Source organism: Mesorhizobium sp. M0633 (genome assembly GCF_040320645.1).
In the GTDB taxonomy this organism is placed as follows: domain Bacteria; phylum Pseudomonadota; class Alphaproteobacteria; order Rhizobiales; family Rhizobiaceae; genus Mesorhizobium.
The window spans coordinates 56,070-112,982 of record NZ_JAMYQC010000019.1 but is presented as its reverse complement, the minus strand read 5'-3'; the positions used below and the strand labels follow the sequence as shown (position 1 = coordinate 112,982).

Genomic DNA, 56,913 nt, shown 5'->3' with positions numbered 1-56,913 from the left:
CTCGAACGACGCGTCGTCGACGCCCTGCCCGGAATTACCGAACTCGAAGCAGACATTCTCGAAACGCACATGACCCGTGACGTTGACGAGGTCGCGCAGCCCGTCGGGCTCGGCGGCATCGGAAGCGGAGTCTTCGAGATGATAGAATTCCTCGAGCTTGGCACGTGCTTCGGAAATCTGGTTGGCAAAAGCCGACATCTGGTCGAGCCGGGCAATCAGCAGCGTGGCAAAGCCGGTAAAGGCTATGACGTCGCCGATGCGCAACTGGCCGTGCGTCACCAGGTAGGCGCCAATCAGAAGCACCACCATCATCGAAATCGTCGAGGACAGGCGATGCAGCGCGTTGGCCATTGCCCACCAGTCGAGCACGGGGTTCTGCACATCGAGCAGATTCTTGACGTAGCGCTTCAGCGCCTCGGTCTCGTGGCCGATGCGGTTGTAGCTCTGGAGGACGGCGACGTTGCTGACCGAGTCGGTCACATGCGCAAACACCTTGTGGTAGTGACGCTCCACGGCCGCCTGGCCTTCCTTGGTGCGCCGCATCACCAGCCGTCCGATGCCGACATAGAGCGCGCCAAGCGCCAGCAGCACCATCGACATGCGGATATCCATGCTGAGCGCCGTGGGCACCAGCAGAACCAACGCGACCGCTGTCGACAGGTGCTGCCGCATGAACTCGAGCCAGAGGCTGAACAGGGTCTCGACCGCCCGCAGAAGCGTGTGCAGGGAATTGGAGGTGCCGCGCTGATGATGCCAGGCAAGCGGCATGGTGATGACGCGCTCGAACGACTGGCAAAGAACCTCGCTGCGCCGCTGGTGGGCAAAGCGATCAGCGCCGCGCGCCACCAGAACGAAGGCGACGATATTGAAAGCGCCGATGCCGGCCCACATTGCGAGCGTCGAGAACACCGAGCCGCGGTCCGAAATGGCATCGATCACCCGGCCGAACATGATCGGCTCGAGAATGGCGATAATGGCAAGCGCGACATTCGCCCCGCAGATAAACGCAACGCGTTTCCTGTCGGCAGCGAGATAACCAAGGGCTCGCCAGTAGATTTGCAGAAGTGACACTTCAGCTACTCCGCCAATTATTTATGGTGCAGTGCGTCATTTTTTGACTCGTATCGGTTGACGCGTCGCAAAACAATGCTCGTCTAGCTCTTCCGTTCCCATTCCGCGAACAAAAGATGACGACGCTTCGAAATTTGCCGTGATCGTCTAACAGTTTGAGATAAAAGGTGAAATGTCAGCGTTGCGGCAAAATCATGGCAGCTGGAAAGCACTGCCACAATTTTAATCAGCAAGACCCTGGGCACGACGTCTAAAGTCGTGTGCAGGCATTCAGCAAGGTCAACCGCAAATATAACCGGTAGAGGCACTTGGAGCGCCCGTGCGTGCCCTGGGAACGCTAAGCGACGCTCCAAGCCCTTGAATCTAGGCCGGTATTCTGACGACCACCTCGGCACTATCTCCGGCTTTTGGCTCGAAGGACGAAGATTTGGTCTTCGTGCCATTCACTTCAAGTGAGATGGCCCGGGCCTTTTTGTCGCGGACGACGCGGACCTTGATCTCGGCGCCCAGCATCTTCAGAGTTGCCGAATAGCCGTCCCAATGGCTAGGAAGTCTCGGCGTGAACTGGAGGCGCTGTCCGCGGCGCTCTATGCCGAGAATGCTCTCGACCGCGGCGCGATAAAGCCAGCCCGCCGACCCGGTATACCAGGTCCAGCCGCCGCGGCCGCCCTTGTCTTGCCCGGAATAAACGTCGGCCGCGACGACATAAGGTTCCACCCGGTAGCGCTCTGCCGCGGCTTCGTCGAGCGCATGGTTGACCGGATTGAGCATTGAAAGGCAACGGTAGGCATCGTCGGTGCGACCCATCTCGGCTAGCGCAATGACGAACCATGTTGCCGCGTGCGTGTATTGGCCGCCGTTTTCACGGACCCCCGGCGGATAGCTCTTGATGTAGCCCGGGTCCTTTTCCGTCTTCGAGAAGGGCGGAGTGAACAGTTTGGCGATCTTGAGGTCGTCGTCGACGAGCGCTTTCATCGCCTGCGCCATTGCCGTGGTCGACCGCGCCGGGTCGCCCTCGCCCGAAAGCACGCTCCAGGACTGGGCGATCGAGTCGATCTTGCACTCGTCCGACTTGCGCGAGCCGAGCGGCGTGCCGTCGTCGAAGCTGCCGCGCCGATACCACTCGCCATCCCAGGCGGTGCTTTCCAGCGCCCGTTTCAGCACCTCGGCGTGCTTCGTCCAGGCCTGCACGCGCTTGGCATCGCGCTCCGCCTTGGCGACGGCGGCAAAGTCACCCAGCGTCTTCAGCAGGAACCAGCCCAGCCACACGCTCTCGCCCTTGCCGTGCTCGCCGACGCGGTTCATGCCGTCATTCCAGTCGCCGCCGAGGATCAGCGGCAGCCCGGCCGGGCTGCTGCGCTTGACGGCAAGATCGAGCGCCCGCGCGCAATGGTCATAGAGCGAGGCTGTCTTCTTCGAGATTTCCGGGATGAAGAAAGCATCGTGCTCGCCTTCGCCCAGCGCCTGCCCTTCGATGAAGGGCAGTTGCTCCTTCAGGATCGCGGTGTCGCCTGTCACCAGCAGGTAACGGGCCGTGGCGTGGGCCAGCCAGACCACGTCGTCCGAGATCATGGTGCGGACGCCGGCCTCGGTGCGCGGCAGCCACCAATGCTGCACGTCGCCTTCGGGGAATTGCCGCCGCGCCGCATTGAGGATCTGATCACGCGCCAGCTTGGGGTCATGCGCCAGCAAAGCCAAGGTATCCTGCAACTGATCGCGGAAGCCGAAGGCACCGCTCGCCTGATAGAACGCAGAGCGGGCACGGATGCGGCAGGCCAGGCTCTGATAGGGCAGCCAGTGATTGACCATAGCGTCGAGTGCCTTGTCCGGCGTCTCGACCTGGATTGTGTCGAGAAAGCCGCGCCATGTGCGCTCGTTGTCGGCCAGCCGCTGATCGAAATCCCTTGAGCGATGGGTCTGCACCAGCGCGCTGGCCGCCTCGGGCGAGGCCGCGTCGCCGAGCAGCCAGAGCAGCGTGACGTCGCCGCCGGCAGCGATGTCGATGTCGCGTGCGATGGCCGCGCAGGGATCGTCGCCGGCCTCGACACGGCCGGACAGGCCGGCGCCGCTCAGCACGGCATGCGGAAACTCGCTCGTGCCTTGCCTGCCGATGAACTCGCCGCGATCGGCGGTGACCGAATGCACAGCACCGTCGGCGGCCAGAAAGGCGATCCGCTCGCCGAAATCGAGCCCATAGGGATTTTGCGCCAGCAATGCGCCGGTTGCGGCATCCCTCGACGGAACGATGCTTGCAGCGGTGCGCGAGCGATGGCCGCCAAGAACCCATTCCGCATAGGCGTAGACGCGCAGCCGCATCGGCACCGAACCCGAATTCTGGATGTGCAGCCGCGATATCTTCACCGGATCGACGGGATCGACAACATGGGTCAGGTCCATCGACAGCGGCCCGCGTTTTGAGCGGAACGTCGAAAAACCCTGCCCGTGCCAGGTTTCGTAGGTCATTGTCGGGTCACGCACCACGGCAGCCATTGGCGAGAACGCCCTGCCACTGGCCTGATCGTAGATATAGATGCCCTCGCCCGGCCGGTTGGTGACCGGATCGTTCGACCATGGCGTCAACTGATAGTCGCGGCTGTTGCGGCTCCAGGTGAAGGCAGCGCCTTCAGCCGACATGTGGAACCCGAACGATGGGTTGGAGATGACGTTGATCCACGGCTGCGGCGTCGTGCGCCGGCCGGTAAGACGCACGACGTAGTGGCGTCCGTCGCCGTCGAAGCCGCCGAAACCGTTCCATTGGTCGAGCCCGCTGCCGTCGACGCGGCCCTCGATCAGTGCCTGGGCGGCAGATGCTTGCGACGTCGGCACCGGCAAGGACGGCTCGCGAAGCGCTGCAAGGTCTGCCGGCTGGAGGGCGGCGTCCCGCGCCTGCAATGCCGCGGCCTCGGCGCGCTCGATCTGGTCGAAGATGGTGCCGTTGCGCGTATGCAGCACCACCCGAGCGACGGCGAGCAAGGTCCTGTAGGTCGTTTCCTCCATCAGATCGCGGCGCACCGCGAAGATGTGCTGGCGGGGTCCGAGCTCCTTGCCGCGCAATCGGCTGTTTTCGCACAGCGTCTCCACCGCGCGCTGCAGGTCCTGCACGTAGGATGACGCCTGCTCGTTGACGACGACAAAATCGATCATCATGCCGCGAGCGCGCATGTATTCCTGGAAGCGAAGCGCCTGGGCGACGATCTCCAGATCGGCGACATCGGCGATCCTGACCAGGAAAATCGGAAAATCGCCGGATATGCTGGTCGGCCACAGGCTGGACTGCCTGCCGAGCCCGGAGACGATGGATTCGCCCGGAAGGCGCAGGAACGGATCGGGATAGATCAGATAGCGCGCCAGCTTCTGCACATTGGCGGCGTCGGACAGGCTGAGGCCAAGGTGCCGGGTCTGCACCTGCGAGCGCGTCCAGGCGAGCATCGCCTGACGGGCGAAGCTTTCGGGATGGTCGAGCCGTGCGATGGCGGCATCCAATTCGGCGCGATGGGTACCGACGACGGTCCAGAACGTCAGCGAAATCTTCTTGTTGGCCGGCACGCGCACCTGCCGGCGAAGCGATGCGATCGGATCCAGGGTGAAGCCGGAATGGCCGCCAAGCTTGGCGCCGGGATCAAAGGCAGCCGCTTCGGTGATGGTGCGGCCGCGGCCGATGAAGGCGCGCCTGTCGGTTTCCGCCTCGGCGTCTCGCGCCGATCCAGACGGGTCGGTGACGAAATGCACCATGGTGACGTCGGGTTCGTCCTTTTCGCGCTTGCCCCTGGTGGCGAAGATCGCGCCGTTGTTCGGCGCGATCTCGGTTTCCACGAACATCTTCGAAAAAGCCGGATGGGCATTATCCGAGGGCTCGGAGCCCAGCACCAGTTCGGCAAACGAGGTTACTTCGATATGCCGGTCGGCGGGGCCATCATTGTGGAGCGTCACCCGTCGGCCCTCACCATTGCCTTCCGAGATGACGATGCACTCGACTTCCGAACGCAGCGATCCAATCGATTTGACGAAGCTCGCCTTGTCGTCGGAGAACAGCGTTTGCGCACGCTCGCCGGCGGCGCGCTTCGGCTCGGCGGTGGTCGACCACCAGTCTCCGTTGCTGGCGTCGCGCAGGAAAATATAGGAACCAAGGCGGTCCTCGGTCGGATCCGGCTGCCAGCGCGTGACGGCAAGTTCGCCCCAGCGGCTGTACCCGGAGCCGGTGGCGGTCACCATGACCGAATAGCGGCCATTGGACATGACACTGGTCGAGCGGAGCGCCCTGAGCGGATCGAGCACGATGCGGGTATCCGGGCTTTCCAGCTCGGTCTCGTCCTTCGAGCGCTCGTCGGCCTCGGTCCTGACGGTCGCAGTCGGGATGTCGCGCGGCGCCCTTTCCTGCAGCAGCAATTCGGCCGACTCGATCACCGGATCGCTGTGGAAGCGGTCGCGCAGGCGCCCTTCGAAGATCGCATCGGCAACCGCGGCAATCGACATGCCGGAGTGGTGGGCCATGTAGTTGAGCACGACGGCGTGGTCGGTGCCCTCGGGAACGCGTTGCGGCGTGAAATCCACCGCGTCGTAAAAACCGTGCCGGCCCAGTGCGCCCAGCCGCCTGAGCGTGGCCAGGTTCTGGACGGATTCATGCGGCGTGAACTGCGCTGCCAGCACGGTCGCGTAAGGCGCGATCACCGTGTTTTGGCCAAGGCCGCGCTTCAGGCCGAGCCCGGGCACGCCGAAATTGGTGTACTGATAGGTCAGCTCGCGGTCGCGGGCGTTGTAGGCCGCTTCCGAAATCCCCCAGGGAACGTTCTTCGAACGGCCATACTGGATCTGGCGCTTGATGATGAGCTTGCTGGTCTGGTTGAGAATGCTGCCTTGCGGCTCCTTCATCACCAGTGGCGGCATCAGATATTCGAACATCGAGCCGGACCAGGACATCAGTGCGCCCTGGAAGCCGATCTCGACGATCGGCCGGCCGAGCCGGAACCAGTGCTCGGTCGGCAAATCGCCCTTGGCGATGGCGAACAGGCTGGTCAGCCGCGCCTCGGAGGCCAAAAGATCGTAGCAGCTTTCGTCGAGCTGATGCTCCTCGACCCGGTAACCGATCGACAAGAGCTTGCGTTCGGGCCGCATCAGGAACGAGAAATCCATCTCGAAGGCGAAACGGCGCGTGCGCTCGCGCAACGTCAGAAGCTTGGCCCGCAATGCCGCGACGGCGTTTTCGTCGCTGTGCGCGTCGTGCACATGCGCCTCGCAGGTGGCTTCGAGCCTGGCCGCCCAATCGGCGATGGTGTCGCTCTGGGTCGACGCGGCCTCGGTGTGGATGGCTGTCGCGAGCTTGCGTATCTCGCCGGCCAGGACGGCCAGGTTGATGGTACGGATCGACGCCATCTCCGGCTGCGCCTTGATCAATTCGACCGCCCGCCGCATGCCGTCGAGACGGTCGGCGAGCCGCTGGCGCAAGGGCCGCAATTGACGCCGGTCGTCGGGCAGTTCCTCAAGGCTTTCGTCGAGGATGGTGACGGTGTCGAGGATGCCTTCGAAGTCGCCCTGCACATGCACCGACGGCGCTTCGGCCCATTCGGCGCAGGCAGCGGCCACGGCCACCAGATGGCCGGCGAGATTGCCGCTGTCGACCGCCGAAATGTACAGCGGGTAGAGCGGCTTCAGGGTCGTCGTGTCATACCAGTTGAAGAGATGGCCGCGGTCGCGCGGCATGCTCTCGATGGTCGACATCGTCGCGTCGATGCGGTTGACGGCGTCGGAGAGGCTGATCCAGCCGAAATCGCGTGCCGAAATCACCGACAGCAGGTAGACGCCGATATTGGTCGGCGAGGTGCGGGGCGCCACCACGGGGGCCGGGCTTTCCTGGAAATTATCCGGCGGCAGATGGTGATGCTCGGCCGTCACGAAGGTCTCGAAATAGTGCCATGTACGCCGCGCCACGGTGCGCAGCGCGTGGATGTCGGCGGCCGATATGCGCAGGCGGTCCTCGGTTTCGGCCGAACGGCTGATCCAGCAGGCGATGGCGGGCGAGCCGATCCAGAACAAGGCAAAGAAGAAGGCGACGAAGGCGCCGGTGGAATCGGCCAGCACCGGGACGGCGAGGCCGACGACGCCTATGATCACCGCGCCGTACATGATGCTGTAGTAGGAGCCGAGATCGTTGTCGCCGCCCTTGTGTGCCTGCGAGGCGGTGCGCCATTCGAGCAGGTTCTGGCGGCTGACGAACAGGCGGTAGAGCGTGCGGATGATCGCGTCGCCCATCATCCAGGCAAGGTGCGCCATCAGCACGATCTTCAGCGCCACCAGGGCGGTGCCGAAGGCAACGTCGCGCGCCAGTGCCGAGAAATGGCCGCGCGGCGTCTGGTCGCCGCTCTTCGGCAGGATGGCGTCGACGATGTCGAACGTGGGCGCCATGAACAGCGTAAGGATCAGCAGCGCCTGCCATTGCGCGGCCTGCGTGAAGGGCAGCAGCGTCCAGCCGGCGATCGCGGCCATCACCCAGAAGATCGGCGTCACCGAGCGGCGCAGATTGTCCACCATCTTCCAGCGCGACAGCGCCGGCACGTTTGAGCGCGGGCCAAGAATGAAGCCCAGAAGCTGCCAGTCGCCGCGTGCCCAGCGATGGTGGCGCGACGCGTCGACCGAATAGCGGGTCGGATAGTCCTCGACCAGTTCGACGTCGGTGACCAAGGCCGAGCGCGCCAGGGCGCCTTCGAGCAGATCATGGCTGAGGATGGTGTTTTCCTCGATGCGGCCTTTCAGCGCCGCCTCGAAGGCGTCGACATGGTAAAGACCCTTGCCGGTGAAGGAACCGTCGCCGAAGATGTCCTGGTAGAGGTCCGACACGGCAAAGACGTACGGATCGAGCCCGCGATTGGCGGAAAAGACACGCTGAAAGAACGATGCCTCGTCGCCACTGGTCAGCGACGCGGTGATACGCGGCTGCAGGATGGAATAACCTGCCGTAACCTCGTGCCGTGCGACATCGAAATGCGGACGGTTGAGCGGGTGGCAAAGCTTGCCGGCCAGCGCAGCGACGGCGTCGCGGGTGGTGCGGGTGTCGGCGTCCAGCGTCATCACGTGGACGACGCTCTCCGGCAATGGCACTTCCAACGGCAGGAAGGTGGTGTCGCTGTCCCCGCGCAGCAGAAGGTTCAATTCGTGCAGCTTGCCGCGCTTGCGCTCCCAGCCCATCCAGACGCCTTGCGATGCGTTGTAGAGCCGGCGCCGATGCAGCAGATAAAAGCGCGGCGCCCCTTCCGAGGGATAGCGGGCGTTCAGCCTGGCGATTTCGGCGCGGGCGAATTCGAGGATTTCGACATCCGCCGTATCGATCTCGGTCTTCGAGTCCGGCCAGTCGGAAAGCAGCGCGAAATAGACTTCGCCCGCCGTGTTGGCGAGGTGATGCACCTCGATGTTGCGGATGTTCTCCTCGACATCGTCGCGCGAGCCGATCAGCGACGGCACCACCACCAGCGTGCGCGCCTCGGGCGGCACACCGTGCCTGAAATCATAGCCGATGAGACGCGTCGGCTTCAAAAACAGCGAGACGACGGTGTTGAAGAATGCGAGCGCGCCTTCGCTGGCCGGCACCGCGAACAGGGCCAGCATCAGGACGATCGGCGGCACCGACAGGCCGAGATTGGCAAGCGCATTGCCGGAAACGACCAGAAGCAGGACCGTCAGCGCAAACACCGGCACGACGATGCCCAGCCATCCGGTCTTGCGGAAGGTCCGGTTGAGCGTCTTGCCGATGGTCGGCCGGTAGCCGATCGACCGCTCGAGCTCCTGCCGGCGCGGGCCGACCAGAAAGAAGCCGACGTCGGTGTGAGCGATCGGACCGCTTTCGGAGCCCGGTGCATCGGCAGCATGGCCGGCGAGCTCGATCGCCCTTTCGGCAACGCGAAATTCGGAGAGATCGGAACGGCGCGCCAGCTCCTCGATCGCAGTCCGGTATTGGTCGCGCGAAAAGAAATCGAGCGCGGCGAAATCGGTGCGTTCGCGCAGCAAGGTGTCGATGCGGCTGACGCCCTCGAACCACACCGTCCAGTCGATGTCGTTGATCAGGCGCAGGCCGCGGATGATGTTGCCGGTGGTCACGTTGCCGCTGGACAGCGTGTGGTGCTCGCTGAGGATGATCTCCTCGGCGTCGGAGCCGGTCCTTTCCAGCTCGCCCTCCAGCCATTCCAGCGCCCTGCCGGCATTTTGCGAGCCGTCACGCAGCCGGTAGAGCAACTGGGTGGCGAAGGTGGTGTCCTGCGCATGGGCGCTGTAGTGGGAAAGTATCGCCTGCCGGTCGGCGCTGTCGTCCGTCGCCAGCACACGGTCGGCGACCTCGTTGGCGATCTGGCGCAGTTCCCGCGTGCGATTGACGCGGACCGCGATCCGGCGAAGGTTCTCGATCAGGACGAAGCGCAGCAGCGACGGCAGCGCCCATAATTCGCCAATCTTCAGCGGCTCGACGGACTGGAAGCCTTCGACAATCGCCTTGAACATGGCCGACGAGACGGAACTGTCGGAATGCGCGACATAGGTCCACGCGACCGCCAGTGCGCGCGGCACGCTGGATCCATCCGACAGTTTCAGCGTCGGCAACTGGCGGTAGAAGCGGCGCGGCAGGTCGCGCTTGACCTGAAAAATGGTCTCCTCGACCAGGTAGTTGTTGTCGAGCAGCCACTGCGCCGCGGGCGTGATCGTTTCGCCCCTCGCCTGGGCAGCGTTGGTGGAACGGTAGACATCGAGAATTTTCCTGGCGCTGTCGCGGATGCGCGCCTGAAAATCGAAAGGCGTCAGACCGAACAAGTCCTTGGCGTCGCCATTGGCAAGGGCTGCGCCCAAAGCGCGCAGCCGATCTTCCGGCAGGAAATTGGAGCGTATCGGCACGTCGGTGACAGCCGGGAAGCTGGCGCTCGTCTTTTCGATCTGTGCGAGATTGGTCTGGATATTCATCTAAGGTTCCGTGTTGGGGACGCAGTGCGGCGTCACCGCCACGGCAATGTCCCTAAAACCGGTCCAAATGCAATTGGTTGCATCGCAACACTTGGCCGAAAGTTTTGTTTCCGCACCACGACAAGATGCCGTCTTTCGACAACTTCCAGGCGGGCACTATGAGCATCGTTTCGGCTTCTGATCGGCGGAAGATTCAGGCTTTTTCGTGATGCAGCGACCAGCTTACGCGATATTTGGCCGGCGTCACGATCATGTTTGGCAACAGACGTTAATCGTTGCCGGCAATGCGGTCGATGCGGATCACGAACAGCATGGCCGGCCGGACCGGATCCAGGCGCAGTTCCGGCGCTTGCGCCCCGAGCAACAGCGCGTCGAGCGGCCCAAGTTGCATGGGCGCCGCGCCGGCCACGCTGAGTTCGCCGTCGACGCACAGGATGAGTGTTTCATCGGCTTCGGCCTGGATCTCCGTCGGAGCCGAAATCAGCAGGCGCTCGACCGTGTGGATCGCCCGGGCGCGGCGGGTCATGACGTTGAGGTCGGTGATCGGACCGGCGATCAGCGTGGCTTGCGTCGGCACGTCGGCCGGAAAGGCAAGCGGTGCGGAAGCCTTGGTGATTTCGACCGGTAGCCGGCCGGCGATGTCGAGGATCATGCCCTCGCCTTCCAGCAACGCCAAGGTCCGGTCGACGCCGGCAAATCCGGAAAATGGGCCGCCGCCCTCGACCAGCGCCATCGAGACGCGCCAGTCGAAATCGTCGAGCCCGGCACCTGGCGGCGAGACGGCAATCTCCGTCGTCACCCCGCCGCCGTTCTTCCACGGCATCGGCCGGTATTCGGCTGCCCGAAGGATGCGCAAGGCGCGGCTCAGCCCAAAATGCCGGGCAGGTTGAGCTGGTTCTCCCGGGCGCACTCGATCGCGATGTCATAGCCGGCATCGGCGTGGCGCATGACGCCGGTCGCCGGATCGTTCCACAGAACCCTTTCCAGGCGCTTGGCCGCCTCGGGCGTGCCGTCGGCGACGATGACCATGCCGGCATGCTGCGAAAAGCCCATGCCGACGCCGCCGCCATGGTGCAGCGACACCCAGGTGGCGCCGGACGCCGTGTTGAGCAAGGCATTGAGCAACGGCCAGTCGGAGACGGCATCGGAGCCGTCCTTCATCGCCTCCGTCTCGCGGTTCGGCGAGGCGACCGAGCCGGAATCGAGGTGATCGCGGCCGATGACCACCGGCGCCTTCAGTTCGCCCCTGGCGACCATCTCGTTGAAGGCGAGGCCGAGCCGGTGGCGATCGCCAAGCCCAACCCAGCAGATGCGCGCCGGCAGTCCCTGGAAGGCGATGCGCTCACGCGCCATGTCGAGCCAGTTGTGCAGATGGGTGTTGCCGGGGGTCAGCTCGCGCACCTTGGCGTCGGTCTTGTAGATATCCTCGGGATCGCCGGAAAGCGCTGCCCAGCGGAACGGGCCGATGCCGCGGCAAAACAGCGGACGGATATAAGCCGGCACGAAACCCGGGAAGGCAAAAGCATTCTCGAACCCCTCCTCCTTCGCCACCTGGCGGATGTTGTTGCCGTAGTCGAGCGTCGGCACGCCGGCATTCCAGAACGCCACCATCGCCTCGACATGCTCGCGCATCGACGCGCGGGCAGCTCTTTCAACGGCCTTCGGGTCGCTGGTGCGTTTCTCGCGCCACTCGGCCAGCGACCAGCCCTTGGGCAGATAGCCGTTGAGCGGGTCATGCGCCGAGGTCTGGTCGGTGACGATGTCGGGGCGCACGCCGCGCCGCACCAGTTCCGGCAGGATGTCGGCGGCGTTGCCGACCAGGCCAACCGATTTCGCCTCACCGGCTTTGGTCCAGCGCTCGATCTTTTCCAAGGCCTCGTCGAGCGTGTCGGCGCGCTCATCGACATAGCGGGTGCGCAGCCGGAAATCGATGCGGTCGGGATCGCATTCGACGGCCAGGCAGCAGGCGCCGGCCATGACCGCGGCGAGCGGCTGGGCACCGCCCATGCCGCCGAGACCGCCGGTCAGGATCCACTTGCCCCTGAGATTGCCGCCATAATGCTGGCGGCCGGCCTCGACGAAGGTCTCGTAGGTGCCCTGCACGATGCCTTGCGTGCCGATGTAGATCCACGAGCCGGCCGTCATCTGGCCGTACATCATCAGGCCCTTTTTATCGAGCTCGTTGAATTTCTCCCATGTCGCCCAGTGCGGCACCAGGTTGGAATTGGCGATCAGCACGCGCGGGGCGTCAGGATGAGTGCGGAACACGCCGACCGGCTTGCCCGATTGCACCAACAACGTCTCGTCGTCGCCAAGCGTCTTCAGCGAGGCAACGATGCGGTCGAAATCGTTCCAGGTGCGCGCCGCCCGGCCGATGCCGCCATAGACGACCAACTCGTTGGGGTTTTCGGCGACGTCTGGGTCGAGATTGTTCATCAGCATGCGCAACGGCGCTTCCGTCAGCCAGGTGCGGGCGTTGAGCTCGCTGCCGCGCGGGCTGCGCACTTCACGGATGTTGTGGCGAGGATCGGTCATGATTGTCCCTTTCGAGTGAGGTGCACCGCGCGTCAGCGTTCGGCCCAGGCGATCGCGGTTTCCAGGATCTTCTTCAGCGTGACGCGGATCGGCGCCGCGAATTCGGCCTCGTAAGGCACCGGCCAGTTAGCCGGTTCGCCCTTGCCTTCGGGCTCGCGCATATAGCCGCGGTTGGAGAGTTCCATCTGCAGCGCGTGGACGCCGGCTAGCGGCTGGCCGAAATGGCGCGTGATCCAGCCGCCCTTGAAGCGGCCGTTGACGACGTAGCTCTCGCCGGTTTCGGCGAGGATCCGGCCAACCGTCGCTTGCAGCGTCGGATCGGCGCTCTTGCCGTCATTGGTGCCGAGATTGAAGACCGGCAATTTGCCTTCGAAAAGGCGCGGCAGCACCGAGCGGATCGAATGGCAGTCATAGACGACGACCTTCCCATGCAAAGCGCGCAGCCTGTCGATCTCGGCCTGCAGAGCGGCATGATAGGGTACGAAGAACTTCTCGCGGCGTTCGTCGATCTCCGACGGTCCCGGCTCTTCACCCTTGCGGTAGAGCTGATCGCCGTCAAAGGTCTCTGTCGGGCAGAGCCCAGTCGTCGTCTGGCCGGGATAGAGCGAAACGCCGGACGGATCGCGGTTGACGTCGATAACGGTGCGCGAAATCGCCGTATGCACGACCGTCGCGCCGAGGCTCTCGGCGAAGTCATAAAGCTTGTCGATCCACCAGTCGGCGTCACGGCGGCCGAGCCAGGGCGAGACCAGCCGGCTGTCGAGGCCGGCGAGATCGATGCCGGTATGCGGGATCGAAACCAGCAGGGGTGCTGTGCCTTGGGTGACGGTGAGCCAGGAGGGTGAGGTCATAGAAGATTTTCCCGCGTTGGAGCTCTACGGCGCCCCCCTCTGTCCTGCCGGACATCTCCCCCTCTAGTGGGGAGATTGGCCGTCACACTGGCTTCCGCCAGTCTCCAACGTTGCAGGATTGAGCGAGGCGCCGCAGCTGCCAATCTCCCCACTAGAGGGGGAGATGCCCGGCAGGGCAGAGGGGGGCGCGAAGGAACTCGACCTAGCGTACCGACGTCGGGTTTGCCGATAAGGCGCGGCAGCGCAGGGAATTCGCATTTTTCTTCCCGCTGCGACGCATTTTGTTCTTGCTTTGTGCCGGCAGCTATGCTACTAATTTCGGTATGGTGCTGATTCGGCCCGACGACCCGCCTTTGAGGCGGGTTTTTTGTTTCTGGCTGGACGTCGGCAGGACAGAGGGGGGCGCGACAGAACGCGACCTGTCACGGCACACCGCCTCATGACGCAACGCCCGGCAGTTTCACCGCACCCGCGGTCTTCACCGCCGCGCCGCTGCGTATCATGGCGATGGCCTTCTCCATGTCGGGGTGGAAGTGCCGGTCGTTGTCGAGATGCGGCACCTCTGCCCTGACCAGCCGGCGCACCGCCTCCAGGGCCGCGCTCGAGGCCAGCGGTGCGTGGAAATCGCAGCCTTGCGCGGCGGCCAGCAATTCGATGCCGATGACGGCCGTCGCATTCTCGACCATGCCGATGAGGCGGCGCGCGCCATGCGCCGCCATCGAGACGTGGTCTTCCTGGTTGGCCGAGGTCGGGATCGAATCGACGCTGGCCGGATAGGCCTTTTGCTTGTTTTCAGAAACCAGTGCTGCCGCCGTGACCTGAGGGATCATGAAACCGGAATTCAGACCCGGCTTGGGCGTGAGAAAGGCCGGCATGCCCGACAGCGCCGGATCGACCAGCATGGCGATGCGCCGCTCCGACAGCGAGCCGATCTCGCAGACGGCGAGTGCGATCATGTCGGCGGCGAAGGCGACCGGCTCGGCATGGAAATTGCCGCCCGAAAGTGCGGAGTCGTCCTCGGCAAAGATCAGCGGATTGTCGGTGACGCCGTTGGCCTCGGTGCCGAGCGTCTCGGCGGCCTTGCGGAGCACGTCGAGTGCTGCGCCCATCACCTGCGGCTGGCAGCGCAGGCAATACGGATCCTGCACGCGCTCGTCGCCGACGCGGTGCGATTCACGGATGGCGCTGCCGGCCATCAAATTGCGCAACGCCTCGGCCGTCTCGATCTGGCCGCGATGTTTCCTGAGCAGATGGATGCGTGGATCGAACGGAGCGTCGGAGCCCTTGGCGGCATCGGTCGACAGCGCGCCGGCGACCAGTGCCGACTGGTAGAGCACTTCCGCCTCGAACAAAGCGGCAAGCGCATAGGCGGTCGAAAACTGGGTACCGTTGAGCAGCGCCAGGCCTTCCTTGGCGCCCAGTGTCACCGGCTCCAACCCATGCGAAACGAAGGCGACCTTGGCGGGAAAGCGGCCATGCGGGGTAAAGCACTCGCCGACGCCGATCATCACGGCGGTCATGTGCGACAGCGGCGCAAGGTCGCCGGAAGCGCCGACCGAGCCTTGCGCCGGCACCACGGGGATAACGTCGTTGGCCAGCATCGCCTCGATCAGTTCGATCGTCCGCGGCCGCACGCCGGAGGCGCCCTGTGCCAGGCTGGCCAGCTTCAGCGCCATCATCAGCCTGCAGATTGCGACGGGCATCGGCTCGCCGACGCCGGCGGCATGAGACAGCACGATGTTTCGCTGCAACGTTTCCAGATCGGCGGCGGGGATGCGGACGCTGGCCAGCTTGCCGAAGCCGGTATTGATGCCATAGACCGGCTCGCCCTTGGCAACGATCCTGGCGACGGCCTCGGCGCTGGCCTTGATCTTCGGCCGGCAGGCATCGTCGAGCCTCAGTGCGGCGCCGCGATAGATGGCGCGCCAATCGGCCAGCGTGGCATTGCCCGGCCTTAGCTTGAGTTCGGTCATTGTCCCCTCCAGATGCGGGCATGCAGCGGGTTGAAGCCCATGCGGTAGACGAGTTCGGCCGGGCGCTCGACGTTCCAGATCGCCAGATCGGCCGATTTTCCGGCCTCCAGCGTGCCGGTCTGTCCAAGCAGCCCGAGCGCGCGGGCAGCCTCGCGGGTAACGCCGGCAAGGCATTCATCGACGGTCAGGCCAAACAATGTCGCGGCCATGTTCATGGTCAGCAGCAGCGAGGTCAGCGGCGACGTGCCGGGATTGTTATCGGTGGCAACGGCCATCCTGACGCCATGCTGGCGAAACAAGGCGATCGGCGGCTTCTTGGTCTCGCGAATGAAGTAGTAGGCGCCGGGCAGGATGGTCGCCAAGGTTCCGGCCTTCGCCATCGCCGCCGCACCGGCCTCGTCGGTGTATTCGAGGTGGTCGGCCGATAGCGCACCATAGCGCGCCGCAAGTTCGGCGCCGTGCAGATTGGACAGTTGGTCCGCATGGAGCTTGACCGGCAGGCACGCCGCCTTCGCGGCATCGAACACGCGGGCGATCTGCTCCGGCCAAAAGGCAATGCCTTCGCAAAAACCGTCGACGGCATCGGCCAGGCCCTCGGCAGCGACGGCCGGCAAAATCTCGTTGGCGACAAGATCGATAAAGGCGTCCTTGTCGCCTTTTGCTTCGGGCGGCAGTGCATGAGCGCCGAGGAAAGTGGTCCTGACCGTCACCGGCCGTTCACCGCCCAGCCGTCGTGCGGCGCGCAGCGACTTCTTCTCGTTTTGGAGGTCGAGACCGTAGCCGGATTTAATCTCGACGGTGGTGACGCCTTCGGCGATCAGCGCGTCGAGGCGCGGCAGCGACTGGCCGACCAGTTCGTCCTCGCTGGCGGCGCGCAGTGCCTTGACCGAGGAAACGATGCCGCCGCCGGCCTTGGCAACCTCCTCATAGCTGGCGCCCGCCAGCCGCATCTCGAATTCATTGGCACGGTTGCCGGCATGGACCAGATGGGTATGGCAGTCGATCAGGCCGGGCGTAATCCAGCGGCCTTCGCAGTCGGTCGCCTCGGCGCCTTTGCTAAGTGCTGCCGGCATGTCGCCTTGCGCCCCGGCATAGACGATCCGGCCGTTGCGCACGGCGACCGCACCGTGCTCGACGACGCCTGACCCGGGGCTGCTTTCGGCCATGGTCGCGAGGCGCGCATTGCGCCAGAGGCGAAGCTCTCCTGCCCGGCTTTTGCTCTCTGCAGCCATCATCTTTTCCGTTTCAATAGGTGACGATTATGTATATACATATGAAAAGGCACTGCAAGCGCTATCATCGCACGGCAGACCGGGATTTGGAGAAAAACGTGACAGCAATCTTTGCGGAACAGGCGCTTCTGCCCGACGGCTGGCACAGCAATGTGCGGATCGTCATCTCCGACGGCAGGATCGCCACGGTCGAGGCGAATACCTCGCCCCTGCCTGGCGACGAGCGCCGTGCCATCCTTTTGTCCGGCATGCCGAACCTGCATAGCCATGCCTTCCAGCGCGGCATGGCCGGCCTTGCCGAATTGCGCGGCCCTTCCGCCGACAGTTTCTGGAGCTGGCGCGAGGTGATGTACCGTTTCGCGCTGTCGATGACGCCGGACCAGGTCGAGGCGGTCGCGGCCCAGCTCTATGTCGAGATGCTGGAGGCCGGGTTCTCGCGCGTCGGCGAGTTTCATTATTTACACCACGACCGCGACGGCCGGCCCTATACTGACATCGCCGAGATGGCGCAGCGCATCGTTGCCGCAGCGTCCGAGACAGGCATCGGGCTGACTTTGCTGCCGGTGTTCTACGCGCATTCCTCTTTCGGCGGCGCTGCGCCAAATGAAGGCCAGCGCCGGTTCATCAACGATGTGAACCAGTTCTCGCGGCTTGTTGAGAAATGCCGCGAATCCATTCGCGCGCTGAATCAAGGCGTCGTGGGCGTCGCCCCGCACAGCCTGCGTGCCGTGACACCGGAGGAACTGGAAAACATCACGGTGATGGCGCCGGAGGGGACTATCCACATCCACATCGCCGAGCAGATGAAGGAGGTCGAGGATTGTCTTGCCTGGTCCGGCGCGCGGCCGGTCGAATGGCTGCTTGCCAACGCCAAGGTCGACCGGCGCTGGTGCCTCATCCACGCCACCCACATGACCGAGACCGAGACGGTGCAAATGACGAAAAGCGGCGCCGTTGCCGGTCTTTGCCCGATCACCGAGGCCAATCTCGGCGACGGCACCTTTGCCGCGTCCTTGTTCATGCAGCATGGCGGCCGCTTCGGCATCGGCTCGGATTCAAACGTACTGATCGGCCTGCCGGACGAGTTGCGGCAGCTCGAATATTCGCAGCGCCTGGCCCACCGCGCCCGCAACGTGCTGGCGGTGGCCGGTGGCTCGACCGGCCGTGCTTTGTTCGATGCAGCGCTCGATGGTGGCAGTGCCGCGTTGGGCGCCGGCCTCTCGCAGATCGCAGCAGGTGCCTCGGCCGATTTCGTCTCGCTCGACGGCAAGCATCCATCGCTGGCCGGCAAGACGGGCGATGCAATCCTTGATGCCTGGATTTTTGCCAACGGCACCAAGGTCGATTGCGTCTGGGTGCATGGCAAGAAACTGGTCAGCGGCGGCATGCATGCCAGGCGCGATGCCATCGCCGAGCGGTTCCGCAAGGTGATGACAGCGCTTTCGGCATGAGCATGATCGGGACAATAAGCGCGAATTCTGGAAGCGCGGACGGCGGCGAGGTTCTTTCGCTGCACCAGCGCATCCTGTCGGACATCAGCGAACGGATCCTGTCGGGTGCCTGGGCGCCCGGCCACCGCATTCCGTTCGAGCATGAACTGACGGCCGAATACAATTGTTCGCGCATGACAGTGAACAAGGCGCTGTCGCAACTGGCCAAGGCCGGGCTGATCGAGCGCCGGCGTCGCTCCGGCAGTTATGTCCGCCGGCCGCAGTCGCAGGCAGCCGTTCTCGAAATCCACGACATCCGGATCGAGGTCGAGGCACTTGGCCTGCCCTACCGCTATGAGCGCATAGCGCGAAACAGAAGGCGCAGCAGCGCCGACGACCGCGCCCTGCTGGAACTCGACGTCGCCGGGCCGGTGCTGGTGCTGGAATGCCGGCATTTCGCCGGCAAGCGGCCGTTCGCCCACGAGCAGCGGCTGATCAACCTGGCTGCCGTGCCGGAGGCCGCCGAAGAGGCGTTTTTCGACACCGCGCCCGGTCCGTGGCTGATCGGCCGTGTGCCGTGGAGTGCGGCCGAGCATCGCATCCGCGCGGTTGCCGCCGAAAAGCACGTAGCGGCGGCACTCGACATCGCGACGGGCGCACCGTGCCTGGTGATCGAGCGGCGGACATGGAGCGCCGAGCACCCTGTCACCCATGTCCGCTTCACCTATGCGGCCGAGAGCCACACGCTAGTGGCGCGGTTCACGCCGTCGCAGGGGTAGTGACACGCCCCCTTCTCCCCTTGTGGGAGAAGGTGGATCGGCGCGCAGCGCCGAGACGGATGAGGGGTGCTGGAAGGAATGAGACGTTAAAAATATCGAATGATTTTTGGTGTTTAAAATATCGGCGTAGCGATCCGTCCAACACCCCTCATCCGACCGAGCTTCGCTCGGCCACCTTCTCCCGCAAGGGGAGAAGGGAAAGCGCTACGCCTCAAATCGCCGCGGTAACAATAATCTCGACCAGATATTCCGGTCCGGCAAGCTTCGCTTCGCCGGTGGCGCGGGCCGGCGTGTTGCCTTGCGGTACCCATTTGTCCCACTCCGCGTTCATCTCGGCAAAGGTGCTCATGTCGGCCAGCCAGATGATCGCCTGCAGGATCTTGGTTTTGTCGGTGCCGGCCTTGGCCAGCAATTCGTCGATCGCCGCCAGAATGTCCCTGGTCTGGGCACCGACGTTTCCGCCCGGCTTGCCGACCTGACCGGCCAGATAGACGGTGTTGCCGTGGATGACGATCTGGCTCATGCGCGGGCCTACATCGATACGACGAATGCTCATTGGATATTCCTTCTCCTCTTGTCGGTGCCTGTTTAGGGGCCGGGTTCGCCGGGGGCAAGGCCGCTCGAGCGGAACTTCTTGAGCCAAGCCAAAGCACACAACAAGACGGCCCGGCCGCAATTCCGCCCGATTGGCTTGTTGACTAATGTAATAACATCACATATCGAATCCGCCCCTGCAGCGCCGATCATCGCCCCCATGGATCGTCACATGAGCCAAACCTGCCTGACCTTCCGCGACCTGACGCTGGGCTACAACAGCCATCCTGCGGTCCACCACCTCAATGGTACGATCCGCAAGGGATCGCTGACGGCGGTCGTCGGCGCCAACGGCTCCGGCAAATCAACGCTGATGAAGGGCATTGTCGGCGTCCTGAAGCCGATGGCCGGCGCGGTGATCCGGGCGCCCGGCGTACGCGCCGCCTATCTGCCGCAGCAATCGGAACTCGACCGCTCCTTTCCGGCCCGGGTCGTCGACCTGGTTTCGCTTGGTCTGTGGCCGCGGCGCGGCATGCTCGGCCGTTATACGAGGGAAGATCGCGACTCTGTCAGCAAGGCGCTGATGGCCGTCGGCCTCGGCGGCTTCGAGAAGCGGCCGATCGACACACTGTCGGGCGGCCAGCTGCAGCGCACGCTGTTTGCCCGCGTGCTGTTGCAGGATGCCGAGCTCATCCTGCTCGACGAGCCGTTCAACGCCGTCGATGCCAAGACGGTCGGTGACCTGATCGCGCTGATCAAGCGCTGGCACGGCGAGGAACGCACGATCATGGTTGTGGTCCACGATCTCGATCTGGTGCGGCAGAATTTCCCCGAAACACTGCTGCTGGCGCGCCAGCCGATCGCCTGGGGCGAGACCAGGGAGACGCTGCAGCCGGAGAATCTGTTGCGCGCGCGCCGCTTCCACGAAGCCTGGGAGGACAACGCGCCATGGTGTGAGCCCGGCGAGCATGATCACCAGCACGGTGGCCACGAGCACGGCCATGACCACGACCATTATCACGGCTCCGGGCCGAGGACGGCATGATGGACGTGCTTTACGGTCTTTTCGTCGCTCCTTTCGCCGACTACGCCTTCATGCAGCGGGCGCTCGCCGGTTCGATGATGCTGTCGCTCGGCGCCTGCCCGGTCGGCGTGTTCCTGATGCTGCGGCGCATGAGCCTGTCCGGCGACGCCATGGCGCATGCCATCCTGCCCGGTGCTGCCGCCGGCTTCCTGTTCTATGGCCTGGAGATCCTGCCGATGACTATCGGCGGACTGATCGCCGGCATCATCGTGGCGCTCGGCGCCGGCGCCGTCTCGCGCTTCACCATTCAGCGCGAGGACGCCTCGATGGCGGCCTTCTATCTGATTTCGCTGGCCATCGGCGTGCTCATGGTATCGATCCGCGGTTCCAGCGTCGATCTCATGCATGTGCTCTTCGGCACCGTGCTGGCGCTCAACAACGAGGCGCTGACGCTGATCGGCGGCATCGTCGTGGTGACGCTGGTCAGCCTCGCCATCTTCTGGCGGGCGCTGGTCGCCGAATGCCTCGACCCTTTGTTCCTGCGCTCGGTCAGCCGGATGGGCAGCCCGGTGCATTTCATCTTTCTCGGCCTCGTCGTGCTCAATCTCGTCGGCGGCTTCCAGGCGCTCGGCACCTTGCTGTCGGTCGGGCTGATGATGCTGCCGGCGGCGGCGGCCCGCTTCTGGACCTCGCGCGTCGAGCCGATGTGCGTGTTGGCCACAGTGATCGGCTTTGCCTCCTGCATTGCCGGGCTGCTGTTGTCCTACCATGCGTCGCTGCCCTCCGGCCCGGCCATCATCCTGTCCGCCGGCGTCGTCTATTTCGCCTCGATCCTGTTCGGCACGCGCGGCATCCTGCGTGCCCGCATCGTTCATCACCGCCACAGAACTGCCTGATCCCAACAAGGAGAACCTGTCCATGCTGAAATCGATCCGCGCCGCTTTGGCCGTGAGCGTTATAACATTAACCGCCTTTGGCGCATCTTCGGCCTTCGCAGAGCCGTTGAAAGTGGTCGCCAGCTTCACGATCATCGCCGATTTCGCCAAGAATGTCGGCGGCGACCGCATCGATCTGACCACCATCGTCGGGCCGGACGGCGACGCCCACGTCTACGAGCCGAGCCCCGCCGATGCGGTGGCGATGGCCAAGGCCGACATCGTGCTGGTCAACGGCCTGCATTTCGAAGGTTTTCTGCAGCGCCTGGTCGACGCCAGCGCCACCAAGGCGACTGTCGCCGTGCTGACCAAGGGGGTCACGCCGATCAATTTCAAACCCGAATTCGCCGAGGCCGATGTCGCCGAAGGCGCGGAAACCGATGGCGGCAAGACGGTCACCGATCCGCATGCCTTCCAGTCGATCGCCAATGCCAAGATCTATGTGAAGAACATCGCCGACGCCTTTTGCACGGCCGACGCTGCGGGTTGCGACAGCTACAAGGCCAATGCAGCCGCCTATACGCAGAAGCTCGAGGCGCTTGAGGGCGAAGTGCAGGCGGCGATCCAGTCGATCCCGCAGGAGAAGCGCGTCGTCATCACCTCGCATGACGCCTTCGGCTATTTCGAGCAGGCCTACGGCTTGACGTTCCTTGCCCCGGAAGGCGTGTCGACCGAGTCGGAGCCCTCCGCTGCCGACGTCGCCAAGCTGGTCAGCCAGGTGAAACAGGACAAGGCGGCGGCGATCTTCGTCGAGAACATCACCAACCCGCGGCTGATCGAGCAGATCGCCAGCGAGACCGGCATCAAGGTGGGCGGCACACTCTATTCCGATGCGTTGTCGCAGCCCGACGGCCCGGCCGCGACCTATATCGATCTGATGCACAACAACATCGCCCAGATCAAAGGCGCGATCCTAGGAAGCTGAGCCGACCGATCCGGTTCATCCAGCCGGGTTGGCGCATGATGCGTCCTGGCGACATGCGGCGTTAGCCCGGCTGGATTTCTGGCATCGAAATCTCTATCTGCGGATGGATTTCTTTTCGCGCGGATTGCCGACCGGGTCAGGGAGTGGCAAGACTGCCGCTAACCAGATTGCGAGGACCCCAGCCATGGAATACCGTCAGATAAGCGAGGACTATTCAGTCTCGGGCCAGATCCAGCCCGAAGATGTCGCGACCATCAAGGCCGCCGGCTTCAAGAGCGTGATCTGCAACCGGCCGGACGACGAGCAGCCCGGCCAGCCATCGGCCGACACCGTCAAGGCGGCGGTCGAGGGCGCCGGGCTCGCCTTCCGCTACATCCCGGTCATCAGCGGCCAGATCACGGCCGAGAATGTCGAGGACCAGGCCGAGGCGCTTGACGAACTCGAAGGCCCGGTCTTCGCTTACTGCCGGTCCGGCGCCCGCTGCACTAATCTTTATGGGCTGATCCAGCAGTCGAAGGGGTGAGAGGCCTCACATTCCGAGCGGAGGAAGTCAAGTTCCGCACTGTGGCGATCCTTCACACCCCCCTCTGTCCTGCCGGACATCTCCCCCTCAAGTGGGGAGATTGGATGTCGCGTTGGCTTTCGCCAATTTTCAGCGTTGCGGAGTTGGGCAGCAGGTCAAAGCTGCCAATCTCCCCACTTGAGGGGGAGATGGCCGGCAGGCCAGAGGGGGGTGCTGTCCCTCCGCCATATCTAATCTAACGAAAAGCCGTCCGGGCTAAATCGGCAGCGCGCCGGTTTCCTTCAGCGTTTCGAGCACAATCGCGGTCTTCACATGCTGCACCGATTCGTGCGGCAGCAACACGCCGTTGACGAATTCCGACAGCGACTTCAGGTCGGGCGTCACCACTTTCAATATATAGTCCATCTCGCCGGTCAGCGCGTGCGCTTCCTGCACTTGCGGCAGCCGCGCCACCAATTCGCCGAAGCGCCGCGCATTGTCGCGGTTGTGGGTGGCGAGCGTCACCGAGATGACATTGACCAGGGAAAAACCGAGCTTGTCGCGGTCGAGCACCGCCCGGTAGCCCTTGATATAGCCGTCCTCCTCCAGCCGCTGGCGACGACGCGAGCACTGCGACGCGGACAGGTTCACCCGTTCCGACAGATCGTTGTTGGTCAGCCGTGCATCGCCCTGCAACAGAGCCATTATCTTGCGGTCAAACTGGTCGATGCGCGCCTCATCCATGAATTTCGGGTCCGCAGTGCACAACTCGCGCATGATCAGACCATTTCAAGCGTTTGAATGCAAGCAATTTGCACTCGCTCCGCGCTATAATTGCGTTCAGATGGCCGACGCGGCCAGTTCCAGATTTCGGAGCAATGCCATGGGTCCCTTCCCGCACGACGCACCGCCCGCCAAGATCAGCAAAACCAATCCCGCCGGTACCGACGGCTTCGAGTTCGTCGAATTCGCGCATGCCGAGCCGGAAAAGCTCGCCGAGCTTTTCACCCGCATGGGCTATGTGCCGGTGGCCAAGCACCGCAGCAAGGACATCACCGTCTGGCGGCAGGGCGACATCAACTATGTCGTCAATGCCGAACCCGGCTCGCATGCCATGAAATTCGTCGACAAGCACGGCCCTTGCGCCGCCTCGATGGCGTGGCGGGTGGTCGATGCAACGCATGCCTTCGATCACGCGGTGGCCAAGGGCGCGACGCCCTATGAAGGCAACGACAAGACGCTCGATGTGCCGGCGATCGTCGGTATCGGCGGGTCGCTGCTCTATTTCATCGAAACCTACGGCGAGAAGGGCTCGGCTTACGACGCCGAGTTCGACTGGCTGGGCGAGCGCGACCCCAGGCCGGAAGGCGTCGGCTTCTATTATCTCGACCACCTGACCCACAATGTCTATCGCGGCCAGATGGACAAATGGTGGGATTTCTACCGAGACCTGTTCGGCTTCAAGCAGATCCATTTCTTCGACATCGACGGCAAGATCACCGGCCTGGTCAGCCGCGCCATCACCTCGCCCTGCGGCAAGATCCGCATCCCGCTCAACGAGTCCAAGGACGAGACCAGCCAGATCGCCGAATATCTGAAGAAGTATAATGGCGAGGGCATCCAGCACATCGCCGTCGGCACCGACGACATCTACGGTGCCACCGACAGGCTGGCCGCCAACGGCCTGAAGTTCATGCCGGGCCCGCCCGAGACCTATTACGACATGTCTTATGCCCGCGTGAACGGCCATGAAGAGCCGATCGAGCGCATGAAGAAGCACGGTATCCTGATCGACGGCGAAGGCGTGGTCGACGGCGGCACGACCAAGATCCTGCTGCAGATCTTTTCGAAAACCGTGATCGGCCCGATCTTCTTCGAGTTCATCCAGAGGAAGGGCGACGAAGGCTTTGGCGAGGGCAATTTCCGCGCTTTGTTCGAATCGATCGAGCAGGACCAGATCAAGCGCGGCGTGCTGAAGGTGCAGGCGGCGGAGTAAGGCTGCACCGGACTTCTTGCGATTCGGTCAGTAGTAGCTCAGACTTTGGCCATGAACATTGCTATCGCAGAGGCCAAGGCAAGACTGTCGGAACTCGTCAGCCGCGCGGAAGCTGGCGAAGAGATTGTGATTACCCGTCGCGGCAAGGTTGCGGCGCGCCTCGTGCCGCTAGCCGTGCCCGAGTCCCTGCCTCGTATCGGCGCCATGAAGGGCAAAATCAGGATTGCCGACGATTTTGACGAACTCGGTCCCGAATGGGACAGGTATGCCAAATGACGCTGTCACAGGCAAACGTCTATTTGGCGAGGCCGGCGGCTTTGCGCAGAATCTCGTTGATGCGGCTCTGCCAGCCGGGGCCGCCGGCACGAAAGCGGGCGACTACGTCACTGTCGAGACGGAGTGTTACCTGCTTCTTCGGATTATCGAGAGCCGGCCGGCCGCGCGAACGGCGAATGCTTTCGGCAAGTTCAGGGAACGCTTCGGCGAAAGGACGAGCGTTTCGAAAATCCTCCTCTGTCCATTCCGGATTCTCCGAAACGGCTTCCCAGTCTTCTTTGCTGTAGCCGCGACCAGCTTCGAACTCGGTGCGCACCTTACGCTTTGCCATTGAACAATCTCCTTTCCGCGGGACTTGCCGGGCGCATCGAAATTATCGAGATGCCCTCGGAACCGAGCCGGGCAAACACCACCGCAACGATGCCATCGATGATCCGGCCAATTGCCATGAGACGACCGGCCTTGGCAGTGCGGACTGTCGAGGCAAGAAAAAACTCGTCATCAAGCGCCGCAAAATCCAAGCCGTGCTTGTCAATGTTGGCCAACCGTTTTGGTTCGTCCCAAACGATCTTCATCAGAATTTATGTACCTACAATAATTAAGTCAACAATTTTCGTAACTACAACTAATTGCGACCTTGGAGCACCAACCTCTCGACCTCGGCTTTCCTGAGTTTCAGATCATAATCGAGGAAGAACTCGTCGAGTTGCGGCGGCTTCACCGAGGTGCCGGACAGCATCGCGTGCACCTGGCCGCGATGATGGATGTCGTGGATGAAGAGATGGGCGAGCAGATCGCCGATCCGTTCCGGTATCATGCCGTCCTCGCGCCGGTCGGTGAGAACGCGGCGCTCGAGATCGTCGGCCGACAGGCGGTCGCAAAAGGCGATCAGCCGCCGGTCGGCCGCGACCTGGGCAACAAACAGTGCCTCGGGATCATTGAAGGGCACGAAGCCATCATAGGCGGCAGCGCCGACACGGCCCTCTTCGAGAAAACCGAGATAGAGATGATCGACCGCCAGGATGTGGTTGAGCGTTGCCTTGATCGATGGGAAGAAGCTTATCCTTTCAGCCTCGAATTCGCCGGGCTCAAGCTGCAGCACGGCACGATAGAGCCGGTCGTTGGACCACAGATTGTTGCGCGCCATGCGGCGGAAATGGTTCAGCAGGTCCATGACTTCACGGCGCGACCCGGAATAGCGACACACCCGCCCATAGAAGCGCAAACCCAGCCAAAACAATCAGCAGCAGCCCGATCATGCGCCGCCGCATGCCTTGCGTTTCCTCGTCCAGCGCGACATTCGTGTTGGTGACGGTGTGAAACATCATCGCCTTGCGCGGAAAGCCGCTGCGGTTGGTCAGGCCGGGCGAGCGCGCCTCGATGCGGTAGCTCAGCCTGATTGCCTGGATGAAGATCGCCAGCATGGCAAGAGCCCAGGCACCGCACAGCAGATAGAACGTCTCGCCTGTCATTCTCTTACCCCTCGTACTTCTCGACCTTCTGCTCGATGGCGCCGAAGATCGAATGCCCACCCCGGTCCTTCATCTCGATACGCACGCTATCGCCAAAGCGCAGGAACGGCGTTTTCGGTTCGCCGGTTTCGATGGTCTCGATCATACGCAGCTCGGCGATGCAGGAATAGCCGGCGCCGCCCGCCGAGACAGGCTTGCCCGGCCCGCCGTCGAGCTTGTTGGAGACGGTGCCCGAACCGATAATGGTGCCGGCGGCCAGCGGCCGCGTTTTTGCGGCATGGACAATCAGCGCCGGAAAATCGAAGGTCATGTCGATGCCGGCGTTCGCCCGGCCGAACGGTTTGCCGTTGAGATCGACCAGCAGCGGCAGGCTGACCTTGCCGCCGTCCCAGGCATCGCCCAGCTCGTCCGGCGTCACCGCAACCGGCGAAAAGGCCGATGACGGTTTCGACTGGTAGAAGCCGAACCCCTTGGCGAGCTCGGGTCCGGTCAGGCCGCGCAGCGTTACATCGTTGACCAGCATGACCAGCCGGATCGCCGCCCGCGCCTGGTCGAGGCCTGCACCCATCGGCACGTCGTCGACGATGACGGCGACCTCTCCTTCCATGTCGATGCCAAGGGTCTCGTCGGTCATGCGGATTGGGTCGCGCGGTGCGAGGAAAGCGTCCGAGCCGCCCTGGTAGATCAGCGGATCGGTCCAGAAGCTTGCCGGCATCTCGGCGCCGCGCGCCTTCCGCACCAGCTCGACGTGGTTCACATAGGCCGAGCCGTCGGCCCATTGATAGGCGCGCGGCAGCGGCGAATGGGCGTCATGCTCGTGAAAGCGGGCAGACGGCACCGCATTATTCTCGAGCGATTCGGCCATCGCAGCGAGATGCGGCGCGATCCGATGCCAGTCGTCGAGCGCGGCCTGCAGCGTCCGCACCAGGAACGAAGCATCGGTAAACCGCGTCAGGTCGCGCGAGACGACGACGAGCTTTCCGTCGCGCGTCCCGTCCTTCAATGTGGCAAGCTTCATGCGGTTTCCTCTCCTGGCGCAGCTTTGGCGCTGCTTTTTGTTCTACGCATGATCTCTTCCGAAAACCGGTTCCACTTTTCGGGATCATGCTCCAGCCCCACAACAAGGCCGTCGCGGGCGATCGTCAAGTCGCCGGCCCATGTTTTCCTCACGGCGGCAATCCAGTCGGCCTCGCCGATCTCGGGATCGTCGGCGGGAATGAGATGGTTGAGGACCAGTCTGTTGACGCCTGCATCGGTGGCGATGCGACCCGCTTCCTCGGCAAAGCTGTGGCTGGCAAGCAGGTGTTCCCTCAGCCTTGCGCCGTTGCCGGTCTTCGCGACCAGCCGCTCGATACCCTCTTCCAGCATGGCCTCGTGGACCAGGACGTCGGCGCCCTCGGCGAAATCCGCCAATGGCGGAAAGAACGCCGTATCCGACGAAAAGACGATGCCTTGCCCCGCATGATCGAAGCGCAGCGCAAAGCAATCCGTCACCGGCGGGTGGTCGACACGCAGCGCCGATATTTTGAGACCGCGCTCCCCGACCACGTGGCCTTCACCAAACTCGACGATCGAGACCAGGTCGCGGATATCCGGCCTGCCTTCATCGGCGATGCGGATCTCGATGTCGAATTCCATTGCCTGGCAAAAGCGCTGCCAATAATGGCCGATGCCGGGCGGGCCGAATAAAGTGACGGGCGCCGGCAGGCCGGCGGTCCAGGCGGTGTGGATGAGAGGTCCGGGTTCCAGAACATGGTCGGAGTGCAAATGCGTGATGAAGATCAGGTCGAGCGCCTTCAGGCTGATGCCGGCATCGGTCAGCCCGCGCGTTACGCCCAGCCCGCAATCGACGACGATGGTGCGGCCGCCAATCTCCAGCAGTGACGAACTCGGCCACGGCCCGCCCGGCCGCAGCGCCGGGCCACCCTTCGAACCCAGAAGCACCAGACGATCCGTCATGCGACGGCGCTCAAGACCAGTCGCCCTCTGGCGTCCCGTTGAAGCGTTTCTTCAGGTCGGCCCAGCAGTCGATGTAGTTGTCCTGCCGGGTTTCGAGCTCGGCGCCATAGCGGGTCACCATCTGCGGAAAGCGTGTTTCGAACATGAAGGCCATGGTGTGGTCGAGCTTGACCGGCTTCAGCTCCGCGCGCGAGGCTTTTTCGAAGCCGGGTGCATCGGGTCCGTGAGCCAGCATCATGTTGTGCAGGCTGATGCCGCCGGGCACGAAGCCCTCTTCCTTGGCATCGTACTGACCATGTATGAGGCCCATGAACTCGCTCATGATGTTGCGGTGATACCAGGGCGGGCGGAACGTATCTTCGGCGACCAGCCAACGCGGCGGGAAGATGACGAAATCGATATTGGCGGTGCCTTCCTCGCCGCTCGGCGCGGTCAGCACGGTGAAGATCGACGGATCGGGATGGTCGAACAGGAGCGCGCCGACCGGCGAAAAGGTCGCAAGATCATATTTATAGGGCGAATAATTGCCGTGCCACGCCACCACATCCAGCGGCGAATGGTCGATCTCGGTGACATGGAACTGGCCACACCATTTCGCGATCAGCCGACAGGGCGTGTCCTTGTCCTCGAACCAGGCGCAGGGCGTCTTGAAATCGCGCGGATTGGCCAGGCAATTGGCGCCGATCGGGCCGCGATCCGGCAGCGTCAGCTTGGCGCCGTAATTCTCGCAGACATGGCCGCGCACTTGCGGATCCACCAGTTCGACCTTGAACACCAGGCCGCGCGGCAGCACGGCGATCTCGCCCGGCCTGAGTTCGATGACACCCATCTCGGTGACGAAGCGCAAGGCTCCAACCTGCGGCACGACCAGCAACTCGCCGTCGGCGTTGAAGAAATGATCGTCGGCCATCGAACGGTTGGCGACATAGACATGTGCCGCCATGCCGGTCTGGCCGAGCACGTCGCCGGCGGTGGTGATCGAGCGCATGCCGGCAATGAAATCGGTCGGCTCGGTCGGCATCGGAACTGGGCTCCAGCGATATTGGCCGAGCGCGAGCCGGTGGTCGCCGACGTTCGGCGCGCTTTTCCAAAGCGGATAATTCGCCGCTTTGAAGCGGCCGGTGTGCCTGACGCTCGGCCTTATCCGATAAAGCCAGGAGCGCTCATTGGTGCCGCGCGGCGCGGTGAAAGGAGAGCCGGAAAGCTGCTCGGCATAGAGGCCATAGGCCGGCCGTTGCGGCGAGTTCCGCCCTTGCGGCAGCGAGCCGGGCAGGGTTTCGGTTTCAAAGTCGTTGCCGAAGCCCGGCATGTAGGAAAAGGTCATGGAATCCTCCCGAATTCATAGTCCCGGAGCGTCCGAAGGGAAGCTCTGAGTTGACCAGACTGGTTTCATTTGTAACCATTGAAAATGTAACCATCAACGGTGATTTTCGGCATGAGCCGCCAGCCTGCTCAATCAAGACCAACCATCGAAATCCTCGAACTGGAATCCTTCCTGCCTTACCGGCTCTATCGGCTTGCCGATGCCGTCAGCCGCGAGTTTTCAAGGATATACAAGGACCGTCACGGACTGACCCGGCCCGAATGGCGCACACTGGCCGGGCTTGGACAGCACGGCACGATGACGGCGACGGCGCTCGGCGAGCAATCGGCCATGCACAAGACCAAGGTGTCGCGAGCGGTGGCCGAGCTTGAGCGGCGGCGCTGGCTGACCCGCACGCCAGACGAGAAAGACCGTCGCGTCGAGCATCTGACGCTGACCAAAGCGGGGCTTGCCGCCTATCGCGAAATGGTGCCGCTGGCGAAGGAGTTCGAGCGGGAGCTGCTGGAGAGGCTTGGTGCGGAAGAGCGGGCGGCGATTGTCAGTGGGGTAGCGGCGCTGGAGGCAAAACTCACCCTGGGTTGAAATCCTCCATAGGTTCGACCGTCGCAGAAATCAGATGGCTACCGCGGCAGGCAACGCTCCTAAACCGTAATAGGCGCGTTCGGCTTCAATGATGCCTTTGACATGGCTTCGAAATTCTACCGGATCATCGATGTAGGCCAGGAGCGCCTGTGCCTGCGAAGCTGCGTGTCTTCGAACGCTTTCAAACAGCCGCCTTGCCGTTTCAAAGTCACCAGCCAAGCCGGCCGCCACCCCGGCGTGGAAAGCTGCCCATTCGCCGTACGCACCAAGCTGCAATTCATTCACGAGGATCGCGGCTGTCGCCTGCACGGAAGGGAACATCGATCGATGAATCTGATCAATTTCGAGTACCTTCCTCGCCATTTGACCGACCAGGGGCACAAACTGTGCGGAGTTCTGGAACTCAACGAACCCGCCGACGCGTTCAGAACGATCGAAGGTCAGTGTTTGCGGAAGCGAACCCCAAAGCCAGTGGACAGCCACGTTCAGGTAAGTGCCTTTGGACCAAGAGCTGGGCTGAAATTCGACTACACTCAGCCAGAAGCCACGATCAGCGATCCAGACACGTGACTGCCCCTTTCGCCGAAATCCGGCCGGCTGCAGTACGGTCTTTGCTTCCAAAGCAATGATACGTCCGTGCTCGTTATCCGCCATCTCGGTCCCTACATGACAGCAATGGGCGTGGCGCTACCAATCCATCACCACCTTGCCGGAATTGCCGCTCTTCATCGCCTCGAAGCCGGAAATATAGTCGTCAATGCCGATGCGATGCGTGATCAGGCCGCTGACATCGAGCGGGCCTTGCACCAGCGCGATCATCTTGTACCAGGTCTCGAACATCTCGCGGCCGTAGATGCCTTTCAGATGCAGCATCTTGAAGATGACCTTGTTCCAGTCGATCTCGAAGCCGGTCGGCGCGATGCCGAGAATGGCGATCTTGCCGCCATTGTTCATAGTGTCGATCATGTCGCGGAAGGCAGGCGCGGCACCCGACATTTCGAGGCCGACGTCAAAGCCCTCGGTCATGCCGAGCGCCGGCATCACGTCGCGCAGCTTTTCCTTCGACGCATCGACGACATGCTGGACGCCGAGCTTTTTCGCCAGTGCCAGGCGCACCGGGTTGATGTCGGTGATGACCACTTTTCGCGCGCCGACGCACTGCGCCACCAGCGCGCCCATGATGCCGATCGGCCCGGCGCCGGTGACCAGCACGTCCTCGCCGACGAGATCGAAGGACAATGCGGTGTGAACCGCATTGCCTAAGGGATCGAAGATCGCCGCGATCTCGTCCGGCACGTCGTCGGGGATCGGCACGACATTGTGCTGTGGAATCGCCAGGTATTCGCCAAAGGCGCCCGGCCGGTTGACGCCGACGCCGAGCGTGTTGCGGCACAGATGCCCCCTGCCCGCCCGGCAGTTGCGGCAATGGCCGCAGACGATATGGCCTTCGCCGGAGACACGCTGGCCAACCTTGTATTCGGTCACCGCCGTGCCGAAATCGGCGACGGTTCCGACAAATTCGTGGCCGGTAACCATCGGCACCGGCACGGTCTTTTGCGCCCACTGGTCCCAATTGTAGATGTGGACGTCGGTGCCGCAGATCGCGGTCTTCCTGATCTTGATCAGCACGTCGTTGGGGCCGATCTCGGGCACCGGCACTTCTTCCATCCAGATGCCCGGCTCGGCCTTGGCCTTGACCAGGGCCTTCATCATGTTTGACATTCTTGAATCCTCGATCTAGCCAGCGATTTCTGAGCTAACTGCGGAAGTCCGTGAACACATCCACTTCAAATTTTGGCCCTTCTTTGCCTTGCAATTTTTCGAGGGCACAGACCGAATGCAGGAAGAAATACTGCATTGGCGGATCGTCTTCGGTGGTCCAAAGATTGCGAACTGAAACTTCGATGGCCTGTCTATCGGTCGTTTCAATGACCTCGCCGCAAAACCAGCACGACTTAGGGTAACCTTCAGTCATTTCAGCACGCCCAATTCCCTTCCCACATCCGAAAACGCCTCAACCGCACGGTCAATGTCCGCGCTGGAATGGGCGGCTGACATCTGCGTGCGAATGCGCGCCTGGCCCTTCGGCACCACGGGGAAGGAGAAGCCGATGACATAGATGCCGCGCTTCAGCATCCGCGCCGCCATCTCCTGCGCCAGCGTCGCGTCGCCCAGCATCACCGGGACGATAGGATGGTCGGCGCCGGCCAGTGTAAAGCCGAGCCTGCCCATCTCGGAGCGAAACCGCGCTGCGTTGGCATATAGGCGCTGACGCAACGCATCGCCATTGCGGACCAGTTCGAACACCCGAATCGAGGCGCCGGCGATCGCCGGCATCAGCGTGTTGGAAAACAGATAGGGCCGCGAGCGCTGGCGCAGCCAGTCGACCACCTGCTTCCTGCCCGAAGTGTAGCCGCCCGACGCGCCGCCCAACGCCTTGCCAAGCGTGCCGGTGATGATGTCCACCCTGCCCTCGACGCCGCAATGTTCGGCCGAGCCGCGGCCATTCCTGCCGACGAAACCAACTGCATGGCTGTCGTCGACCATCACCATCGCATCGTATTTGTCGGCGAGGTCGCAGACGCCCTTCAGATTGGCGATGATGCCATCCATCGAGAACACGCCGTCGGTGGCGATCAGCCGGAACCGGCAGTCGCTCGCCTCTTTCAACCGCGCCTCCAGATCGGCGATGTCGTTGTTGGCGTAGCGGAAGCGCTTTGCCTTCGACAACCGCACGCCGTCGATGATCGAAGCGTGGTTCAACGCATCGGAGATGACCGCATCCTCCTCGCCGAGCAGCGTCTCGAACAGGCCGCCATTGGCGTCGAAGCAGGAGCCGTAGAGGATCGTATCCTCCATGCCGAGGAAGCCAGAAATCGTCGCCTCGAGCTGCTTGTGTTCTTCCTGCGTGCCGCAGATGAAGCGCACCGACGCCATGCCATAGCCGTAACGGTCAAGCGCCTGCTTGGCCGCTTCCCGCAGTTCGGCGCTGTCGGCGAGACCGAGATAATTATTGGCGCAGAAATTCAGCACCTTCTCGCCGCCGACCTCGATCTCGGCCGATTGGGTCGAGGTTATCACCCGTTCGGATTTGTAAAGGCCGGCCGATTTCAGTCCTTCAAGCTCGCTGTCGATGTGGGAAAGGAATGCTTCGGTCATGATCAGGCCCTGTTGAGATCGACGAGGACTGTCGCGCCGCGAGGGCGAAAAATCCATCGCAAAAACGACCGCTTCGGTGGCGGCAATGGCACGGCAAGGCAACGATGTTCAAATGCGGAGGTGCCGCGAAAGATTGCAATAACCACTTCGCGGGTTTCCCGCCACGGTCGCCGCCGCCGGCCTGCTGCCGTCCCAAACCTGTTAACACTTTGAAGCCAAAGGTTGTCGCACAAGAATTCGTTGGCGAGAGGGCCGCCTCAGAAAATGTCGCAGCAGCCGGTGCACGCCGTTTCAGGCAGGCTCATACTCCTGATCAAATCCGGCTACTGGCTGGCTCTGCTGATCATAGCCGCCATGGTCGTGGCCTCCTTCATCCTGCTGCAACAAGTGATGTCTACCCAACGGCACAATCAGGCGCTGCTCGATATCGTCAGCACACAGAAAGCCCTGTCGCAACGCATCGTCTTCCTTGCCGGCGCGACAGGCAGCGCCCAGCGCGATCAACAGCGCGCCCTGGTTACCGCGCTCAAGCAAGCGACGGTGGAGTTCGAGAAGAACTACGATCTGCTGCTCGAACGGACCGCCGCCGATCCGGCGTCGCCGGCAAGGTTCGATCCGAAATCGATCGAGAGCGTGCTTTTCGCCAAGCCGTACCATCTCGACTATTTCTCGGTCGGGCTTATCGCCAACGGCGAACGCCTGATCTCGTCATTCGAATCGCGGCTCAACATGGCCGGCAATGGTGGCTACAAAGGCGGAGAGGAGCGCGTCAACCTGAACGCTTCCGTTGCCAACGCAACTTTGTCGGGCTATGCCGCACTTGGCCAGCGCATCAGCGCCTTTGCAGACCAGCGATCCGAAACACTTCTCGATCTTAACCGCACATTGTTCTACTCGACCATCGGCGTCATCGTGCTGGTGGCGCTTTTCATTTTCAGGCCAATGTCGAATGCCATCCTGCGCCGGACGCGCGAGCTGGTCGATGCGCGCAATTCCATGGCCTTTATCGCCGTGCATGACGGGCTGACCGGCCTGCACAACCGCACCTTCCTGACCGAGCATTTCGATACGCTGATCAATGCCGCGCAGCGACGGCGTGAACGGGTTGCCGTGGTGCAGTTCGATCTCGACCGGTTCAAGCAGATCAACGACACGTTCGGCCACGCCGCCGGCGATTATGTGCTGGTGGCGGCTGCGCAGCGCATGCGTGATTCGTGCCGTACGTCGGATCTCAACGTGCGGCTCGGCGGCGATGAATTCGTCATGATTCTCAACGGCGCCGGCAGCACCGAGAACATCGATACCGTCGCCCGGCGCATCCTGACCAAGCTCAACAAGCCGATCGTCTTTCGAGGCACGACAATTCATCCGGGCGTAAGTGCCGGGATTGCGGTCTACCCTGTCGACGCCGACAATGCGCAGGATCTGCTCGTCCATGCCGATCTGGCGCTGTATTCCGCCAAGAAGCAGGGCGGCGGCAGCTTGTCGTTCTTCTCCGAGGAGCTGAGGCACGAACTCGATTATCGCAAGCAGCTCGAGCTCGACATCAGGACCGCCATCTCGGAGAAGGCGTTCGAAGTCTATTTCCAGCCGCAGGTCTCGCTGTCGGACGGCGGCATCAGCGGCATCGAGGCTCTGGTTCGCTGGAGACATGCCGAGCGCGGCATGATCGCGCCGGGCGAGTTCATTCCGATCGCGGAAAAATGCGGTCTCATGCCCGAGATCGGCCGCATCGTCATTGCCACGGCGATCGACGAAGCAGCCGAATGGAACCGCGCAGGCATCGCCTTCGGCCGGATCGCGGTCAACGTGTCGGGTTCGGAGCTGCGCGAGACAGATTTCGAAGTCTTCCTGTTCGACATGCTGGAGAGGGCTGGCCTGCCAGCGCACAAACTATCGCTGGAGATCGTCGAATCCGTCATCCTCGACGACGAGAAGACCGGTATCGCGGCAAAGCTGCGGCACATTCGCGCCGCCGGCATCCATCTTGAGCTCGATGATTTCGGCACCGGCTACGCATCGCTCAGCCATGTCAATCCAAACGAGATCGATCGGCTGAAGATCGACCGCCGTTTCGTCCAGAACATCAACGAGAACAGCGGCAACACCAAGATCGTGCGTGCCCTCACAGAACTCGCCCGCGGTCTCGGCATCTCGATCGTTGCCGAGGGCGCTGAAACCGAAGCCGAGCTCGACTCGCTGATGGCGATCGGCTGCGACCAGGTGCAGGGCTATTCCATCGCTTTCCCGATGCCGCCGGACAGCGTGCGCGAATGGCTGGTGGCGCGAACGCCCAAGAAGGCCAGGCTGACGGTGCTGCAGGGCTGCCGGGCGTAGATCCGTCATGGTTCGGCCTTGCGAACCGACCTGATCTGCCGAGGCGGAAGGTCATCCTCATCACCGGGAAATCCTGCCAGCAATTGTCCAAAGCTGGGCACACGCGCCAGTCTTTCGTAGTCCTGAAACGACAAAATGACCGCCTGCTTGCGGCCGTGCCGGGTGATGATGGCCGGTTCTCCCGCGACGACCGGATCGAGCAGCGCCGAGAGTGTAGCCCCGGCATCCTTCAGCGAAATTTCGCGCATGGCGTTTCCTATCCTAATTTCTAACCCTCGACATTGGCCCGTAGCGCGGCCAGCACCTGTGCAAACTCTGCCAGCCTGTCGTCGGACAGTCCTTTCCGCAGCCGCTTGTCGAAGGCTAACGCGGCGGTGCGCAATTTCAGGAACAGCGCTTCTCCGGCTTGGGTCAGCTCCACCTGGTGAACCCGGCGGTTCTCGGGATCGCGGCGGCGCATCAGCAGGCCTTGCGTCTCCATGGCGTTGAGGTGGTGGGTCAGCGTTGCGCCCCGGATGCCGATCATGCCGGCGAGCTCGCGTTGGTTGGCCAGCTCCCGCGACTTGACCGACAGCAACGTGACCCAGACCGGCAGCGTGCCGCCTGCCTCGACCAAGGCAGCGTCGAAAGCCTGCGCAACCAGCTTGGCGGTGCGCGCGAGATTCATCCCGATCGGCGGGCGGTCAAAGGGCGTCATGATCCGACACTAGAACAAGGGCAAAGCCTATGGAACCGGCTCGAGCTTATGCGTTGACATCTAATCATTTGATATCTATCAATATGACTAGCGGTGGGCAAGAGAGGAAATGCGGTCATGCAATATGTCTACATCATCGTCCTCGGCCTTCACGTCATGGCGGGCGTGTTCTGGGCCGGCACCACCATCGCGGTCGCCCGCGAACCGGAGATCAGAGCGGAACGTTTCTTCCGGCCGCAAATGGGCGCAGCCGGCGTGGTTTTCCTCACGGGCTTGCTGCTGTGGTATTTCTTCCACAACGGCTCTTTCGGCTCGATGGAGAAGGTCTTGGCGCTGGGCATCTTGACGGCGTTAATCGCCGCCGGGGTTCAGGGCGCGCTGGTGGGTTCCGCCAGCAGGCAGTTGGCCGGCGCTGATGCGGCGAAGCAAACCCAATTGCGCGCCAAGATGACAAAAGGCGAACGCATCGCTGGCGGCCTGCTGGTCATCACCGTGTTCTGCATGGCCACCGCCAGGATGTTTTGAGCGTCCTGCCGCAATCGCAAGATCGTACGGTGCCCGGCGATAGCCGGCGGCGTGCGCGGCGCGCAGATCGGACCGACGTGCCTGGTGGCTCTCCGTACGGAGGTTCGGCTGCGCGCCACCAATCAATATTCCTCAGATCCGCAAGCCGAACCTGATGCCGTCATAGATGGCGGCGTGGATGTTGCGCGAGGCTACTGCATCGCCGATGCGGAAGAGCACGAAACCACTCTGCGGATTGCGCACCGGAAAGATGTCGCCGCCATTGACCAGTTTTTCGTAATCGATCGCGCCGGCGTTCTTCGACAGCGGCTTCAGCGCCAGGTAGAGATCGTCGAGCGGCAGCGTGCCGTGCTCGACCACCACCTGGTCGACCCGCCGCTCGCCGCGCCAGCCATCGGCGAAGTCGGAGGCGAGCTCGGCGATCAGCTGGTTGCCTTCGCGCCGCACCGAGCGCAGCCGTGTGTTGATGGTCACCGTGACCCCCTTTTCCTGGAAGGCGCGCATGTAGGGCACATGGTTCATGCCGCCCATTTCCGGGGCGAAGAAGCGCTCTGGTGAGACCAGCTCCAGCCTGGCGCCGCTATTGGCGATCAGTTCGGCGGCACCCATGCCCTGATGGCCGCCATTGTCGTCATAGAGCAGTACATTCTCGGCCGGCTTGATGCTGCCGGCCATGATATCCCAGCTCGAGGTGACGAGATCGTCGCCCGCCGTCAGAGGCGGGTTCTGCGGCAGCCCGCCGGTGGCGATCACCACCACGTCGGGCGACAGCGCCAGCACATCGTCCTTTTCCGCCCATTTGTCGTAACGGATCTCGACGCCGAGCCGGTCGAGCTCGGCCAGACGCCAATCGATGATGCCGATCAATTCCTTGCGGCGCGGGTTCTGCGTTGCCAGCCGCACCTGGCCGCCGGCCTGGCTCGATGCTTCCAGCACCGTCACCTGGTGCCCGCGCTCGGCGGCGACGCGCGCCGCCTCCAGCCCGCCGGCGCCGGCGCCGACGACGACCACCTTCCGCTTCGGTCCCTCGGTTTTCGGAATAATATGCGGGATATCAGCCTCGCGGCCCGTCGCCGCATTGTGGATGCACAGCGCCTCGCCGCCCTCATAGATGCGGTCGAGGCAATAGGTGGCGCCGACGCAAGGCCGGATCTCGTGCTCGCGGCCTTCCATGACCTTCCTGACGATGTGTGGGTCGGCGATGTGGGCGCGCGTCATGCCGACCATGTCGAGCTTGCCGGTGGCGATGGCGTGACGCGCGATGGCGACGTCGGAAATCCGCGCCGCATGGAAGGTCGGGAATTTCGTCGCCGCCCTGATCTCGCCGGCAAAGTCGAGATGCGGCGACGAGCGCATGCCGGTCACCGGGATGACTTTTGTCAGCGCCGCATCGGTCTCGATCGAGCCACGGATGATGTTCAGGAAATCGACCTTGCCGGAGCCGGCCAGCCGCCTGGCGATTTCGACGCCCTCCTGTTTCGACAGACCTTTCTCGAAATCCTCGTCGGCGACCATGCGGATGCCGACGACGAACTTTTCGCCGACCGCGGCACGCACTGCGTCGAGCACCATTCCGGTGAAGCGCAGCCGGTTGTCGAGCGAGCCGCCGAAATCGTCGTCGCGCTGGTTGGTGGCCGGCGACCAGAAACCGTCCATCAGATGGCCGTAGGCTTCGAACTCGATGCCGTCGAGGCCGGCAGCCTGGCAGCGCTGCGCCGCCGCCGCATAGTCGGCGACGATGCGCTCGATATCCCAGTCCTCGATAGTCTTGGGAAAGGCACGATGGGCCGGTTCGCGCACCGGCGAAGCCGACAGGACGGGCAGCCAGTCGGCCTTGTTCCAACCGGTGCGGCGGCCGAGATGGGTGATCTGTATCATCACCTTGCAATCGTGCTCGTGGCAGGCATCGGTAAGCTCGGCGAGCCATGGCACGATGCGGTCGTCATAGACATGCAGATTGCCAAAAGCGGCCGGGCTGTCGCGCGAGACGATCGCCGAACCGGCGGTCATGGTCAGCGCCATGCCGCCCTTGGCCTTTTCGGCATGATAGAGCCGGTAGCGCTCTTTCGGCATGCCGTCCTCGGAATAGGCCGGCTCATGGCTGGTCGACATCACCCGGTTCTTCAGCGTCAGATGCTTGAGCTGATAGGGCTGGAGAAGCGGATCGTTGCTGGTCATCGTCTTCCTGCTGTTTCAAATTGTGCTAATGAGCGGCAAATTTTGTTTTTACGCATGTCGCCGTCCCAAATCCGCTGCACAGTTTTGGGCGACATGCAGCAAGGAACCTGCTCATGACCGATACGAAAAACCTCACCCAGCTCGGCACCAACGTCGAGGCGCCACAGAGCCCTGAAGCGGCAGTCCTGGAAACCGTGCCGTTTTCGCGCGGCGACGGCCCGCCGGCCATCGTTCGCTTCACCTGCCCGGAATTCACTTCGCTCTGCCCGGTCACCGGCCAGCCGGACTTCGCCCATATCGTCATCGACTACGCACCCGATGCGCTGCTGGTGGAATCGAAGTCGCTCAAGCTGTTCATGACCTCGTTTCGCAACCATGGCGCCTTCCACGAAGAATGCACGGTGATGATCGGCCGCCGCATCATCGCCGCGACCAAGCCATTGTGGTTGCGCATCGGCGGCTACTGGTATCCGCGCGGCGGCATTCCGATCGACGTGTTCTGGCAGACCGGCGCACCGCCGGAAGGTGTGTGGCTGCCCGACACAGGGGTTGCACCCTATCGCGGACGCGGCTAATCGGACGAAGCGGCTCACCTGATCCCGGTCCGGCACAGGTTAGTCTCCAGGAAAGGCATCACCGCGTCGCGGTACCGCTGTTGGTCATAGCGATAGAGATCAACATGCCGCGCGCCGTCGAACCAGACCAGCTTTGCGTCAGCGCCTGCCGCATCTTTCAACGCCAGTGTCTGGCTGCGAGCGACAAACGGATCCGAATTGCCACCTAGCAGCAATATCGGCCGATCAATCGCGCCGATGCGATCGACCGGCCTGACATCATCTACCCCGAAGTCAAGGCGGAGCTGCATCTGCGCCAAGAGGATGGTCGCCTGTACGTCGCGCAACATAGGCAAGGGCGCTCGCAACGCCGTGGTTTCCAGCAAAGTCGCGTAGAGCTGCTCCAGGACATAGGCATCGGCATGCTCCTGCTGAGCGCCAAATACAAAAGCAGCCGCACCGAGCGACGAGCCGATGGCCGCCACCTTGCGACCGGCGAAGCGTTGCCGCGCAAAGGCGAGGATGCGGCTGGCGTCCTGCCGTTCGATGTAACCAAAGCCTCTGATATCGCCGCCGCTTTCGCCATGTCCCGACAGATCGAACAGCACGATCGAGTAGCCGCTTTCGAAAAGCAGCTTCGCTCTTGGAACCATGGCCAGCTTGTTTGAACCGCGTCCGTGTAACAGCACGATTGTTCCGCAACTGTCCTGCCGATCCGCCACCCAACCGGCAAGATCGGGCGCGCCCTCTTGCTTCAGAACGATGCGCTCCACCTCTAACCCCACAGGCAGCGTGAAGCTTTGCTGAGGCACGCGGGCCACCGCGCGGCTTCCTGCCTCCCAGGTGACAGCGCAGGCCAGGACGCAAACCGCCGCGAATAAAGCAACCACGACAGGACCTCTTCTCATCGATCGGTCACGTGCACTTCGCATCAGTTGAGCGGCAGCCGCCGGTAACGGCCGGGACTGTTCGGATCGCTGAAATGGTGCATCGGCCCGTGTTCGGCGAAGTGTGCTGACCAGCGTTTCATTGCCGCCGGGGCGAGCTCGACACCCAGCCCGTCACCTTCCGGCACGCGCACCGTGTTGGCGATCTGTTTGAACGGGCCGTCCTTGATCACGTCGCCGATCTGCCAGCGAAACAGGGATTGCGACGCCTCGGTGATCCATGGCGTTGCCGCCACGACGTGCAGATAAGCCGATGTCATGATGCCGAGATCGTTCGAATAGCACCAGAACCCCTTGCCCATCGCCTCACAGGCGGCAATGAATTTCAGAGTTTTCGACAATCCGCCGAGTGCTGCGAAATTGCAGACGAAGTAATCCGGCGCACCGAGCGCGACTGCCCGTCTGAGATCCGGGATGTGCGTCGAGAACGGAATGCGCGAATGCTGGCGCAGCGCAGCCATCTCCTCGAAGGTCGCGACCGGATCCTCGTAGTTGCGGATGTTGAACGGCTCGATCTCGCGCAGCACCCAGCGCGCTGTGGTCAGCGACCACTGCATGTTGGAATCGAGTTTGATCTGCGCTTTATCGCCAAGCGCCTCGCGCAGCATGCGCACTGTCCTGATCTCGAGCTCGGGATCGCCCATGATCAGCTTGCCCTCGAAGATCGTCGAGCCGTGCTGTTCTCGCATGCCGAGACAGTAGTCGACGATCGCTTCGGCGGTCATCTCGCCGCCGGCTCCGCCTTGAGCGGGGCGAAAGGCGAAATATTCCGAAAACGGAATGTCCTTGCGCACCGCGCCGCCGAGCAGCTTGTAGAGCGGCATGCCGAAGACCTTGCCTCTTATATCCCACAGCGCCAGTTCGACGGCGCCGAACGCCACCGTGGCTGCATTCTCGCCGGTGTTGGCGGTAATCTGCCAGGGCGGCACGCAGCGCGCCTCGCAGTCGGCGATGTCGAGCGGATCGGCGCCAATCAGCGCCGGCGCGATCTCGGCCTTGATCACCTCGCCGAAATGCCACCATGGCGCCTCGCCCAGTCCGACCACGCCTTCGTCCGTCTCGACCTCGATGATCGATTTCGACGCGCCGCCGTAGAGACCAGCCGTCCACCAGAACGGAGCATCGAGCGGGACGTTGACGTGGGTGACGCGGATGTTGGTGATCTTCATCGATTCCGTTCTCACTCGCACTGGTATTGGCTTAGCGCCCATTCGCCGGTCACCGAGAGCAGGTCCGATATCTTCCAGTCGCCGTCGATTTTTTTGAACTTCCATTCCAGCCGATGCGGGTTGCCGGCGGCGACGAAGGCGACGACGACCTTGGCCTCGTCGCCCTTGACCGCTTCGATGGTCTTCAGGCTCTTGTCGATCTCCGCCTTGTCGTATTCGGAATTGTCGAGCGCCATGTTGGGATCGAGGCACTCGCCCTGCCCCGACTTCCGCAGCGCGTCGCTCTTGTCGAGCACCGACTTTGCCGGGTCGGTGAAATGGCCCCGCTGAGCCGGATCGACCTCGAGCCCGGCATGCTCGTAGAACGGCTTCACCACCGCAGTCGGCGAGCCCGGCTGCACGGGTGCGGCCGGCGCGTTTTCTGCCGGCGGCAACACTGCCGGCGGAGGTGCCGCACTGTCGGCCGGCGCGTTTGCGGGCGGCGCGCCGAACAGGCCCTGAGCGGCGGCGCTGCTCAATCCGGCCAGCAGGCACGCAGTCGCCAAAATCCAGGGATGGCAGCGAAGCACGGCGTCACTCCGGAGGCTGCCCGGCCAGGCATTCGAGCACACTCAGCGTCCAGCCGCTGGTCTTCGAGGTAATGTCGGCGACCTTCCACTGGCCGTCGATCTTCTTCAACGACCAGACCATTTCGCGTTTGGAATCATCGCCTTCCGGGAAAAGGTTGAACGTCGCCGTCACCTCGGCGCTGTCGCCATCCAGCGTTTCGGCCAGCGTCAGCGTCTTGGCCACGGTCTTCTCGTCATAGTCCTGCGCATCGAGACCAGGGGCGAAGTCGATGCAGGGAACTTCATCCGGATGGTTCTTTGCCGCATTGTCGTTCAGTTCGAACAGTTTCGTCACCGGCGCGGTGAAGCGGTCGCGATATTGCGCATCGGCCTCGAATTTGACCGACGGGACATAAAAGAACTTCACGGCGTTGGCAGCAGGGCCGGCAAACGCGGCCGCCGGCACGGCCATCGAAAGCGCGGCAACAAAAAGTGGCAGTTTCATGGGTGTCCCCGATTGTTCACTGACGGAAGCTATCAGTACCACGCATCTTGCCCGTCGGCTTTCTTGCGGTCCATGAAATCCTGCAACGCGTCCTCTGCTGGCAACTCAGGCGTTCAGCCAGACATTCTGGAGATCCATCTCGAAGGTTTGGTGGACACCGTAGTTCTTCACCTTCTCGTTCATGTGGCTGAACAGCTTCTGCCAAAACGGTTGAATGATGACGCCCGAATCCTGCAGGATCTGCTCGATGTCCTTCATGACCTCGCGGCGCTTTTCCACGTCGATGAGCGAAAGAGCCTGCTTGAGCTTGGCGTCGAAATCAGGGTTCGAGTAGCCGGTTTCGTTCCAGGCCTCGCCGGTGCGATAGCCGAGCGCCAACACCTGTACGCCAAGCGGGCGCATGTACCAGATGGTCATCGAATAGGGGTATTTCGTCCAGTCGTTCCAGAAGGTCGACCCCGGCAGCACGGTGCGCTTCACCTTGATCCCGGCATCGCGCAACTGGCCGGCAATAGCGTCGCCGGTGTTCTTTTGCCAATCGTCCTCGACGGTGATCAGTTCATGCTCGAAGTCGTCTTGCCCGGCATCGGCCATAAGCTTCTTGGCGCCCGCGGCGTCGCGTGTCTTCTTGGGCAGCGCGTAGTATTCCGGATGAATCGGGCTGACGTGGTGGTTTTCACCAACAGTGCCTCGCCCGGCGTAGCCAAGTTCGAGCACCGCTTTGTTGTCGACGGCCATCTGGAGGGCGTTGCGAACCCGCTTGTCGTCATAGGGCTTGTTCGTGATGTTGGTCCGGGCGACGAGCGTGGTCGCTGTCGCGACCTCCGATTTGACCAGCCCCATCTTGTCGAGAATGTCTATGAAGTCGGCCGGCGTCTCGAAGTTGAGGTCGATTTCGCCGGAGTCGAATGCATTTATCGAGGCGTTGAAATCGGTTCCGTAGTCGATGAATTCGACGCCGTCGAGAAGCGCTTCACCGCCCCACCATTTGCCATTTTCACGACGCTTGACGACCGCTTTCTGGCCGACCGCATAAGACACCAGTTCGAACGGCCCGGTGCCAATCGGCTTCTCGATCGGATTGGCGCCGTCGGCGTCGAAGTTGCGATGGACCACCAGCGCCGGATAGTCGGTGAAGTTCGGGATCAGCGAGATGTCCGGCTCGTTCAGCTTCAGCTTCACCGTGTTGTCGTCGACCTTGGTGATCGCCCCTTCCCTGGCCTTGCCGGTCTTTGCATCGATCAGCGCACCGACGCGCGCGGCCATCGAATTGCCGGCGGCAGCCTTCTCGCACCAGCGCGTCAGATTGTAGGCCACGTCATCGGCGTTGAAAGCATCGCCGTTGTTCCAGGCGATGCCCTTGCGCACATGCAGCACGTATTCGGTGGCGTCGTCGTTGACCTCCCAGCTTTCGAGCAGAACCGGCTCGAATGTGAACTGGCGGGTGTAGCGGACAAGCGGCTCGAGCCAGCAGCGTGAAATGTTCGCAAGTTCCACCCAGTCGTAGGTGCGCGTGTCCTTTTGCGCCTTCACCGACATCGAAACGTGCAGCGTTCCGCCTTTCTTCGGCTCTTCAGCCAAAGCCCGCTCCGGCACGGCAAGTCCAATCATGCCGTAGGCAAGGGCCGCCGATGCGCCGAAAGCGCTTGCCAGGGCCAGAAACTCCCGCCGGTCGACGCGACCGGCGCGCGCCTCGCTGGCCATTGCTTCGATGGCGCTCGGTACGCGATCGCCGTTGCTTCTGAAGAGTGTCATTTTTTCCTCCCTTATGGTTCGCATCGGGTCTTCGCCCGTGATCAACTAACGCTGTCCGGCAGTTTCTCCTCGCGCCGCGCAATCAAATCTTTGAGACCATCGGCGATGCCCTCATCGAGCTTCGGCTCCTCATAATCGGCGAGCATGTTGCGCGCTTTCTCGCGGCCGCGGGTGTCGTGGTCCTTTGCTCCTTCCGCCTTCCACTGTTCGAACGAATTGAAGTCCATGATGCTCGGTATGAAGAAGGCGGACTCGAAATGTTCAAGCGTGTGCTGGGTGCCGAGGAAATGGCCCTGCGGTCCGACCTCGCGGATAGCCGCCATAGCCTCCTTGAAATCGTCGAATGGCAGCCCGCCAGCATATTTGTACCAGCCGACAAGCTGCTCGCAGTCGGTGGCAAATTTCGAATAGCCGCAGGTCAGGCCGGCCTCGAGCCAACCGGCGGAGTGCCAGATGTAGTTGGCGCCGGCAAGGATGGCGGCATGCATCAGCATGTTCGCCTCGTAGCCCGCCTGGGCGTCGTTCAGCTTCGAGCCGACATGGAAACCGGACGTGCGCCACGGCAGACGATACTTCCGCGCCAGCGCGCCCATGAGATACATCATCTGGGCCGCCTCCGGCGTGCCGCCCATGGGAGCGCCGGTCTTCATGTCGACCGTCACCATGAACTGTCCGTAGATCTGCGGCGAACCCGGACGCAGGAGCTGTGTGAACGCGACGCCCGCCAGCGCTTCGGCATTGACCTGCGCGACCGCACCGACGGCAGAGGCCGAAGTCGAGGCGCCGCAAAGGGCGAAGGGGGCGAGGATCAGCGGCTGGTTGTGGCGCGCATAGACTTTCATCGCGTCCAGCATGGTGGCGTCCCACACCAGCGGCGAATTGCAGTTGGTGATCGACACCAGGACCGGGTTGTCGCGGACATAGTCCTCGCCGAACACGATGCCTGCCATCGCCATCGTGTCTTCGGCTCGATCCTTGGAGGTCACGATGCCCATGAACGGCTTGTCGGAGTGCTTCAGCGCCGAATGGATGATGTGGAGGTGACGTTTCGGCACCGCGATTTCCATCGGCTCGCAGATGATCGAGCTCGACGAATGCAGCGCCGGCGCCATGTAGGCGAGCTTGTGGAAATTGTTGAGGTCGGCGAGTGTGCCGTAGCGCCTGTTGTTGTCGAGGTCGCGCACGTAAGGCGCCCCGTACATCGGCACGAAGATGGAGTTGTTGCCACCCACACGTACGGAACGCTGGGGATTCCTCGCATTGAGCGTGAACTCCGACGGGACCTTTGAGATGAGCTCCATCAGCAGGGCGCGGTCGATCCGGACCCTTGTCTCCGAGACATCGGCGCCCGCCGCCTTCCACATTGCGATCGCCTCGTCGTCGCGGAACTCGCATCCGACTTCTTCGAGGATGGAGAGCGACTCCTGGTGGATCAGCTCAACCGCTTCGTCCGGAACCATCTGATAGACGGGAATCTGGCGGACCAGGGTTGGAAACGACGCTATGGGTGCGCCCCGCAGCGCCTTGCGCCCCAGGCGGCCGCCGCTGCGGCGGTTGGTGTGTTCGCTCACTTCAACGGCCGGTGCGTTCATGAAGGCTCCATATTCCTGTTGGTGACCAATCTAGCCAGACAAAATGCGGCTGTGACGCTGGAAAATCCTGATCTCTTGTATAAGCTCAGCTTATGCGAAGCTTGCGCCACCTGCTGCCGTCGGCCGGCAGCCTGATCGTTTTCGAGGCCGCCGGGCGGCTGTCGAGCTTTACCGCCGCCGGGCGCGAGCTCGGCATGACGCAGGCTGCCGTCTCCTATGCGATCCGTGGGCTCGAAGAGCAGCTCGGCGCCAAACTATTCCAGCGCCGCCACCGGCAAGTCAGCCTGACCGAGGCCGGCGACCGCTTCCATGCCGACGTCTCGCTCGGCCTGTCGCACATTCGCAAGTCGGCGGAGGATCTGCGCCAGATCGCCGTCGGCGCGCATGTGACGCTCGCGGCCTCGACCGCCTTCGCCTCGTTCTGGATGATGCCGCGCCTGCAGCAGTTTCGCGACGCATTGCCGGGCATCGACCTGCGCATCCAGACCGCCGACCGCGATCTCGACATCATCGCCGAAGACATCCCGCTCGGCGTCCGCGGCGGCGAGCCCAGGGAATGGCCGGATTATCATTCGCTGCCGCTGGCCGATGAAGTGATATTCCCCGTTGCCGGCGTTAGTTATGTGGCCCGGTTCGGGCTGCCGGAGCGTGTCGCGGACCTTCAATCGCACCGCCTTATCCATCTTGAAGAGCCGTTTCGCGAGGCCGCGAGCTGGGACGAATGGTTCGCCTCGGCCGGTGTCGACATCGCCGATGCTGGACGCGGCTTGCGCATCAACGACTATGCGCTGGTGATCCAGGCAGTCATGGAAGGGCAAGGCATCGCGCTCGGCTGGGGTCACCTCGCCGAGCGGCTGCTGGCATCAGGGCTGCTGGTGCGCGTCACCGGCCACACGATGACGACCGGCAAGGGCTTTCATGTCATCTGGTCGAAGAACCGCGAACTCAGCGACAACGCCCGCAAGGTGCGGGACTGGCTGGCGGCGCAGGCGTGAGGCCGATAAATGCCCGGTCAAACGGTCACGACGATCTTGCCGAACTGTTCGTTCGATTCGAGATAACGGTGCGCCTCGACGATCTGGTCGAACGGAAAGGTTCTGGCGATTGCCGGCTTCAGCGAACCCGAGCTCAGTCCGTCAAGGATGAACGCCTTGGCGGCCTGCAGCCGGACCCGATCGCGCACGATCTCATGGACGAGATAGCCGCGCAGCGTCAGCGTCTTGGCCAGCACTGCAGGTAGCGGAAAGGGGGTCGGGTCGGGGCTCAAGCCGCCATATTCGATGAGAATGCCATCCCGTGCCATCGCTGCCGTCAGAGGCTCGAAGATCGGCCCGCCGACCGCGTCGAACACCACGCGCACGCCGTCCGGGCCGGCGATTCGCTTCAGCCTGGCTTCCAGGTCCTCCTCTGCCGAGGCGATGACGTGGGCCGCGCCGAACTCAAGCAAAGCCCGCTTCTTGGCAGATGTCCGTGTGACCGCGATCGGGGTCGCGCCAATCATGTTGGCGATCTGGATCGCGGCAAGTCCGACGCTGCTCGAGGCCGCGGTAATGACAACAAAGTCCTCGCTTTGGAGGTTGGCAATGTCGATCAGCGCACCGTAGGCCGTGAGATATTGCATCCACGCGGCGGCGGCCTCTTCCCAGCTCAGCGATGGCGGGTGCTTGACGACGAGCTCGGCGGGATATGTGGCAATCTCACCATAGGCAGGCCAGCGGACCATCGACAATGGCGGCACGATGCTGACGGCATCGCCCGGCGCAAACCCGTCCACGCCTTCGCCGACCATCTCGACGATACCCGCCGCCTCGAGCCCAAGACCGGAAGGCAACGGCGCGGTCTGGATGTAGGTCCCCGAACGCAGCAGCGCCTCGGCGCGGTTTATGCCCAACGCCTTGACGCGTATCTGAATCTCACCGCTCGCGGGCGCAGGCGTGTCAACATTCTCGATGCGCAGGACCTCGGGACCACCGAGCTCATGAAAGCGAACGACACGTGCCATCGGTCACAACTCCAAAATATTTGAACTGAATCAGCTATGCCAGCGCTCATCAGGCGGATAAATAGTCGCTTGAGTAGATCAGCAGAAACTATAGGGTTTGAATATGGATCGCCTTACGAGCATGGCCGTGTTCGTCAAAGCCGTCGACCTGGGCTCGTTCGCAGCCGCGGCGGCGGCTCTCGATCTGTCCGGGCCGATGGTCGGCAAGCATGTCCGGTTTCTCGAGGAGCGCCTGAGCGTGCGCCTCATCAATCGGACCACGCGTCGCCAAAGCCTGACCGATTTCGGGCGCGCCTATTATGAACGCTGCCGGCTGGTGCTTGCCGAAGCGGAGGCCGCGGATGCACTCGCCGCCGACCAGCTTGCCGAACCGCGCGGAAAACTGCGTGTCCTCATGCCGGTGCATTTCGGCCGGCGCTGCGTTGCCCCGATCCTGTTCGGGCTTGCGCAGCAATATCCGGCGCTGGAACTTGACCTGTCGTTCAGCGACACCCTCGCCGACCTCGCCGAAGACGGCTGCGATCTTGCCATTAGAACGGGCGATCTGGAGGACCAGGCCGGGGTAATGGCGCGTCGCATCGCGCGCCAGCACATGGTCGTCTGCGCGTCGCCGTCCTATCTCGACCGGCACGGCGAGCCACATGAAATAGATGACTTCGGCAGCCATCACGCGATCATCTACCGCCGTTCCGGGCGTGCCGTTCAGCCGTGGCTGTTTCCGCGCAATGGCCACCCCGCGATGGAGATCCGGCCCGTCAGCAGATTGCGGCTCGACGATCTCGATGCCATCGCCGATGCCGCGGCCGCCGGCATGGGGCTCGCGTGGCTGCCATACTGGATGGTTCGCCAGCGCATCCAGGCCGGCGCACTTGTCCCGCTGTTGCCGGAACAATCCCGGTTTCTCTACGACGTTCATGCCCTGTGGTTGCAGACGCCTCATCTGCCGATGAAAGTCCGCCTTGCCGTCGATGCACTGTCGGCAGCGCTGCCCAAGCTCATGAGTTGAAGTGCACGGCCGCGGTCGGCTGCGTGGATTTCCTCAATTCCGCCCTCCCGCATCGACCACGAATCCGCCTATAGTGCCCCATGCCGATCCGCCAGCTTTCCGAAACGATGATCAACCAGATCGCCGCCGGCGAAGTCATCGAGCGTCCGGCAAGCGTGGTCAAGGAACTGGTCGAGAACGCGCTCGATGCCGGTGCTGCCAGAGTCGAGATCGTCACCGCCGGCGGCGGGCTGAATCTTATCCTGGTCAGCGACGACGGCTTGGGCATTCCGGAAAACGAACTGGCGCTGGCGATTGCGCGCCATTGCACCTCCAAGCTCGCCGACGACATTCACGACATCCGCTCGCTCGGCTTCCGCGGCGAGGCCTTGCCTTCGATCGGCTCGGTGGCGCGGCTGTCGATCCGCTCGCGCACCGCGTCCAGTGAAAACGCCGCCGAGATCGGCATCGACGGCGGCCGCGTCTCCGCGGTCAGGCCGGCGGCGGCCAATCGCGGAACCACGGTTGAGGTGCGCGACCTGTTCTTCGCCACGCCCGCAAGGCTCAAATTCATGAAGGGCGAGCGCGCCGAAAGCTCGGCCATCGGCGACGTGGTCAAGCGCATCGCCATCGCCTTTCCCGCCGTGCGCTTCACCCTGGCCGGCCCGGACCGCTCGACGCTGGAACTGCCGGCGACCGACGACAGCCCGGAAGGCCGGCTGCGCCGGGTGGCACAGGTGATGGGCGCCGACTTTCCGGACAATGCGATCGCCATCGACGCGATGCGGGACGGCGTGCATCTCGCCGGCCATGTCTCGGTCCCCTCCTTCACCCGCGCCAACGCGCTGCAGCAATACGCTTATGTCAACGGCCGCCCGGTGCGTGACAAACTGATCGCCGGCGCCATTCGCGGCGCCTTCGCCGACGTGCTGCCGCGCGACCGCCATGCCGTCACCGTGCTGTTCCTGACGCTCGATCCGGCGATCGTCGACGTCAACGTCCATCCGGCCAAGGCAGACGTGCGCTTCCGCGACCCGGGGCTGGTGCGCGGGCTGATCGTCGGCGCTATCCGCGAAGCGCTGGCCAATGCCGGCATCCGCGCCGCCACCACAGGGGCCGCCGGCATGATGGCGGCGTTCCGGCCAGGCGCCGCATCCTATGCGCATGGCGGGCCGGCCAACGGTCACCGCAGCTACGAGGCCGCCTATCGGGCATTGGGCTTTGCCGGGTTCGATGCTGCCCGGTCGCCACAGCGGCCGCTCGATATGGGCGACGGGTTCGGCGAGGACGAGCAGACGGCCTTCGACGCCGGGCCACTCCAAAGTGCCGACGCGCGCGCCGGGCAAAACGAAGCCGCGGAAACGCTGCTCGGCACGGCGCTGGGCGCGGCGCGCGCGCAAGTGCACGAGAATTATATCGTCGCCCAGACCAGGGATTCGCTTGTCATCGTCGACCAGCATGCGGCGCATGAGCGGCTGGTCTACGAGGCCTTGAAGAACGCCCTCCACTCACGCGCGGTGCCGTCGCAGATGCTGCTTCTGCCCGAGATCGTCGATCTGCCGGAAGAAGACGCCGAACGGCTTGCCATCCACTCCGAGACGCTGGCCCGCTTCGGCCTCGGCATCGAGCGCTTCGGCCCCGGCGCCGTCGCGGTGCGCGAGACGCCGTCGATGCTCGGCGAGACCAACGTCCAGCAGCTGGTGCGCGATCTCGCCGACGAGATCGCCGACAACGATACGGTCGACACGCTGAAGGAGCGGCTGGACAAAATAGCCGCGACCATGGCCTGCCACGGCTCGGTGCGTTCCGGCCGCCTGCTCAAACCGGAAGAGATGAACGCGCTGCTGCGCCAGATGGAGGCGACGCCGGGCTCCGGCACCTGCAACCATGGCCGCCCGACCTATATCGAGCTCAAGCTCGCGGATATCGAGAGGCTGTTTGGGAGGCGATAAGAAACTCGCAGGGCGCAGCCCCCACCCGGACCTTCGGTCCGACCTCCCCACAAGGGGGAGGTAGGGAGATTAGCCGCGGGCGCCTCGCGAGGAGCTTACCTCCCCCTTGTGGGGAGGGTCGCTGCGAAGCAGCGGGGTGGGGGTACGAAAAGAGCCGCTGTACAGCGGCTCTTTTCGAGTCAGGCACAGCCCCAAACCCTTTGCTCATCTCTTCAAATTCACCACGATGACGCCGCCTAGCGCCAGCGCGCCGCCGAAGATGCCAAGCAGCGTCGGCACCTCGCCCAGCCAAAAGAAGCCGATCAGCGTCGCCATCGGCGACACCAGATAGAGGAAGTTCGAGGCACGCGCCGCGGGCAGTCGGGAAAGTGCTGTTGCCCAGGCAGCGTAGGCGATGAGGCTGGGCACGATGCCGAGAAAGATGACGGCGCCGAGCCCGGCGGTGTCGGCGACCGCCGCTTGCGCCAGACCGCTCGGCAGGAACGGCGACAGGCAGAGCGCGCCAAGCACCATGTTCGAGGCCGAGATCGTCAGCGGGTGGTGGCGACCAAACAGCGGCTTCTGGACGATGGTGTTGACGGCCGAGCACAGCGCCGAGCCGAGGACAAGCAGCGCACCGCTGTTGAAATGCAGCCCTTGCCCCTCGCCCATGGCGATGATCCCGATACCGGCGAAGGACAGGAATGTGCCGGCCCAGGCCAGGCCCGAGAAGCGTTCGCCGAGCAGCGCCATGGCCATGATGGCGGTGAAGATCGGGCTGACATTGATGATGAAGCCGGCCGCACCGGCCGAAACGGTCAGCTCGCCGAAATTGAGCATCACCGTGTAGAGTGCGACGAAGACGGCACCACCGAAGACAAAGCGCCAGAGTTCATCGAGCCTGGGCAGCGCCGGCCGCTTGACCGCGAGGAAGATCGCCGCCGGAACCGCGGCGATGGCAAAGCGCAGCGCGCCAAGTTCCAGCGGCCCGAAAGCGGCAAGGCCGGCGCGGATCGCCGGAAAGGCGGAGGCCCAGCCGACCACCGTCAGCGCCACCGCGATGGCAGCCGTGGCATCCATGCGCTGTGTCGTATTCAACGTGCCGGTGTAAGCGCTCATCTGGGTGTCCTCGCGATCCAATGCCATGAAGTAGAGAAACGCTATTGCGGGTCGGTTGACAAACGAACAAATCGAGGATCACCTGTGACTATGGATCACAGCTTAGACCCGATGCTGCCGCTCGAAACGCTGCGCGCCTTCGACGCCGCGGCTCGGACCGGCAGCTTTTCGGCGGCGGCCGAGAAGCTCAACATCACCCACGGCGCCGTCAGCCGGCAGATCGCCAAGCTCGAGGGCTGGCTTGGGCTGAAAGTCTTCGATCGCGGCGCGCGCGGCGTCTCGCTGACCGTCGAAGGCAATCGCCTGCATCTGCGCACCACCGAAGCCTTTGCCCTGATCGCCAGCAATTCGGACCGTTGGGTCGAGCCGCGCGGCACGGCGGTGGTGCGGCTGACCTCGATCCCTTCGGTCAGCGGGCTGTGGCTGATGCCGCGCATGGCGGCGCTGGAGAACCACCCGTCCAAGCTGCGTATAGTGCTCGACGTCGACATCCGCCAGGGCGATCTTGCCGACGAGGGCATCGACCTGTCGATCCGCTGCGGGCGCGGCCGCATTCCGGGCCGGATCTCGGTACAGCTTTTCGAAGAATATGTGTTCCCTGTCGCCTCGCCGGAATTGGCCAGGCAGATCGGTCGCGGAGATCCCGCCCGACTGCTCGAATTTCCGGTGATCAATGATTCCGACGCTTCGGCCTGGCGCGCCTGGTTTGCGGCGCAGGAGACGGACTATCGGCCGCGGCCGCACGACCGCCGTTTCGAGGACTACAACCTCGTGCTCGACGCCGCCGCGCACGGGCTCGGTATTGCGCTGGCACGTCCGCCGTTGACGGTGGACCAATTGAAATCGGGCCGCATCGTCGCCGTAGACGAGCGCAGTGCGCTAAGCCCGATATCTTACTGGCTCGACCGGCCGCTGGGGCGCCCGCGCGCCGCCGCCGCCGAACTCGCCCGGCGCATCGCCGTCCAGGCCGGGCTGCCAGCGGAGAAGATCGAAGAGTTTATCATCGCCGAAGAATGAGATGCCTAAGGCGCGTTGCGTTCGACCGGCCTCATGCGACGCGCTTCAGGTTCTTGTGTTTATGCATGTCGCGCAAAACCGCTGCACACTTTTGCGCGACATGCATTGGCATCCGGTTTGCCGGCTTGTTCGAGCAAGTGCCACCAGAAACAGAACCAGGCAAGGCCAACCGAGCTTGACCTCGCCGCAATTTGTGGCGATGACATCGTCATGAATTTCGGCACCACCCCATGATGAACCGTTTCGAAGGACCCGGCGGCAAGGAAGCCCGCATCCGCTATCTCGACGGCGACTTCCAGGTGACCAGCCCCGGCGCCTTCGTGCGCTGCGCGGTGACCGGCGAGAGCATCCCGCTCGACGAGCTTAAATACTGGAGTGTCGCCAGGCAGGAACCCTATGTGAACGCCGCCGCCTCGCTGCGCCGCGAGATCGAAGCGCATCCGGAACTGCGCCGCCGACGCTAGTCCAGCGCAAATGGAAGCCGCCCCGTTGCGATCCTGCGCCCTCTGCCGCGGCGTCAGGCCGGCAACACCGAAACCTTTAGAGGCTATCTTGAAGCCCGCCTCGGGCTCGAAGGCGGGTCACCGGCGAATCATCACCTAGCTAAATTACTAGCATAGCTGCCGGCACAAAGCAAGAACAAAATACGTTCGACCGGCGGAAAGCTGCAAATTCCAGTCCCGCATTGCCTCGGTGCTCAAGCTTCTGGTCAGCCTTTAAGCCGGCGCTGCCGCCAGGCATCCAGCGTCTCGTCCATGATGCGTTGCGGCACATGGTCGAGCTCGAAGACGGTGTCGATCTCCAGCACATCGAGCCCGTCGAGGAATTCCGGCGGCGCCGCGCCGTGACGCAGGCGGGCAGCGTCCTTGGCGGTGGTAATGAGGCCAACCCCGGCTTTACGCGCCGTCGCCGCCAATTCGGCAAGTTCGTCCTCGCCATAGAAATGATGGTCAGGAAACGATTTGGTCAGCGCAAGCTCGCCGCCGGCCTCGCGGACAGTGTCGAAAAACTTATCGGGATGACCGATGCCGGCGAACGCCAGGAACCGCCTGCCGGCCAGCGTCACCTTGCTGCTCGGGGCAGTGTGCGCCTCGAAGATCGGCCTGCCGGCGCGCGCTGCCTGGCGCACGACCGTGTCGGCCGCGGTGCCCTCGCCCATCTTCAGCAAGGCGCTGGTGAAGATCAGTTGGTCGACGATGTTTGCCCGCAGAGGCCCGCCGGGGATGACGCGGCCATTGCCGATGCCATGGCGCGCATCGACAACGACCAGCGCATAGTCGATGTGGATGCGCGCGCTCTGAAAACCGTCATCCATGATCAAGAAATCGCAGCCGAGCTTCTCCAGCAGAAGCCTGGCGCCCGCGGCCCGGTTCGGCGTCACCGCGACCGGCGCGTGTTCGGCCAGAAGCAGCGGCTCGTCGCCGACATGCTTGGCGGCGTCGTGGTGCGGATCGACGATATGCGGCTGCGCGAAGGAGCCGCCATGGCCGCGCGACAGGAAACCCGGATTGAGCTGCATGCGCCGGGCCTGCTCGGCCAGCGCGATCGCCACCGGCGTCTTGCCGGTGCCGCCGACGGTGAAGTTGCCGACGCAGAGCACCGGCGCCTCGACCTTTTCGCGCGGCGCGTGCCGCATGCGGCGACCGGCGACAAGCGCATAGATGGCGGAAAGCGGCGACAGCGCCGTGACCCGCCAGTCCGGCTCTTCCCACCAGAAGGGTGGCGCTTCCGAGGTCACGTCAGCGCCCGTTCGCGCCCTTCAGGCGCGACTTGACGACCAGCGGCTGGATATAGGGCTCGAGCGACCTGAGCGTATGCGCCAGCGCACCGCGCATCTCGTCGACCGTCGCCGCACCCGCCGCCATCATCTCATGGCGGGCCGCCTCGTTGGTCAAAAGGAAATTAACGGCGCCGGCCAGCATATCGCGGTCGCGCACCAGCTTGGCGCCGCCGCTATCGAGCAGGCGCTGATAGGCCTCGCGAAAATTCTGGACGTTGCGGCCGGCAAGCACCGCTGTCTCCAGCATGGCTGGTTCCAGCGGGTTCTGGCCGCCCTCGGAAGTCAGCGAACGGCCGACAAAGGCGATTTCCGTCAGCCTCAGATAAAGCCCCATCTCGCCGATCGTGTCGCCGAGAAGAATATCGGTGTCGGCGGTGATCCTGTCGCCCTTGCTGCGCTGCGCCAGCTTCAGGCCCATGCCGGAAATCTGGGCGGCCAGCTGCCCGGCGCGATCGGGATGGCGCGGCACGATGATCGTCAAAAGCCCGTGGTGGCGCTTGTGCAGCATGGCGTGAACTTCGGCGGCGACCGCCTCTTCGCCGTCATGGGTCGAGATCGCCGCCCAGGTCGGGCGGCCGCCGATCTGGCGTTTCAGCGCCGCCAGTGCCCGCTCGTCGGCCGGCGGCGGCGCGGTGTCGACCTTGAGATTGCCGGACACGGTGACCGGCCTGGCGCCGAGCGAAAGGAAGCGCTCGCCATCGAGGTCCGACTGGGCAACGACATGGGCGAGATTTTCGAACAATGCTTCGGCAATGTTGGCGCGCTTCTTCCAGGACTTGAAGGAGCGGTCGGACAGCCTGCCGTTGACCAGAACCTGCGGCACGCGGCGGGCGCCGAGTTCCAGGATGGTCATCGGCCAGATCTCCGATTCGGCGATGATCGCCAGGTCCGGCTGCCAATGGTCGAGGAAGCGACTGACCGCCGGCTTGAGGTCGAGCGGCACATATTGGTGGATGATGCGGTCGCCCAGCCGTTCTTCGGCGACCTGCGCCGAGGTGACCGTGCCCGTCGTCAGCACGATGTTGACGCCGTAATCGAGAATGCTCTCGACCAGCGGCACGACGGCGATGGTCTCGCCGACGCTGGCTGCATGGATCCAGATCACCGGGCCTTCGGGACGCTCGCGTCCGGCGACGCCGTAGCGTTCACGCCGGCGAATGCGGTCCTCCTTGCCTCTGGAAGTGCGCCAGGCGACGTAAGGTCCGACCAGCGGGTAAGCGGCGGCCCCGGCGAAGCGGTAGGCCGTCAGGAAGGCGCGGGCCCAGCGCATACTCATTTCGAACCGTCCACAAGGCGATAGGCCTCGGCGGTCGCGGCATTGAGCGAGGCCGTGACCTCCTGGCGCTTGCGTTCCATTTCCGCGGCGTCGGCGTTGGCCGGCACGAAGATAGGCGTGCCGACGACAATCGAGGAGCGGCCGAAGGGCAAGTTGATCGTCGTCTTGTCCCAGCTGCCCTCGATCACCTTGCGGCGGCTGGTGGCTATCGCGGCAGGCAGGATCGGCCGGCCGGACAGCCGCGCCAGAAGGACGACGCCGAGCCCCGCATCGCGCGGCGTGCCGTGGGGAATATCAGCAATCATGGCGACATTCTTGCCGGTGGCGAGCGACTTTTTGAGGGCGATGAGCGCCTTGGCCCCGCCCTTGTCGAGATGCCTTGCGCTTTCGCGCCCGCCAGAGCCGCGCACCGCCTCGATGCCGAATTTCTCGACCATCAGCGCGTTGAGCTCGGCATCGGCGCTGCGCGATACCATGGCAACCAGCGGCCGTCCCTTGGGATA

General features: G+C 63.4%; 51 protein-coding genes (2 of these 51 running past the window's edge). 17 read left to right on the top strand and 34 right to left on the bottom strand.

From position 1 onward, the window contains the following. The 7 genes from NKI47_RS20450 to hutI form a co-directional block, all read right to left on the bottom strand. Positions 1–1,071: the 5' portion of a glucan ABC transporter ATP-binding protein/ permease gene (locus NKI47_RS20450; RefSeq protein WP_352593175.1), read on the bottom strand. Its footprint begins 699 nt before the window's first position; the window shows 1,071 of its 1,770 coding nt (coding positions 1–1,071); it begins with the start codon at positions 1,069–1,071; the stop codon falls past the left edge of the window. A gap of 363 nt (positions 1,072–1,434) precedes the next feature. Continuing rightward, positions 1,435–10,005 carry a glycoside hydrolase family 94 protein gene (locus NKI47_RS20445; RefSeq protein WP_352593172.1) on the bottom strand — a complete coding sequence of 2,857 codons (8,571 nt, stop codon included), beginning with the start codon at positions 10,003–10,005 and terminating at the stop codon, positions 1,435–1,437. A gap of 268 nt (positions 10,006–10,273) precedes the next feature. Next, positions 10,274–10,861 (bottom strand): HutD/Ves family protein, encoded by a 588-nt coding sequence (locus NKI47_RS20440; RefSeq protein ID WP_023674422.1) that lies wholly within the window; start codon positions 10,859–10,861, stop codon positions 10,274–10,276. An 8-nt stretch (positions 10,862–10,869) separates the two neighbouring features. Beyond that, complete coding sequence (gene hutU / locus NKI47_RS20435) at positions 10,870–12,540, bottom strand: urocanate hydratase (RefSeq protein ID WP_352593169.1); 1,671 nt, start codon at positions 12,538–12,540, stop codon at positions 10,870–10,872. Between the two features lie 32 nt (positions 12,541–12,572). Then, the gene (hutG, locus tag NKI47_RS20430) at positions 12,573–13,391 is read right to left on the bottom strand and encodes an N-formylglutamate deformylase (RefSeq protein WP_023674420.1); all 819 of its coding nucleotides are present in this window, start codon (positions 13,389–13,391) and stop codon (positions 12,573–12,575) included. 437 nt (positions 13,392–13,828) lie between these two features. Beyond that, complete coding sequence (gene hutH / locus NKI47_RS20425) at positions 13,829–15,364, bottom strand: histidine ammonia-lyase (RefSeq protein WP_023674419.1); 1,536 nt, start codon at positions 15,362–15,364, stop codon at positions 13,829–13,831. After that, positions 15,361–16,596, bottom strand: coding sequence for an imidazolonepropionase (gene hutI / locus NKI47_RS20420; RefSeq protein ID WP_352593166.1), 1,236 nt, complete (start codon positions 16,594–16,596; stop codon positions 15,361–15,363). The genes hutH and hutI overlap by 4 nt, the downstream gene beginning before the upstream one ends. Positions 16,597–16,694: 98 nt before the next feature. Between hutI and NKI47_RS20415 the strand changes: the two genes are divergently transcribed. Both NKI47_RS20415 and hutC read left to right on the top strand, forming a co-directional pair. Continuing rightward, complete coding sequence (locus NKI47_RS20415) at positions 16,695–18,047, top strand: formimidoylglutamate deiminase (protein ID WP_352593163.1); 1,353 nt, start codon at positions 16,695–16,697, stop codon at positions 18,045–18,047. Continuing rightward, positions 18,044–18,805 (top strand): histidine utilization transcriptional repressor HutC, encoded by a 762-nt coding sequence (hutC, locus tag NKI47_RS20410; protein ID WP_352593160.1) that lies wholly within the window; start codon positions 18,044–18,046, stop codon positions 18,803–18,805. The genes NKI47_RS20415 and hutC overlap by 4 nt, the downstream gene beginning before the upstream one ends. Before the next feature lie 211 nt (positions 18,806–19,016). Here the strand turns inward: hutC and NKI47_RS20405 are convergent, their stop codons facing one another. Further along, positions 19,017–19,361, bottom strand: a complete 345-nt coding sequence (locus NKI47_RS20405; RefSeq protein ID WP_023674415.1) for a RidA family protein — start codon at positions 19,359–19,361, stop codon at positions 19,017–19,019. A gap of 210 nt (positions 19,362–19,571) precedes the next feature. On the opposite strand from NKI47_RS20405, the gene aztA reads away from it, so the two are divergent. The 4 genes from aztA (at position 19,572) to NKI47_RS20385 (ending at position 22,746) form a co-directional block, all read left to right on the top strand. Continuing rightward, positions 19,572–20,384, top strand: a complete 813-nt coding sequence (aztA, locus tag NKI47_RS20400) for a zinc ABC transporter ATP-binding protein AztA (protein ID WP_023674414.1) — start codon at positions 19,572–19,574, stop codon at positions 20,382–20,384. Next, positions 20,384–21,259, top strand: a complete 876-nt coding sequence (gene aztB, locus NKI47_RS20395; RefSeq protein ID WP_023674413.1) for a zinc ABC transporter permease AztB — start codon at positions 20,384–20,386, stop codon at positions 21,257–21,259. The genes aztA and aztB overlap by 1 nt, the downstream gene beginning before the upstream one ends. A 22-nt stretch (positions 21,260–21,281) precedes the next feature. Beyond that, complete coding sequence (gene aztC, locus NKI47_RS20390; protein ID WP_023674412.1) at positions 21,282–22,223, top strand: zinc ABC transporter substrate-binding protein AztC; 942 nt, start codon at positions 21,282–21,284, stop codon at positions 22,221–22,223. 184 nt (positions 22,224–22,407) lie between these two features. After that, entirely contained in the window at positions 22,408–22,746 is a 339-nt protein-coding gene (locus NKI47_RS20385) for a protein tyrosine phosphatase family protein (protein ID WP_023674411.1), read from the top strand. 255 nt (positions 22,747–23,001) lie between these two features. Here NKI47_RS20385 and NKI47_RS20380 read toward each other — a convergent pair whose 3' ends face one another. Continuing rightward, the gene (locus tag NKI47_RS20380; protein ID WP_023674409.1) at positions 23,002–23,469 is read right to left on the bottom strand and encodes an Lrp/AsnC family transcriptional regulator; all 468 of its coding nucleotides are present in this window, start codon (positions 23,467–23,469) and stop codon (positions 23,002–23,004) included. A 139-nt stretch (positions 23,470–23,608) separates the two neighbouring features. Here NKI47_RS20380 and hppD point away from each other — a divergent pair, with 139 nt between their 5' ends. Next, complete coding sequence (hppD, locus tag NKI47_RS20375; protein WP_352593157.1) at positions 23,609–24,721, top strand: 4-hydroxyphenylpyruvate dioxygenase; 1,113 nt, start codon at positions 23,609–23,611, stop codon at positions 24,719–24,721. Positions 24,722–24,772: 51 nt separating this feature from the next. Continuing rightward, complete coding sequence (locus NKI47_RS20370; protein ID WP_352593154.1) at positions 24,773–24,997, top strand: type II toxin-antitoxin system Phd/YefM family antitoxin; 225 nt, start codon at positions 24,773–24,775, stop codon at positions 24,995–24,997. A 19-nt stretch (positions 24,998–25,016) separates the two neighbouring features. On the opposite strand, the gene NKI47_RS20365 is transcribed toward NKI47_RS20370, so the two are convergent. Genes NKI47_RS20365 through hmgA form a run of 7 tightly spaced genes read right to left on the bottom strand, consistent with a single transcriptional unit; the run spans position 25,017 to position 29,752 of the window. Beyond that, on the bottom strand, positions 25,017–25,328 hold the full coding sequence (locus NKI47_RS20365) for a BrnA antitoxin family protein (protein ID WP_352457131.1): 312 nt from the start codon (positions 25,326–25,328) through the stop codon (positions 25,017–25,019). After that, positions 25,315–25,572 carry a BrnT family toxin gene (locus NKI47_RS20360; RefSeq protein WP_352593151.1) on the bottom strand — a complete coding sequence of 86 codons (258 nt, stop codon included), beginning with the start codon at positions 25,570–25,572 and terminating at the stop codon, positions 25,315–25,317. Before NKI47_RS20360 ends, NKI47_RS20365 begins: the two co-directional genes overlap by 14 nt. A gap of 50 nt (positions 25,573–25,622) precedes the next feature. Continuing rightward, positions 25,623–26,171 (bottom strand): DinB family protein, encoded by a 549-nt coding sequence (locus NKI47_RS20355; protein ID WP_352593148.1) that lies wholly within the window; start codon positions 26,169–26,171, stop codon positions 25,623–25,625. Between the two features lie 4 nt (positions 26,172–26,175). Beyond that, positions 26,176–26,469 carry a hypothetical protein gene (locus NKI47_RS20350; protein ID WP_352593145.1) on the bottom strand — a complete coding sequence of 98 codons (294 nt, stop codon included), beginning with the start codon at positions 26,467–26,469 and terminating at the stop codon, positions 26,176–26,178. 4 nt (positions 26,470–26,473) lie between these two features. Further along, positions 26,474–27,487: a fumarylacetoacetate hydrolase family protein gene (locus tag NKI47_RS20345; RefSeq protein ID WP_352593142.1), complete on the bottom strand. Its 1,014-nt coding sequence runs from the start codon at positions 27,485–27,487 to the stop codon at positions 26,474–26,476. Further along, positions 27,484–28,428: an MBL fold metallo-hydrolase gene (locus tag NKI47_RS20340; protein WP_352593139.1), complete on the bottom strand. Its 945-nt coding sequence runs from the start codon at positions 28,426–28,428 to the stop codon at positions 27,484–27,486. Before NKI47_RS20340 ends, NKI47_RS20345 begins: the two co-directional genes overlap by 4 nt. 10 nt (positions 28,429–28,438) lie before the next feature. Further along, positions 28,439–29,752, bottom strand: a complete 1,314-nt coding sequence (gene hmgA, locus NKI47_RS20335) for a homogentisate 1,2-dioxygenase (RefSeq protein ID WP_352593136.1) — start codon at positions 29,750–29,752, stop codon at positions 28,439–28,441. Between the two features lie 144 nt (positions 29,753–29,896). Here hmgA and NKI47_RS20330 point away from each other — a divergent pair, with 144 nt between their 5' ends. Further along, on the top strand, positions 29,897–30,334 hold the full coding sequence (locus NKI47_RS20330; RefSeq protein ID WP_352452268.1) for a MarR family winged helix-turn-helix transcriptional regulator: 438 nt from the start codon (positions 29,897–29,899) through the stop codon (positions 30,332–30,334). A gap of 30 nt (positions 30,335–30,364) precedes the next feature. On the opposite strand, the gene NKI47_RS20325 is transcribed toward NKI47_RS20330, so the two are convergent. The 4 genes from NKI47_RS20325 to NKI47_RS20310 are packed head-to-tail and all read right to left on the bottom strand — an operon-like array spanning position 30,365 to position 33,493. Next, complete coding sequence (locus tag NKI47_RS20325) at positions 30,365–30,988, bottom strand: DUF4304 domain-containing protein (protein ID WP_352593133.1); 624 nt, start codon at positions 30,986–30,988, stop codon at positions 30,365–30,367. A gap of 33 nt (positions 30,989–31,021) precedes the next feature. Beyond that, positions 31,022–32,056: an L-threonine 3-dehydrogenase gene (tdh, locus tag NKI47_RS20320; protein ID WP_352593130.1), complete on the bottom strand. Its 1,035-nt coding sequence runs from the start codon at positions 32,054–32,056 to the stop codon at positions 31,022–31,024. Positions 32,057–32,090: 34 nt separating this feature from the next. After that, positions 32,091–32,309 (bottom strand): hypothetical protein, encoded by a 219-nt coding sequence (locus tag NKI47_RS20315; protein WP_352593127.1) that lies wholly within the window; start codon positions 32,307–32,309, stop codon positions 32,091–32,093. Continuing rightward, on the bottom strand, positions 32,306–33,493 hold the full coding sequence (locus NKI47_RS20310) for a glycine C-acetyltransferase (RefSeq protein ID WP_352593124.1): 1,188 nt from the start codon (positions 33,491–33,493) through the stop codon (positions 32,306–32,308). Before NKI47_RS20310 ends, NKI47_RS20315 begins: the two co-directional genes overlap by 4 nt. A gap of 264 nt (positions 33,494–33,757) precedes the next feature. Here NKI47_RS20310 and NKI47_RS20305 point away from each other — a divergent pair, with 264 nt between their 5' ends. Next, a complete protein-coding gene (locus tag NKI47_RS20305; protein WP_352593121.1) occupies positions 33,758–35,830 on the top strand; it encodes a putative bifunctional diguanylate cyclase/phosphodiesterase in 2,073 nt (690 codons plus the stop codon). A gap of 5 nt (positions 35,831–35,835) precedes the next feature. Here the strand turns inward: NKI47_RS20305 and NKI47_RS20300 are convergent, their stop codons facing one another. Together NKI47_RS20300 and NKI47_RS20295 are read right to left on the bottom strand one after the other, a co-directional pair. Next, on the bottom strand, positions 35,836–36,078 hold the full coding sequence (locus NKI47_RS20300; RefSeq protein ID WP_352593119.1) for a type II toxin-antitoxin system Phd/YefM family antitoxin: 243 nt from the start codon (positions 36,076–36,078) through the stop codon (positions 35,836–35,838). A gap of 20 nt (positions 36,079–36,098) precedes the next feature. After that, complete coding sequence (locus tag NKI47_RS20295) at positions 36,099–36,527, bottom strand: MarR family winged helix-turn-helix transcriptional regulator (RefSeq protein ID WP_023674397.1); 429 nt, start codon at positions 36,525–36,527, stop codon at positions 36,099–36,101. 156 nt (positions 36,528–36,683) lie between these two features. Between NKI47_RS20295 and NKI47_RS20290 the strand changes: the two genes are divergently transcribed. Continuing rightward, a complete protein-coding gene (locus NKI47_RS20290; RefSeq protein WP_245274614.1) occupies positions 36,684–37,052 on the top strand; it encodes a hypothetical protein in 369 nt (122 codons plus the stop codon). Positions 37,053–37,184: 132 nt separating this feature from the next. Here NKI47_RS20290 and NKI47_RS20285 read toward each other — a convergent pair whose 3' ends face one another. Continuing rightward, entirely contained in the window at positions 37,185–39,230 is a 2,046-nt protein-coding gene (locus NKI47_RS20285) for an oxidoreductase (RefSeq protein WP_352593116.1), read from the bottom strand. Positions 39,231–39,343: 113 nt separating this feature from the next. Between NKI47_RS20285 and queF the strand changes: the two genes are divergently transcribed. After that, positions 39,344–39,805, top strand: coding sequence for a preQ(1) synthase (gene queF, locus NKI47_RS20280; protein WP_023674394.1), 462 nt, complete (start codon positions 39,344–39,346; stop codon positions 39,803–39,805). Between the two features lie 14 nt (positions 39,806–39,819). On the opposite strand, the gene NKI47_RS20275 is transcribed toward queF, so the two are convergent. From NKI47_RS20275 to NKI47_RS20250, 6 genes are all read right to left on the bottom strand, one after another. Continuing rightward, complete coding sequence (locus tag NKI47_RS20275; RefSeq protein WP_352593113.1) at positions 39,820–40,692, bottom strand: alpha/beta hydrolase; 873 nt, start codon at positions 40,690–40,692, stop codon at positions 39,820–39,822. Positions 40,693–40,715: 23 nt separating this feature from the next. After that, on the bottom strand, positions 40,716–41,900 hold the full coding sequence (locus NKI47_RS20270; RefSeq protein WP_023674392.1) for a mandelate racemase/muconate lactonizing enzyme family protein: 1,185 nt from the start codon (positions 41,898–41,900) through the stop codon (positions 40,716–40,718). 11 nt (positions 41,901–41,911) lie between these two features. Then, positions 41,912–42,469 carry a hypothetical protein gene (locus tag NKI47_RS20265; RefSeq protein WP_051406072.1) on the bottom strand — a complete coding sequence of 186 codons (558 nt, stop codon included), beginning with the start codon at positions 42,467–42,469 and terminating at the stop codon, positions 41,912–41,914. 4 nt (positions 42,470–42,473) lie between these two features. Next, on the bottom strand, positions 42,474–42,953 hold the full coding sequence (locus NKI47_RS20260; RefSeq protein ID WP_352593110.1) for a DUF3828 domain-containing protein: 480 nt from the start codon (positions 42,951–42,953) through the stop codon (positions 42,474–42,476). Positions 42,954–43,058: 105 nt separating this feature from the next. Beyond that, positions 43,059–44,708, bottom strand: coding sequence for an ABC transporter substrate-binding protein (locus NKI47_RS20255; RefSeq protein ID WP_352569800.1), 1,650 nt, complete (start codon positions 44,706–44,708; stop codon positions 43,059–43,061). Between the two features lie 41 nt (positions 44,709–44,749). Next, the gene (locus NKI47_RS20250; RefSeq protein ID WP_352452281.1) at positions 44,750–46,300 is read right to left on the bottom strand and encodes a trimethylamine methyltransferase family protein; all 1,551 of its coding nucleotides are present in this window, start codon (positions 46,298–46,300) and stop codon (positions 44,750–44,752) included. Between the two features lie 92 nt (positions 46,301–46,392). Between NKI47_RS20250 and NKI47_RS20245 the strand changes: the two genes are divergently transcribed. After that, positions 46,393–47,295: a LysR substrate-binding domain-containing protein gene (locus tag NKI47_RS20245; RefSeq protein ID WP_352593106.1), complete on the top strand. Its 903-nt coding sequence runs from the start codon at positions 46,393–46,395 to the stop codon at positions 47,293–47,295. Between the two features lie 17 nt (positions 47,296–47,312). Here NKI47_RS20245 and NKI47_RS20240 read toward each other — a convergent pair whose 3' ends face one another. Further along, on the bottom strand, positions 47,313–48,302 hold the full coding sequence (locus tag NKI47_RS20240) for a zinc-dependent alcohol dehydrogenase family protein (RefSeq protein WP_352569796.1): 990 nt from the start codon (positions 48,300–48,302) through the stop codon (positions 47,313–47,315). A gap of 103 nt (positions 48,303–48,405) precedes the next feature. Here NKI47_RS20240 and NKI47_RS20235 point away from each other — a divergent pair, with 103 nt between their 5' ends. Together NKI47_RS20235 and mutL are read left to right on the top strand one after the other, a co-directional pair. Further along, positions 48,406–49,308: a LysR family transcriptional regulator gene (locus NKI47_RS20235; protein ID WP_352593103.1), complete on the top strand. Its 903-nt coding sequence runs from the start codon at positions 48,406–48,408 to the stop codon at positions 49,306–49,308. Between the two features lie 80 nt (positions 49,309–49,388). Then, complete coding sequence (gene mutL, locus NKI47_RS20230) at positions 49,389–51,239, top strand: DNA mismatch repair endonuclease MutL (RefSeq protein WP_352593100.1); 1,851 nt, start codon at positions 49,389–49,391, stop codon at positions 51,237–51,239. Positions 51,240–51,443: 204 nt separating this feature from the next. Here mutL and NKI47_RS20225 read toward each other — a convergent pair whose 3' ends face one another. Continuing rightward, positions 51,444–52,337, bottom strand: a complete 894-nt coding sequence (locus NKI47_RS20225) for a DMT family transporter (protein ID WP_352593097.1) — start codon at positions 52,335–52,337, stop codon at positions 51,444–51,446. Between the two features lie 90 nt (positions 52,338–52,427). On the opposite strand from NKI47_RS20225, the gene NKI47_RS20220 reads away from it, so the two are divergent. Beyond that, entirely contained in the window at positions 52,428–53,354 is a 927-nt protein-coding gene (locus NKI47_RS20220; RefSeq protein ID WP_352593094.1) for a LysR family transcriptional regulator, read from the top strand. A gap of 230 nt (positions 53,355–53,584) precedes the next feature. Beyond that, complete coding sequence (locus tag NKI47_RS20215) at positions 53,585–53,818, top strand: DUF2093 domain-containing protein (protein ID WP_031211156.1); 234 nt, start codon at positions 53,585–53,587, stop codon at positions 53,816–53,818. A gap of 245 nt (positions 53,819–54,063) precedes the next feature. Here NKI47_RS20215 and lpxK read toward each other — a convergent pair whose 3' ends face one another. The 3 genes in view from lpxK to NKI47_RS20200 are tightly spaced (at most 1 nt apart) and all read right to left on the bottom strand, a layout consistent with a single transcriptional unit that may run on beyond the window. Continuing rightward, positions 54,064–55,092, bottom strand: coding sequence for a tetraacyldisaccharide 4'-kinase (lpxK, locus tag NKI47_RS20210; protein WP_352593091.1), 1,029 nt, complete (start codon positions 55,090–55,092; stop codon positions 54,064–54,066). Position 55,093: 1 nt separating this feature from the next. Further along, positions 55,094–56,410, bottom strand: a complete 1,317-nt coding sequence (gene waaA / locus NKI47_RS20205) for a lipid IV(A) 3-deoxy-D-manno-octulosonic acid transferase (RefSeq protein ID WP_254817457.1) — start codon at positions 56,408–56,410, stop codon at positions 55,094–55,096. Beyond that, a protein-coding gene (locus tag NKI47_RS20200) for a lysophospholipid acyltransferase family protein (RefSeq protein WP_023674379.1) crosses the window boundary here: on the bottom strand, positions 56,407–56,913 show its 3' portion. It continues 273 nt past the right edge of the window; the window shows 507 of its 780 coding nt (coding positions 274–780); its start codon lies off the right edge, out of view; its stop codon occupies positions 56,407–56,409. The genes waaA and NKI47_RS20200 overlap by 4 nt, the downstream gene beginning before the upstream one ends.

Coding starts and splice junctions, on each gene's coding strand:
- NKI47_RS20445 (WP_352593172.1), bottom strand. CDS start 10,005: ATGAATATCCAGACCAATCTCGCACAGATCGAAAAGACGAGCGCCAGC.
- hutU (WP_352593169.1), bottom strand. CDS start 12,540: ATGACCGATCCTCGCCACAACATCCGTGAAGTGCGCAGCCCGCGCGGC.
- hutG (WP_023674420.1), bottom strand. CDS start 13,391: ATGACCTCACCCTCCTGGCTCACCGTCACCCAAGGCACAGCACCCCTG.
- hutH (WP_023674419.1), bottom strand. CDS start 15,364: ATGACCGAACTCAAGCTAAGGCCGGGCAATGCCACGCTGGCCGATTGG.
- hutI (WP_352593166.1), bottom strand. CDS start 16,596: ATGGCTGCAGAGAGCAAAAGCCGGGCAGGAGAGCTTCGCCTCTGGCGC.
- hutC (WP_352593160.1), top strand. CDS start 18,044: ATGAGCATGATCGGGACAATAAGCGCGAATTCTGGAAGCGCGGACGGC.
- NKI47_RS20405 (WP_023674415.1), bottom strand. CDS start 19,361: ATGAGCATTCGTCGTATCGATGTAGGCCCGCGCATGAGCCAGATCGTC.
- aztA (WP_023674414.1), top strand. CDS start 19,572: ATGAGCCAAACCTGCCTGACCTTCCGCGACCTGACGCTGGGCTACAAC.
- aztB (WP_023674413.1), top strand. CDS start 20,384: ATGGACGTGCTTTACGGTCTTTTCGTCGCTCCTTTCGCCGACTACGCC.
- aztC (WP_023674412.1), top strand. CDS start 21,282: ATGCTGAAATCGATCCGCGCCGCTTTGGCCGTGAGCGTTATAACATTA.
- NKI47_RS20385 (WP_023674411.1), top strand. CDS start 22,408: ATGGAATACCGTCAGATAAGCGAGGACTATTCAGTCTCGGGCCAGATC.
- NKI47_RS20380 (WP_023674409.1), bottom strand. CDS start 23,469: ATGGATGAGGCGCGCATCGACCAGTTTGACCGCAAGATAATGGCTCTG.
- hppD (WP_352593157.1), top strand. CDS start 23,609: ATGGGTCCCTTCCCGCACGACGCACCGCCCGCCAAGATCAGCAAAACC.
- NKI47_RS20370 (WP_352593154.1), top strand. CDS start 24,773: ATGAACATTGCTATCGCAGAGGCCAAGGCAAGACTGTCGGAACTCGTC.
- NKI47_RS20365 (WP_352457131.1), bottom strand. CDS start 25,328: ATGGCAAAGCGTAAGGTGCGCACCGAGTTCGAAGCTGGTCGCGGCTAC.
- NKI47_RS20360 (WP_352593151.1), bottom strand. CDS start 25,572: ATGAAGATCGTTTGGGACGAACCAAAACGGTTGGCCAACATTGACAAG.
- NKI47_RS20355 (WP_352593148.1), bottom strand. CDS start 26,171: ATGGACCTGCTGAACCATTTCCGCCGCATGGCGCGCAACAATCTGTGG.
- NKI47_RS20350 (WP_352593145.1), bottom strand. CDS start 26,469: ATGACAGGCGAGACGTTCTATCTGCTGTGCGGTGCCTGGGCTCTTGCC.
- NKI47_RS20345 (WP_352593142.1), bottom strand. CDS start 27,487: ATGAAGCTTGCCACATTGAAGGACGGGACGCGCGACGGAAAGCTCGTC.
- NKI47_RS20340 (WP_352593139.1), bottom strand. CDS start 28,428: ATGACGGATCGTCTGGTGCTTCTGGGTTCGAAGGGTGGCCCGGCGCTG.
- hmgA (WP_352593136.1), bottom strand. CDS start 29,752: ATGACCTTTTCCTACATGCCGGGCTTCGGCAACGACTTTGAAACCGAA.
- NKI47_RS20325 (WP_352593133.1), bottom strand. CDS start 30,988: ATGGCGGATAACGAGCACGGACGTATCATTGCTTTGGAAGCAAAGACC.
- tdh (WP_352593130.1), bottom strand. CDS start 32,056: ATGTCAAACATGATGAAGGCCCTGGTCAAGGCCAAGGCCGAGCCGGGC.
- NKI47_RS20315 (WP_352593127.1), bottom strand. CDS start 32,309: ATGACTGAAGGTTACCCTAAGTCGTGCTGGTTTTGCGGCGAGGTCATT.
- NKI47_RS20310 (WP_352593124.1), bottom strand. CDS start 33,493: ATGACCGAAGCATTCCTTTCCCACATCGACAGCGAGCTTGAAGGACTG.
- NKI47_RS20305 (WP_352593121.1), top strand. CDS start 33,758: ATGTCGCAGCAGCCGGTGCACGCCGTTTCAGGCAGGCTCATACTCCTG.
- NKI47_RS20300 (WP_352593119.1), bottom strand. CDS start 36,078: ATGCGCGAAATTTCGCTGAAGGATGCCGGGGCTACACTCTCGGCGCTG.
- NKI47_RS20295 (WP_023674397.1), bottom strand. CDS start 36,527: ATGACGCCCTTTGACCGCCCGCCGATCGGGATGAATCTCGCGCGCACC.
- NKI47_RS20290 (WP_245274614.1), top strand. CDS start 36,684: ATGGCGGGCGTGTTCTGGGCCGGCACCACCATCGCGGTCGCCCGCGAA.
- NKI47_RS20285 (WP_352593116.1), bottom strand. CDS start 39,230: ATGACCAGCAACGATCCGCTTCTCCAGCCCTATCAGCTCAAGCATCTG.
- queF (WP_023674394.1), top strand. CDS start 39,344: ATGACCGATACGAAAAACCTCACCCAGCTCGGCACCAACGTCGAGGCG.
- NKI47_RS20275 (WP_352593113.1), bottom strand. CDS start 40,692: ATGAGAAGAGGTCCTGTCGTGGTTGCTTTATTCGCGGCGGTTTGCGTC.
- NKI47_RS20270 (WP_023674392.1), bottom strand. CDS start 41,900: ATGAAGATCACCAACATCCGCGTCACCCACGTCAACGTCCCGCTCGAT.
- NKI47_RS20260 (WP_352593110.1), bottom strand. CDS start 42,953: ATGAAACTGCCACTTTTTGTTGCCGCGCTTTCGATGGCCGTGCCGGCG.
- NKI47_RS20255 (WP_352569800.1), bottom strand. CDS start 44,708: ATGACACTCTTCAGAAGCAACGGCGATCGCGTACCGAGCGCCATCGAA.
- NKI47_RS20250 (WP_352452281.1), bottom strand. CDS start 46,300: ATGAACGCACCGGCCGTTGAAGTGAGCGAACACACCAACCGCCGCAGC.
- NKI47_RS20245 (WP_352593106.1), top strand. CDS start 46,393: ATGCGAAGCTTGCGCCACCTGCTGCCGTCGGCCGGCAGCCTGATCGTT.
- NKI47_RS20240 (WP_352569796.1), bottom strand. CDS start 48,302: ATGGCACGTGTCGTTCGCTTTCATGAGCTCGGTGGTCCCGAGGTCCTG.
- NKI47_RS20235 (WP_352593103.1), top strand. CDS start 48,406: ATGGATCGCCTTACGAGCATGGCCGTGTTCGTCAAAGCCGTCGACCTG.
- mutL (WP_352593100.1), top strand. CDS start 49,389: ATGCCGATCCGCCAGCTTTCCGAAACGATGATCAACCAGATCGCCGCC.
- NKI47_RS20225 (WP_352593097.1), bottom strand. CDS start 52,337: ATGAGCGCTTACACCGGCACGTTGAATACGACACAGCGCATGGATGCC.
- NKI47_RS20220 (WP_352593094.1), top strand. CDS start 52,428: ATGGATCACAGCTTAGACCCGATGCTGCCGCTCGAAACGCTGCGCGCC.
- NKI47_RS20215 (WP_031211156.1), top strand. CDS start 53,585: ATGATGAACCGTTTCGAAGGACCCGGCGGCAAGGAAGCCCGCATCCGC.
- waaA (WP_254817457.1), bottom strand. CDS start 56,410: ATGAGTATGCGCTGGGCCCGCGCCTTCCTGACGGCCTACCGCTTCGCC.